At 70.9% G+C, this 57354-nt stretch carries 50 protein-coding genes and 1 riboswitch (2 of these 51 cut by a window edge); of the genes, 13 read left to right on the top strand and 37 right to left on the bottom strand.

Annotation, left to right across the window (positions count from 1 at the left end; translation table 11 throughout):
* Together ACHBTE_RS02320 and ACHBTE_RS02315 are read right to left on the bottom strand one after the other, a co-directional pair.
* On the bottom strand, window positions 1-1144 hold the 5' portion of the coding sequence (locus ACHBTE_RS02320) for an ATP-binding protein (protein ID WP_394721555.1). Its footprint begins 1304 nt before the window's first position; only the first 1144 of its 2448 coding nucleotides appear in the window; it begins with the start codon at window positions 1142-1144; its stop codon lies off the left edge, out of view.
* Window positions 1145-1672: 528 nt separating this feature from the next.
* Entirely contained in the window at window positions 1673-2848 is a 1176-nt protein-coding gene (locus ACHBTE_RS02315) for an MBL fold metallo-hydrolase (protein ID WP_394721554.1), read from the bottom strand.
* A 309-nt stretch (window positions 2849-3157) separates the two neighbouring features.
* Here ACHBTE_RS02315 and ACHBTE_RS02310 point away from each other — a divergent pair, with 309 nt between their 5' ends.
* Window positions 3158-4336 carry a Glu/Leu/Phe/Val dehydrogenase dimerization domain-containing protein gene (locus tag ACHBTE_RS02310; protein ID WP_394721553.1) on the top strand — a complete coding sequence of 393 codons (1179 nt, stop codon included), beginning with the start codon at window positions 3158-3160 and terminating at the stop codon, window positions 4334-4336.
* A gap of 69 nt (window positions 4337-4405) precedes the next feature.
* Window positions 4406-5026, top strand: a complete 621-nt coding sequence (locus tag ACHBTE_RS02305; protein WP_394721551.1) for a TetR/AcrR family transcriptional regulator — start codon at window positions 4406-4408, stop codon at window positions 5024-5026.
* A 150-nt stretch (window positions 5027-5176) separates the two neighbouring features.
* On the opposite strand, the gene ACHBTE_RS02300 is transcribed toward ACHBTE_RS02305, so the two are convergent.
* Both ACHBTE_RS02300 and ACHBTE_RS02295 read right to left on the bottom strand, forming a co-directional pair.
* Window positions 5177-5962 (bottom strand): SGNH/GDSL hydrolase family protein, encoded by a 786-nt coding sequence (locus tag ACHBTE_RS02300; protein ID WP_394721596.1) that lies wholly within the window; start codon window positions 5960-5962, stop codon window positions 5177-5179.
* A gap of 295 nt (window positions 5963-6257) precedes the next feature.
* Window positions 6258-7238 carry a M23 family metallopeptidase gene (locus tag ACHBTE_RS02295; protein WP_394721550.1) on the bottom strand — a complete coding sequence of 327 codons (981 nt, stop codon included), beginning with the start codon at window positions 7236-7238 and terminating at the stop codon, window positions 6258-6260.
* Window positions 7239-7242: 4 nt separating this feature from the next.
* Window positions 7243-7399, bottom strand: a riboswitch (cyclic di-AMP (ydaO/yuaA leader).
* A 655-nt stretch (window positions 7400-8054) separates the two neighbouring features.
* On the opposite strand from ACHBTE_RS02295, the gene ACHBTE_RS02290 reads away from it, so the two are divergent.
* Window positions 8055-8852, top strand: coding sequence for a tyrosine-protein phosphatase (locus tag ACHBTE_RS02290; protein ID WP_394721548.1), 798 nt, complete (start codon window positions 8055-8057; stop codon window positions 8850-8852).
* A gap of 59 nt (window positions 8853-8911) precedes the next feature.
* On the opposite strand, the gene ACHBTE_RS02285 is transcribed toward ACHBTE_RS02290, so the two are convergent.
* The 20 genes from ACHBTE_RS02285 to ACHBTE_RS02190 form a co-directional block, all read right to left on the bottom strand.
* Window positions 8912-9031: a DUF6126 family protein gene (locus ACHBTE_RS02285; protein WP_128379435.1), complete on the bottom strand. Its 120-nt coding sequence runs from the start codon at window positions 9029-9031 to the stop codon at window positions 8912-8914.
* Window positions 9028-9732 carry a helix-turn-helix domain-containing protein gene (locus ACHBTE_RS02280; protein ID WP_394721547.1) on the bottom strand — a complete coding sequence of 235 codons (705 nt, stop codon included), beginning with the start codon at window positions 9730-9732 and terminating at the stop codon, window positions 9028-9030. The genes ACHBTE_RS02285 and ACHBTE_RS02280 overlap by 4 nt, the downstream gene beginning before the upstream one ends.
* 133 nt (window positions 9733-9865) lie before the next feature.
* Window positions 9866-11251: an aspartate aminotransferase family protein gene (locus tag ACHBTE_RS02275; protein WP_394721546.1), complete on the bottom strand. Its 1386-nt coding sequence runs from the start codon at window positions 11249-11251 to the stop codon at window positions 9866-9868.
* Window positions 11248-13230 carry a 1-deoxy-D-xylulose-5-phosphate synthase gene (gene dxs / locus ACHBTE_RS02270; protein WP_394721545.1) on the bottom strand — a complete coding sequence of 661 codons (1983 nt, stop codon included), beginning with the start codon at window positions 13228-13230 and terminating at the stop codon, window positions 11248-11250. The genes ACHBTE_RS02275 and dxs overlap by 4 nt, the downstream gene beginning before the upstream one ends.
* A 31-nt stretch (window positions 13231-13261) precedes the next feature.
* Complete coding sequence (gene ispG, locus ACHBTE_RS02265) at window positions 13262-14437, bottom strand: flavodoxin-dependent (E)-4-hydroxy-3-methylbut-2-enyl-diphosphate synthase (protein WP_394721544.1); 1176 nt, start codon at window positions 14435-14437, stop codon at window positions 13262-13264.
* 4 nt (window positions 14438-14441) lie between these two features.
* Window positions 14442-15464, bottom strand: a complete 1023-nt coding sequence (gene hpnH, locus ACHBTE_RS02260; RefSeq protein WP_394721595.1) for an adenosyl-hopene transferase HpnH — start codon at window positions 15462-15464, stop codon at window positions 14442-14444.
* A 5-nt stretch (window positions 15465-15469) separates the two neighbouring features.
* A complete protein-coding gene (locus ACHBTE_RS02255; RefSeq protein WP_394721543.1) occupies window positions 15470-16114 on the bottom strand; it encodes a 1-hydroxy-2-methyl-2-butenyl 4-diphosphate reductase in 645 nt (214 codons plus the stop codon).
* Complete coding sequence (shc, locus tag ACHBTE_RS02250; RefSeq protein WP_394721542.1) at window positions 16114-18174, bottom strand: squalene--hopene cyclase; 2061 nt, start codon at window positions 18172-18174, stop codon at window positions 16114-16116. Before shc ends, ACHBTE_RS02255 begins: the two co-directional genes overlap by 1 nt.
* Before the next feature lie 142 nt (window positions 18175-18316).
* Window positions 18317-19381: a polyprenyl synthetase family protein gene (locus ACHBTE_RS02245; RefSeq protein WP_394721594.1), complete on the bottom strand. Its 1065-nt coding sequence runs from the start codon at window positions 19379-19381 to the stop codon at window positions 18317-18319.
* A gap of 71 nt (window positions 19382-19452) precedes the next feature.
* The gene (gene hpnE / locus ACHBTE_RS02240; RefSeq protein ID WP_394721541.1) at window positions 19453-20952 is read right to left on the bottom strand and encodes a hydroxysqualene dehydroxylase HpnE; all 1500 of its coding nucleotides are present in this window, start codon (window positions 20950-20952) and stop codon (window positions 19453-19455) included.
* Entirely contained in the window at window positions 20949-21092 is a 144-nt protein-coding gene (locus tag ACHBTE_RS02235; RefSeq protein ID WP_394721540.1) for a DUF6380 family protein, read from the bottom strand. Before ACHBTE_RS02235 ends, hpnE begins: the two co-directional genes overlap by 4 nt.
* Window positions 21092-22054, bottom strand: a complete 963-nt coding sequence (gene hpnD / locus ACHBTE_RS02230; RefSeq protein WP_394721539.1) for a presqualene diphosphate synthase HpnD — start codon at window positions 22052-22054, stop codon at window positions 21092-21094. Before hpnD ends, ACHBTE_RS02235 begins: the two co-directional genes overlap by 1 nt.
* Window positions 22051-22950, bottom strand: a complete 900-nt coding sequence (gene hpnC, locus ACHBTE_RS02225) for a squalene synthase HpnC (RefSeq protein WP_394721538.1) — start codon at window positions 22948-22950, stop codon at window positions 22051-22053. The genes hpnD and hpnC overlap by 4 nt, the downstream gene beginning before the upstream one ends.
* A 387-nt stretch (window positions 22951-23337) precedes the next feature.
* Window positions 23338-24117 (bottom strand): ABC transporter ATP-binding protein, encoded by a 780-nt coding sequence (locus tag ACHBTE_RS02220; RefSeq protein ID WP_394721537.1) that lies wholly within the window; start codon window positions 24115-24117, stop codon window positions 23338-23340.
* On the bottom strand, window positions 24110-25045 hold the full coding sequence (locus ACHBTE_RS02215) for an ABC transporter permease (protein ID WP_394721536.1): 936 nt from the start codon (window positions 25043-25045) through the stop codon (window positions 24110-24112). Before ACHBTE_RS02215 ends, ACHBTE_RS02220 begins: the two co-directional genes overlap by 8 nt.
* Before the next feature lie 96 nt (window positions 25046-25141).
* A complete protein-coding gene (locus ACHBTE_RS02210) occupies window positions 25142-26035 on the bottom strand; it encodes a glycosyltransferase family 2 protein (protein ID WP_394721535.1) in 894 nt (297 codons plus the stop codon).
* A 5-nt stretch (window positions 26036-26040) separates the two neighbouring features.
* Complete coding sequence (locus tag ACHBTE_RS02205; protein ID WP_394721534.1) at window positions 26041-26820, bottom strand: CDP-alcohol phosphatidyltransferase family protein; 780 nt, start codon at window positions 26818-26820, stop codon at window positions 26041-26043.
* Entirely contained in the window at window positions 26798-27859 is a 1062-nt protein-coding gene (locus ACHBTE_RS02200) for an iron-containing alcohol dehydrogenase family protein (protein WP_394721533.1), read from the bottom strand. Before ACHBTE_RS02200 ends, ACHBTE_RS02205 begins: the two co-directional genes overlap by 23 nt.
* Window positions 27847-28599 (bottom strand): sugar phosphate nucleotidyltransferase, encoded by a 753-nt coding sequence (locus ACHBTE_RS02195; protein WP_394721532.1) that lies wholly within the window; start codon window positions 28597-28599, stop codon window positions 27847-27849. Before ACHBTE_RS02195 ends, ACHBTE_RS02200 begins: the two co-directional genes overlap by 13 nt.
* Window positions 28596-30449, bottom strand: coding sequence for a DUF5941 domain-containing protein (locus ACHBTE_RS02190; RefSeq protein ID WP_394721531.1), 1854 nt, complete (start codon window positions 30447-30449; stop codon window positions 28596-28598). The genes ACHBTE_RS02195 and ACHBTE_RS02190 overlap by 4 nt, the downstream gene beginning before the upstream one ends.
* Before the next feature lie 278 nt (window positions 30450-30727).
* On the opposite strand from ACHBTE_RS02190, the gene galE reads away from it, so the two are divergent.
* The 3 genes from galE (at window position 30728) to idi (ending at window position 33610) form a co-directional block, all read left to right on the top strand.
* Window positions 30728-31699, top strand: coding sequence for a UDP-glucose 4-epimerase GalE (galE, locus tag ACHBTE_RS02185; protein WP_394721530.1), 972 nt, complete (start codon window positions 30728-30730; stop codon window positions 31697-31699).
* 158 nt (window positions 31700-31857) lie between these two features.
* Window positions 31858-32793 carry a cation diffusion facilitator family transporter gene (locus ACHBTE_RS02180; protein ID WP_394721528.1) on the top strand — a complete coding sequence of 312 codons (936 nt, stop codon included), beginning with the start codon at window positions 31858-31860 and terminating at the stop codon, window positions 32791-32793.
* Between the two features lie 223 nt (window positions 32794-33016).
* Complete coding sequence (idi, locus tag ACHBTE_RS02175) at window positions 33017-33610, top strand: isopentenyl-diphosphate Delta-isomerase (RefSeq protein ID WP_394721527.1); 594 nt, start codon at window positions 33017-33019, stop codon at window positions 33608-33610.
* Window positions 33611-33634: 24 nt separating this feature from the next.
* Here the strand turns inward: idi and ACHBTE_RS02170 are convergent, their stop codons facing one another.
* A complete protein-coding gene (locus tag ACHBTE_RS02170) occupies window positions 33635-34144 on the bottom strand; it encodes an ATP-binding protein (RefSeq protein WP_394721593.1) in 510 nt (169 codons plus the stop codon).
* Window positions 34145-34319: 175 nt separating this feature from the next.
* Window positions 34320-34952, bottom strand: coding sequence for an HdeD family acid-resistance protein (locus tag ACHBTE_RS02165; RefSeq protein ID WP_394721526.1), 633 nt, complete (start codon window positions 34950-34952; stop codon window positions 34320-34322).
* A gap of 114 nt (window positions 34953-35066) precedes the next feature.
* Here ACHBTE_RS02165 and ACHBTE_RS02160 point away from each other — a divergent pair, with 114 nt between their 5' ends.
* Window positions 35067-35825 (top strand): enoyl-CoA hydratase/isomerase family protein, encoded by a 759-nt coding sequence (locus ACHBTE_RS02160; RefSeq protein ID WP_394721525.1) that lies wholly within the window; start codon window positions 35067-35069, stop codon window positions 35823-35825.
* Here ACHBTE_RS02160 and ACHBTE_RS02155 read toward each other — a convergent pair.
* Both ACHBTE_RS02155 and ACHBTE_RS02150 read right to left on the bottom strand, forming a co-directional pair.
* Window positions 35812-36447, bottom strand: coding sequence for a DJ-1/PfpI family protein (locus tag ACHBTE_RS02155; RefSeq protein ID WP_394721524.1), 636 nt, complete (start codon window positions 36445-36447; stop codon window positions 35812-35814). The two genes, ACHBTE_RS02160 and ACHBTE_RS02155, sit on opposite strands and share 14 nt — an antisense overlap.
* Before the next feature lie 25 nt (window positions 36448-36472).
* The gene (locus tag ACHBTE_RS02150; RefSeq protein ID WP_394721523.1) at window positions 36473-37432 is read right to left on the bottom strand and encodes a GlxA family transcriptional regulator; all 960 of its coding nucleotides are present in this window, start codon (window positions 37430-37432) and stop codon (window positions 36473-36475) included.
* Window positions 37433-37654: 222 nt separating this feature from the next.
* Between ACHBTE_RS02150 and ACHBTE_RS02145 the strand changes: the two genes are divergently transcribed.
* The 4 genes from ACHBTE_RS02145 (at window position 37655) to ACHBTE_RS02130 (ending at window position 41922) form a co-directional block, all read left to right on the top strand.
* Window positions 37655-38524 carry a hypothetical protein gene (locus ACHBTE_RS02145; protein ID WP_394721522.1) on the top strand — a complete coding sequence of 290 codons (870 nt, stop codon included), beginning with the start codon at window positions 37655-37657 and terminating at the stop codon, window positions 38522-38524.
* A gap of 169 nt (window positions 38525-38693) precedes the next feature.
* A complete protein-coding gene (locus ACHBTE_RS02140) occupies window positions 38694-38825 on the top strand; it encodes an LPFR motif small protein (protein ID WP_252100478.1) in 132 nt (43 codons plus the stop codon).
* Between the two features lie 103 nt (window positions 38826-38928).
* The gene (locus ACHBTE_RS02135) at window positions 38929-41301 is read left to right on the top strand and encodes a Tex family protein (RefSeq protein WP_394721521.1); all 2373 of its coding nucleotides are present in this window, start codon (window positions 38929-38931) and stop codon (window positions 41299-41301) included.
* Window positions 41302-41370: 69 nt separating this feature from the next.
* Entirely contained in the window at window positions 41371-41922 is a 552-nt protein-coding gene (locus ACHBTE_RS02130; RefSeq protein ID WP_394721520.1) for a putative glycolipid-binding domain-containing protein, read from the top strand.
* Between the two features lie 64 nt (window positions 41923-41986).
* On the opposite strand, the gene ACHBTE_RS02125 is transcribed toward ACHBTE_RS02130, so the two are convergent.
* From ACHBTE_RS02125 to ACHBTE_RS02105, 5 genes are all read right to left on the bottom strand, one after another.
* A complete protein-coding gene (locus ACHBTE_RS02125) occupies window positions 41987-43627 on the bottom strand; it encodes an ABC-F family ATP-binding cassette domain-containing protein (RefSeq protein ID WP_394721519.1) in 1641 nt (546 codons plus the stop codon).
* A gap of 186 nt (window positions 43628-43813) precedes the next feature.
* A complete protein-coding gene (locus ACHBTE_RS02120; protein ID WP_394721518.1) occupies window positions 43814-44839 on the bottom strand; it encodes an oxidoreductase in 1026 nt (341 codons plus the stop codon).
* 150 nt (window positions 44840-44989) lie between these two features.
* The gene (locus ACHBTE_RS02115) at window positions 44990-46690 is read right to left on the bottom strand and encodes a BCCT family transporter (protein ID WP_394721517.1); all 1701 of its coding nucleotides are present in this window, start codon (window positions 46688-46690) and stop codon (window positions 44990-44992) included.
* A gap of 89 nt (window positions 46691-46779) precedes the next feature.
* A complete protein-coding gene (locus ACHBTE_RS02110) occupies window positions 46780-48042 on the bottom strand; it encodes a M14 family metallocarboxypeptidase (RefSeq protein ID WP_394721592.1) in 1263 nt (420 codons plus the stop codon).
* A gap of 5 nt (window positions 48043-48047) precedes the next feature.
* Window positions 48048-50006 (bottom strand): Xaa-Pro dipeptidyl-peptidase, encoded by a 1959-nt coding sequence (locus ACHBTE_RS02105; protein ID WP_394721516.1) that lies wholly within the window; start codon window positions 50004-50006, stop codon window positions 48048-48050.
* 208 nt (window positions 50007-50214) lie between these two features.
* Between ACHBTE_RS02105 and ACHBTE_RS02100 the strand changes: the two genes are divergently transcribed.
* Window positions 50215-51717, top strand: a complete 1503-nt coding sequence (locus tag ACHBTE_RS02100) for a M1 family metallopeptidase (protein WP_394721515.1) — start codon at window positions 50215-50217, stop codon at window positions 51715-51717.
* A 25-nt stretch (window positions 51718-51742) separates the two neighbouring features.
* Here ACHBTE_RS02100 and ACHBTE_RS02095 read toward each other — a convergent pair whose 3' ends face one another.
* From ACHBTE_RS02095 to ACHBTE_RS02085, 3 genes are read right to left on the bottom strand one after another with little or no spacing between them, the layout of a single operon-like run.
* Window positions 51743-52654, bottom strand: coding sequence for a PfkB family carbohydrate kinase (locus tag ACHBTE_RS02095; protein ID WP_394721514.1), 912 nt, complete (start codon window positions 52652-52654; stop codon window positions 51743-51745).
* A complete protein-coding gene (locus ACHBTE_RS02090) occupies window positions 52651-53139 on the bottom strand; it encodes a macro domain-containing protein (protein ID WP_394721513.1) in 489 nt (162 codons plus the stop codon). The genes ACHBTE_RS02095 and ACHBTE_RS02090 overlap by 4 nt, the downstream gene beginning before the upstream one ends.
* 39 nt (window positions 53140-53178) lie before the next feature.
* A complete protein-coding gene (locus ACHBTE_RS02085) occupies window positions 53179-54645 on the bottom strand; it encodes an amino acid permease (protein ID WP_394721512.1) in 1467 nt (488 codons plus the stop codon).
* Window positions 54646-54901: 256 nt separating this feature from the next.
* Here ACHBTE_RS02085 and ACHBTE_RS02080 point away from each other — a divergent pair, with 256 nt between their 5' ends.
* A complete protein-coding gene (locus tag ACHBTE_RS02080; RefSeq protein ID WP_394721511.1) occupies window positions 54902-55624 on the top strand; it encodes a MerR family transcriptional regulator in 723 nt (240 codons plus the stop codon).
* A gap of 166 nt (window positions 55625-55790) precedes the next feature.
* Here ACHBTE_RS02080 and ACHBTE_RS02075 read toward each other — a convergent pair whose 3' ends face one another.
* Window positions 55791-57354 carry the 3' portion of a 3-hydroxyacyl-CoA dehydrogenase NAD-binding domain-containing protein gene (locus tag ACHBTE_RS02075; protein WP_394721510.1) on the bottom strand. The gene runs 614 nt beyond the window's last position, so the window shows 1564 of its 2178 coding nt (coding positions 615-2178); its start codon lies off the right edge, out of view; it ends in the stop codon at window positions 55791-55793.

Raw genomic sequence — 57354 nt, 5'->3', positions numbered from 1 at the left:
TCTGGAGGCGGACATGGATGCCGTGCCGCTTCGCGAGCTGGGAGACGACGAACAGGCCGATGCGCCCGTCCGCCAGCAGGCTGGCCACGTTGACCTGGTCGGGGTCGGCGAGCAGGGCGTTCATCCGGTTCTGTTCGCCGACGGGCATGCCGAGCCCGCGGTCCTCGACCTCGACGGCGAGGCCCGAGGTCACGAGGTTGGCCCGGAGCAGCACTTGGGTGTGGGGGGCGGAGAACACCGTGGCGTTCTCGACGAGTTCGGCCAGCAGGTGGATGACGTCGGCGACGGCGTGTCCGCGCAGGGTGCCGTCGATGGGCGGTACGAGCTTGACGCGGGAGTACTGCTCGACCTCGGCGATGGCGGAGCGCAGCACCTCGGTCATGGAGACCGGGTTGCTCCACTGCCGGCGGGAGACGGCGCCGCCGAGGACGGCGAGGTTCTCGGCGTGGCGGCGGATGCGGGTGGCGAGGTGGTCGACGTGGAAGAGGCCCTTGAGCAGGTCGGGGTCCTCGATCTCGTTCTCCAGCTCGTCGAGGATGGAGATCTCGCGGTGCACGAGCGACTGGAGCCGCCGGGCGAGGTTGACGAAGACTTCGAGTTTCTGTTCGCTGCCCGCCTGGCTGGAGAGCTGGGCGGCCTGGACGACGGCGGTGACGGCCCCGTCGTGGGCGCGGGACAGATCGGCGGCGAGCAGTTCGAAGTCGTCGGCGCCGTCGGGGGGGCCGCTGCGGGTTTTGCGCTTCGGTGGGCCGTCGCCGCGTCGTAAGGCCTCGACGAGGGCGCGCAGATCGGCCTCGCCGCGTGCGCTGCTGCGGCGCAGTGCGCCGATGCGTTCGCTCACGGACTTCGCGGCGCGGTTGGCGGCCACCGCGGCGATCAGGATGCCCGCGAGGGTCACCGAGAGCGCACCCGCGAGCACGGCCCAGAGGGTGAGGCTGGGCCGGACGCCGGCGGTGCGCACGATGAAGAGGACGGCGGCGCAGGCGCTGAGTGCCACCGCGACGGGCGGCAGCACCGCCAGCCGCATGAGTTGGGGCCGTATATGGGTCTCGGGCAGCGCGAGTGCGGTGCGGACGGCCGGGCGCCCGTGCCGCCCGCCCTCACGGCGGTCTGCGCGTGCGGCCGGGGCGCGGAGTTGAGACATCGGGGTCCTCGTACTGGTCCGTCGGTCGGGGCCTGGGGGTTGCGCGCGGTCTGCGCGGCCCGGGGCATGCGCCATCGCGATGTCGGTCGACGGAGCCGACGAAATCGGCTCCGTGTCGCCCGACGGACACTGACAGTAGTCGCCTCTGCATCAAGTGCGGTGGGCAGTTGACAAAGTCCCGCAGGCAGCGTCCCGCTCTGGTATGAGGGCTCGTACGACAGACCGATAACCCGGATCACGTCTCACCCATAGGGCGCGCCGGAACGGTCGGACCTGGTCAGAAGTGGTCATGCAGAAAAGTCAGCGGCAGCCCGCGCCTCTTACCCCGCAACTCTCCGACTTGCGGTTGCCGTCGCCGTCGAGCCTCCCCGGCCGTGACGTTTCGGCACCCCGTGCACCGAGTGCGCTCACCGCACCGCCCCCGGCTTGTCACCGGGCGTATCCGCGCACCTCCCCTGTCGAGCGCCCCCGAGCAACTCCACACTCCCCGCATCAACGAGTCGGTGTACGCCTCACGCCGAACCCGCGCTACGCCACCGCGGCGCTGTCCGGCCCCGAGGCGACCGGCGGCCAAGCCGGCCACCCTTCCGCGGGCGCCTCGGTCACCTCGCGCCACCACGGCGTCACGGGCGGCACGGCGGCGGGCTCGAAGGGCTCACCGCAGCGCGGGGCCGCCATCGTGACCCCGGCCTTGTGCGTGGCCCGCATCATCCACTCCCCCGGCTCAGCCCAGGGATGCGGCGCGAGGTTGAAGGTCCCCCAGTGGATCGGCAGCATGGCGCCCACCGTCGGATCACCGCCCTGGAGATCGAGGTGGGCGCGCACCCCCTCGTCGGGCGTCATGTGGATGTCGGGCCAGAAGTCCGAGTAGGCACCGACCTGGATCATCGTGGCGTCGAACGGGCCGTGCTCCGCGCCGATGTCCTCGAAGCCCTCGAAGTAGCCGGTGTCGCCGCTGTGGAAGATCCGGTGCTCGTGGGAGGCCACGACCCAGGACGCCCAGAGCGTGTGCTGGGTGTTGCGCAGTCCCCGGCCGCAGAAGTGGCGGGCCGGGGTGGCGGTCAGAGTGATGCCGCCGACCTTGGTCGTCTCGTGCCAGTCCAGCTCGCGCAGCCGGCCGGCGGACACGCCCCAGCGTTCGAGGTGGCCGCCGACGCCGAGCGGAACGGCGAAGAGGGTGTCCGTGCCGGCCAGCGCCTTGATCGTGGGCATGTCGAGGTGGTCGTAGTGGTCGTGCGAGATGACGACGACGTCGACCGGGCCGAGCGCGGCGAGCGGCAGCGGTACGGGATGCAGTCTCTTGGGCCCGGCGAAGGGGAACGGCGAGCAGCGATCACCCCATACGGGATCGAAGAGCACCCGGTGACCGGCGATCTCCGCGAGGACGCTGGAGTGTCCCATCCAGGTCAGTCGCAGCCCCCCGGCGGGCGGCTTCGCGAGGTCGGCGTAGGTGGTGGGGTGCACCGGCACGGTGCCGTCGGGGGTGCGGCGCGGCCGGGTGTCCTTGTCGAAGAAGACCTTGGCGAACTCGACCATCGACCCCGACGGCCGGGTGCGGGCGGCGCCCCCGGGGTTCTGGAAGACCCCGTCCCTGAAGTGCGGGGATCTCTGGATGCGCGCCATGCGCTCACCGCTCGGATCCACGCCGAAGGCTTCGGGCCGCAGGGCGCGGAGCCCGGAGCTCGGGAAACGGAAACCGGCCACGGTACCTCCAGGTGGAGTCGGTGAGGCTTCCATTATGGTCGGCCCCTCCGACAACCCCGGCCGGGCCCGGACGTGGGCCTCCCAGGCCCCGAGCACCCGGGCCGGGACACCGGCCGAGCCTGACCCGGCCCGCCCACTCGCGCCCCGGACCCACGCGCGCCCCAAGCCCACTCGGCACCCGCCCCAAGCCCACTCGGCACCCACCCCACACGGCCGCTCGCATTGACATGTCCCCGCCCCCACTCGGATACTGACCCGTCGTTCAGTATCCGCAGCGCGGCACGCGGCCCCGCCCTCCCCGGAGACCCCATGACCACCCCCTTGCTGTCGCTCACCTGGACCGATCACGTCACCGGGCGTCAGGGCTTCCTGGTCGTCGACCGCCTGGTGCGCGGGGTGTCCAGCGGCGGGCTGCGGATGCGGCCGGGCTGCACGCTGGACGAGGTCACCGGGCTCGCTCGCGGCATGAGCATGAAGGAAGCCCTGCACTACGACCCCGAGGCGCGTTACGTCCCCTTGGGCGGCGCGAAGGGCGGCATCGACTGCGACCCGCGGGACCCCGAGGCGTACGGGCTGCTGGTGCGCTACCTGCGGACCATGCGGCCGTACGTTGAGAGTTGCTGGACCACCGGCGAGGACCTCGGCCTCACTCAGGACACCGTCGACCGGGCAGCCGCCGAGGCGGGGCTCGTCTCCTCGGTCCAGGCCGTGTATCCGCTGCTCGACGACGAGGCCGGCGCCCGTCGGCGGATCGCGGAAGCGTTCGCGGTGGAGGTCGACGGCATCGGCCTGGACGAGCTGGTCGGCGGTTGCGGGGTCGCCGAGTCGGTCCTCACGGCCCTGGACCGGGCGGACTTGCCCTACTGGAGGGCCCGCGTCGCCGTGCAGGGGTTCGGGACCATGGGCGGTGCGACGGCGCGCTTCCTCACGCGCGCGGGACTCACCGTCGTGGCGGTCGCCGACATCAAGGGCACCATCGCCAACCCGGCGGGTCTGGACGTCGAGGCCCTGCTCAGGGCGCGCGACGGGTACGGCACCGTGGACCGCGGCGCGCTGCGCCCCGGCGACCGCGAACTGCCGGGTGACGCCTGGCTGTCGGCCGAGGCGGAGGTGCTGGTGCCGGCGGCCGTGTCGTACGCGATCGACGTCACGAACCAGGGCCGGATCACGGCGCGTTGGATCGCCGAGGCGGCCAACATGCCCGTACGGCCCGAGGCGGAGGAGCTGCTGGCCGCGCGGGGCATCACCGTGCTGCCGGACGTCGTGGTCAACTCGGCCACGAACGCCTGGTGGTGGTGGACGCTGTTCGGCGACCTGGAAGCGGACGCGGATGTGGCGTTCGCCCACACACGGCGCTCGATGCGCGCCCTGACGGACCTGGCCCTGGCGCGCGCCGAGGCCGACGGCACGACGCCCCGGTGTGCCGCCCACGCCATCGCGGTGGACCGGCTTTCGTCGATCTCCGAGCGGTTCGGCTGGCATCGGTGACCGCGGACGGCTCCGCAGGACCCGCGGGCGGCGCGGTGTCCGCCTGAGCCGAGGCCTTAAGGTGACGGCGTGACGAGAGTGCGGTTGAGCGTGGCGGAGCGGCGGGAGGAGTTGCTGCGGGCCGCCGTGGAGCAGATAGAGGCGCGGGGCGTGGCGGCGGTCAGGATCGCCGATGTGGCCTCGGCCCTCGGCGTGAGCAACGCGCTGGTGCTCTATCACTTCGACACCAAGGAGAAGTTGGTCGCCGCCGCGTTCACTCATGCCGCCGAGGGCGATCTGACCCGACTGCGCAAGATCCTCGGCCGCCGTACGACAGCGCTGCGAAGGCTGCGGGCCGCTGTGCGCTGGTACGCGCCGACCGGTCAGGCGAAGGGCTGGCGGCTGTGGATCGAAGGGTGGGCGGTGGCTTTGCGCGAGCCCGCCCTTCAGGAGGTCATCCGGGATCTCGACCGGCAGTGGAAGGCGGCCATCACCGAGGTCATCGCGCAGGGGGTGGCCGCGGACGAGTTCCGATGCCAGGACCCCGCCGGGACGGCCCTGCGCCTCACGGCGCTGCTCGACGGGCTGGCCGTGCAGCTGACGTCGTATCCCGGCGCGGTCTCACGCGCGCGTGCCCGGCAGTGGGCGGACGAGGCGCTCGCCCGGGAACTGGGTCTGGAGCGCCAGGCGTTGATCGCTGCGACGCGCTGAAGCGGCAGGGCACCTGCCGGCACCTGCAGCAGATTCCCGATCTGGAGCCGCCGGTCGGGCCGTTCGGCTCGCGCCCCCTCCTCCCCCCGACAGCCCTGTGGGCCGCACCCGCAGGAAGCGGGGCACGGCCCACACAGCCGGATCGCCGGCTCAAGCCACCGATTCGATCCGCATCTTGATGTCGCCCGGGGACAGTGCCCCCTTGGCCGTCACATGGTCTCCCGACGATTCGCCGCGCAGGCGCCGCCCGATCCACGGCACCAGGTACTCGCGCGCCCACTGGACGTCGTCCCGGCGGATCTCCAGGGTGCCGCGGGGCGGCAGCGGCGGCCACGGCTGGTCCGGGTCGGCCGGGATCGGCAGCCCCAGTACCTGGCCCGCGCGGAGCGCCACGCGCGTGTGCCCCTCGGGAGACAGGTGCAGCCGGTCGCCGTCCCAGGCCCGACGGTCCTGAACGGTTTTCAGGGACCACAGGTCGAGCACCGGGCAGCCGTACCGGTCGGCGATGGCCCGCACATGGCCGTTGTACGTGGCGATCTTGCCGCGCAGATGCCTCAGCACGGGGACGCCGCGGGTGTCGAAACCGGTCGTCACCATGACGGTGCCGATCGCGGAGGTGAGCCGGACGATCGCCCGCTCGAAACGCTCGGCCACCTTGTCGGGGTCGGTGCCGGGCCGGATGATGTCGTTGCCGCCCGCACAGAACGAGACCAGGTCCGGGGCCAGTTCGATGGCCTGGGGCAGCTGGTCCGCCACGATCTGGTCGAGCAGTTTGCCGCGCACGGCGAGGTTCGTGTAGATGAAGTCGCCCTCGGGACGCCGGTCCGCGAGGAGGACCGCGAACCGGTCGGCCCAGCCCACGAACGCCCCGTCGGGGCCGGGGTCGCCGACGCCTTCGGTGAAGCTGTCCCCCACCGCGACGTACGACCCGATCACTGATCTGCTGTCACTCTTCGAATCGTCTGTCACATCGGCACATGATTCACCTTTGAATGTGACCTACGCGACCGTAGGGCGGGGTTGACGAACGGTGAGATAAGCCACTCCCCAAGGGTTCACCAAACTCGGAATAACCACCTGGCCCACCGCGTTGCGTGCGGCCTGCGGCAGGGGCGGGGCGGGCGGCTGCCCCACCCGCAAGGCGGTGACGGCAGACCGAAGGCCGGACCCGGGGATCGGGGTCCGGCCTTCGGTTGCGTGTCAGGCAGGTTGCGCTCGCGTGGAGCGACGGTCAGCCGAGGGAGACGCCCTTGGAGCGGAGGTAGGCGACCGGGTCCACGTCGGAGCCGTAGTCCGGCGTGGTGCGGATCTCGAAGTGCAGGTGCGGGCCGGTCACATTGCCGGTCGCGCCGGAGAGGCCGATCTCCTGGCCCGCGCTCACGCTCTGGCCGCTGGAGACGGACAGCGAGGACAGGTGGGCGTACTGGGCGTAGTGGCCGTCGGCGAGCTGGATGACGACCTGGTTGCCGTACGCGCCGCCCCAGCCGGCGGAGACGACGGTTCCCGCGCCGACCGCCTTCAGGGGCGTGCCGGTCGGGGCGGAGAAGTCGACGCCGGTGTGGTAGCCGCTCGACCACATGCTGCCCGCCACCTTGTAGGCGGTGCCGACGGAAGCGGTGGACAGCGGGGCGGAGAAGCCTGCGGCGCTCTGGGCGGCCGTGGCCGCCTTCTGCGGGGCGGAGGACTTCGTGCCGGAGGAGTCCTTCTTGGAGGACTGGGAGGACCGGGAGGACTCGGAGGAGCCCGACGACTTGGACGACTGGGATGATTCAGACGATTCAGACGCCGAAGCGGAGGACGGGGACGACGACTTGGGAGCGGCCGTCGCGGCCTTCTCGCCACCGACGGAGAGCTTCAGACCCGGGTGGATCAGCGACGGGTCGGCGCCGACGGCCTCACGGTTGTCGGCGTAGAGCTGCTTCCAGCCGCCGTCGACGCTCTGCTCGTCGGCGATCTTTGCGAGGTAGTCGCCCACCTTCACCGAATAGGTGCGCGCACCCGTCTTTTTGTCGGCAGCCTTCTTCGCCGCCTTCTTCTCGACGACCGGAGCCGACTGGACGGCCTTTTCCGAAACGGACTGAGAGGGAGCCGCGTTGGCTCCGGTGGCCCCGATGAGCGGGAGGGCGAGAGCGGCGCCACCGGTTCCGGCGACGGCGACGGAGCGGGGGAGGCGCAGGGACTTGGGGCGGCGGTGCTTACCCTTCGCGGGCATGGCGAATTCCTCTCCGGCGCCTACGAGGTGAGCTGTCGGGTGCGAGCTGGAGATGCCCGGCCGCGCCGAGGCGCGACTTGACCCCAAGCCGTTCCGGAGACCGGAACAGGCGTTGTACCTGTGGGTCCCCCGCTCCTGCCGTGCACGGGTGAGTTTGCGCGGAGTCCGGTCGGCGGCAGGATTAGGCGTCCGTCCGGATTGGGGGCGAACGTAAGCGAGGAAGACGCACGGGAACAAGTGAGGGGTTCCGTCCGAATGCGTTCCCGTTGATCCCTTGTGGGAATTACCGGTCACACTCCGTGAATTATGGGGACCTCTCCCGACTCAAAGTCCCATGAAAAGCGCCCGAATTACGTGGACATGACGAACGACGCACGGTCACGGATATGACGCTGCTCACGTGACGTTGCTCCAGCTTTCCTTAATACAGAGCGAGTTGGAATGAAGGCGCCAATTCGGACAGAACCCCTAGATGTGACGCTGGAGGATATCTAGCCACATCGAGGTCGTCGCGCAAATCGGAAGGAAGCTCACAATGCCGATGCAGAACAGACCAAATCGGAGCAGAGCCTCGATGGATTCGCCCGTTTCGAGGCAGGCCATTCGCAGCGCAAAGACTCCCTTCCACCATCAAACGCTCTCAGAACCGAAAAATATGGACAGATGTATCAAGGTCCCACGTCATCGAGGTGTCCACCCGCGGCGACGGCGCTTGTGGACAACTCATTGCCCCAGGAACCGATGTCGTATCGTCAGGAGCACCCCGTCGGCCACACGCCGAGCCGCGCCGCCGGGGCCGACCGGGAGGGAGCCCCCGTGACGCAGCAGATCCCGTCGACCGAGCCCGAGCTGGCCGGAGTGCGCAACTTCCGCGATGTGGGCGGGCTGCCGACCGTGGACGGACGACGGGTGCGGCACGGCGTGCTGTTCCGCAGCGGCCACCTGGCGCACGCGACCGAGGACGACGCCGCCTTCCTCGGCTCCCTGGGCCTGCACACCATCTTCGACTTCCGCAACGCCGCCGATCAGAAGCTAGAGGGTCCGGACGTCGCGCTGCCGGGGGTGCGCAATGTGAACCTGCCGTTGAGTGACCCCGCGGACGGCGCGGAGTTCTGGAAGATGGTCCGGGACGGCGACATCGAGCAGCTGCGGGAGATCCTGTCGGACGGCAAGGCCGCGGACCGGATGATCGCCTCGTACCGGCTGATCATCAAGGAGCGCACCGGCGAGCACTCACAGGTGCTGCACTCCCTCGCCGAGGACAGCGTCCCCGCCCTCATGCACTGCGCCGCGGGCAAGGACCGCGCCGGCCTGTCCATCGCCGTGACACTGCTCGCCGTCGGCGTCGAGCGCGAGGCGATCGTCGCCGACTATCTGGAGTCCAACGCCAAGCACCGTCGCTACAAGGTGAAGCGCAGCGGCAGCGGCCCGTCGGTCTACTCAGCGGAGGTCATGGAGCTGCTCAGCCCCCTCTTCGACGCGCGCGCCGAGTATCTGACCGCCGCCTTCGAGACGATCGAGCAGACATGGGGCGGTGTCGACAGCTACCTGGAGCAGGGTCTGCGGATCACCCCCCGGACCCGGGAGCGGCTGCGGGAGCGGCTCCTCGACTGACGCTCGTCCGCCCGGCGCCCCGTGCCTGCGTCGCGCCGGCGCCTACTTCGCGCCGGTGCCTACTTCGCGCCCGCCTCGAACAGGAAGTAGATGAAGGCGGCGAAGACGTGCCCCACCGCGATGTAGATGATGAGCCGCACCCACAGGGCACGCGGGAACTTCTCCTCCATGTCGCTCATCGCGTCTCTCCAGAGGTGGGGCCCAGGCACAGGGCGGCCGTGGGGCTCTGCAACAGGGTGTGGACGAAGAGCAGCTCGACACCGTCCTCGTCCTGGGCGGCGATGCGGTGCGGGGTGAGCGAGTCGAAATGCGCGCTGTCACCGGGTGCGAGCCGGTGTGCGGTGTCCCCTAGGTGCAGCCGCAGCCGTCCTCGCAGGACGTAGAGCCACTCCTCGCCGGGGTGCACCCGCACGATGTCGCCTTGCGAGCCGTGCGGCACATGCACGCGCAGAGCCTGCATCCCGCGCCCGGACGCGCCCGCCTGCCAGTACGTCCAGCCACCCGCGGCGGTCGGCTCCATGTAGGCCGCGCGCACCACGGCGTCCCGGTCGGCGACCGTCTCGCCGAGCAGTTCGGAGACCGTCGTACCGTAGATGCGCGCGAGCGCGAGCAGCATCGGCAGCGAGGGCTGACGCTGCCCCGTCTCCAGCCGGGAGAGGTGGGCGGGCGACAGCCCGGCGACGCGGGCGGCGGCCTCCAGAGTGAGCGCCGCGCGGCGGCGCAGGGCCCGGAGCTGCGGCGCGACGACGGGCAGGGTTTCGACCGGCCCTGTCGCCTCGTCCTCAGCCTCGTTCTCGGGCTCGTCCTCAGCCTCGTTCTCAGGCTTGTTCTCGGACTCGGGCTCGTTCTCGTGCTCGGGCTCGTTCTCGGGAGAGCTCATGCTCTCCATTCAGCCGCAGCCTTGCCTCTGGGGCAAATTTATTGCCTCAGGGGCAAAAGTGCGCGTCGGGCGGCTCGGCGGGCTCGCCCCTCCGTCTGTGACCCGGTCGGCCCCGGCCCCGGCCGCCCCTTCCTCACCGGTTGGCGACCGCCTGCTTGATCAACGTCTTGCCGAAGTCCCACATCAGTCCGCCACCGCTGTGCGCGTCGTCCATCACATCGGTGAAGGCATCCACGAACCGGTCCACCTCCCGCTCGCCGATGATCAGCGGCGGGATCAGCTTGATCACCTCCAGATGGTCGCCGGAGACCTGGGTGAGGATCCGGTGCCGCCGCAGCAGCGGTACGACGACCATCTGCGCGAACAGCCCCTTGCGCGCGGCCTGGAGCATGCTCCAGCGGCTGCGCAGCTTCAGCGAGTCGGGGCGCCCGAACTCGATGCCGATCATCAGCCCCCGGCCACGGACGTCGGCGAGCAGCTCGTACTTGTCTCGCAGCGCGGCGAGCCTGGACCTTAGCTGGTCACCGGTCGCCCGCGCGCCCGCGACGATCTGCTCGTTCTCCATGACGGACAGCACGGCGAGCCCGGCCGCCATGGCCTGCGCGTTGGAGCCGAAGCTCGCCGAGTGCACCAGCACGCGGTCCATGGACGAGTAGACCTTCTTGAAGATCCAGTCCTTGCCGAGCGTGGCGCCCACCGGCACATAGCCCCCGGAGAGCGCCTTGGCCACGCACACCAGGTCCGGCTCGACACCCTCCTCGTGCTGGTAGGCGTAGAAGTCACCGGTCCGGCCCAGCCCGGTCTGCACCTCGTCGGCGATGAGCAGCGCCTTGTGCCGGTGCAGCAGCTCCTGGGCGGCCCGCAGATAGCCGGGCGGAGCCTCGTGCACGCCCTTGCCCTGGATCGGTTCGACGATCAGGGCGGCCACGTCCCCCTTCTTCAGCTGCCGGGCCAGGGCGTCGAGGTCGCCGAGCGGTACGGCCGTGTCGGGCAACAGCGGGGCGAAGCCGTCCCGGAAGCCGGACTCGCCGTTGACGGAGAGGGAGCCGGTGGTCAGCCCGTGGAAGGCGTGGTCGCAGTACAGCACCCTCGGCTTCCCGGTGACGAACCGCGCGAACTTCAGCGCGGCCTCCACCGCCTCCGTCCCGCTGTTGCCGAAGAACACCCGCTCCAGGTGCGGGCTGTGCGCGAGCAGCCGCTCCGCCAGCAACCCGGGCAGCGGCTGACAGTCGAACCGGGTGAGGTCGGCGAGCTGGGCGTCCAGCACGTCGTGCAGGGCCTTGCGGACGACGGGGTGGTGACGGCCGAGGCCCATCACCCCGAACCCGGCGAGCATGTCCAGGTAGTCGTCGCCGTCGGCGTCCCAGAAGTAGGCGCCCTCGGCCCGCTCGTAGACCTTGTCGAAGCCGATGGTGTGCAGCATGCGCGGGAGCTGGTGGTTCAGGTGCCTGGTGTGCAGCTCGTAGCGCTCGGCTCCGCGCTCCGCGAGGAGTCTGCCGAGGTCGAACTCCGTGGTCATTCAGCGCTCTCCTTGACTGGCGCGGCGGCAGGACCGTCCACACGCGCGGCGGTACGGCCGTCATGGCTGCCGTCGGCCCGCTCGCGAGGGGCCGGGCCGTCCTCGGCTTCCTTGAGGGCCAGGCTCGCGCTGATCCGGCCGGCGACCTCTACGGGGGTGAGCCCGATGTCGGCCAGCACCTCGCCCCGCTTGCCGTGCGCGAGGAACTGCTCGGGGATGCCGAACCGCCGTACGGGTACGTCGACATCGGCGTCGCCCAGCGCCAGCGCCACGGCGGCACCGACCCCGGCCGCCCGGCTGTTGTCCTCGACCACGGCCACCAGCCGGTGCTGTGCGGCGAGGGGCGCGAGGGCTGGGTCGACGGGCTTGACCCACCGTGGGTCCACGACGGTACTGCCGATGCCGCGTGCCTGAAGCAGTTCGGCCGCCTGGAGGCACACCGGGGCCATCACACCGACGGCGACCAGGAGGACGTCCGCTTCCTGCGCGGCCCGGTGCAGCACGTCCAGCCCGCCGACCCGGTCGACCGCCGGGATCGACGGGCCGACGGACTCCTTCGGGAACCGCACCAGCGTGGGCGCGTCGTCGACGGCGACCGCCTCCCGCAGCTGCGCCCGCAGCTGGTCGGCGTCACGCGGTGCGGCGATCCGCAGCCCCGGTACGACCTGGAGGACCGACAAGTCCCACATGCCGTTGTGCGAGGCCCCGTCGGCGCCCGTGACGCCGGCCCGGTCCAGCACGAACGTCACTCCGCAGCGGTGCAGCGCGACATCCATGAGGAGCTGGTCGAAGGCACGGTTGAGGAAGGTGGCGTACACGGCGACGACCGGATGCAGGCCGCCCGTGGCGAGGCCCGCCGCGGAGACGGCGGCGTGCTGCTCCGCGATCCCGACGTCCCACACCCGGTCCGGGAACCGCTGCGCGAAGCGGCCGAGGCCGACCGGATGCAGCATGGCCGCCGTGATCGCGACGACGTCCTCCCGCTCCTGACCGATCCGCACGATCTCCTCGCCGAACACCGAGGTCCAGGACGGCCCGCCCGACGGCGCGAGCGGCTCGCAGGTCAGCGGGTCCATCACGCCGACGGTGTGGAAGTGGTCCTCTTCGTGGGCGAGGGCGGGTTCGTAGCCGCGCCCCTTCTCCGTGAGGCAGTGGACCAGCACCGGCCCGTGGAAGCGTTTGGCCCGTCGCAGCGCCGACTCGACGGCACCGATGTCGTGCCCGTCGATGGGGCCGACGTACTTCAGGCCCAGGTCCTCGAACATGCCCTGCGGTGCGAAGGCGTCCTTGAAGCCCTTCTTCGCGCCGTGCAACGACTCGTAGACAGTGGAGCCCACGAGCGGGGTCCGCAGCAGTACGTCCTTGCCCCAGGCGAGGACCCTCTCGTAGCCGTCGGTCGTGCGCAGGGTGGCGAGGTGGTTGGCGAGCCCCCCGATGGTCGGGGCGTACGACCGCTCGTTGTCGTTGACGACGATGATCAGCGGCCGGTCCTTGGCGGCGGCGATGTTGTTCAGCGCCTCCCAGGCCATGCCGCCGGTCAGCGCCCCGTCGCCGATCACCGCGACGACGTGCCCCTGCTCCCCTTGCACCTGCCGTGCCTTGGCGAGTCCGTCGGCCCAGCCCAGCGCGGTGGAGGCGTGGCTGTTCTCGACGATGTCGTGCTCGGACTCCGCACGCGAGGGGTAGCCGGACAGCCCGCCCTTGCCGCGCAGCTTGGAGAAGTCCTGCCGTCCGGTCAGCAGCTTGTGCACATAGCTCTGGTGACCGGTGTCCCAGACGATACGGTCGACCGGCGACTCGAAGACCCGGTGGAGCGCGACGGACAGTTCCACCACCCCCAGGTTGGGCCCGAGATGACCGCCGGTCCTGGCGACCGCGTGCACCAGGAACTCCCTGATCTCTTCGGACAGTTCACCGAGTTCCGCCTCGGACAGCGCCTTCAGGTCACGTGGTCCCCGGATGCTCTCCAGAATCGTCACGCTCGGGCCCCCTCTCGGTCCGTGCCTTGCTTCAGCTCACAGTCACTTCTGGCTTTCCCGTGACGACGGAGGCGCCCGTGGCGTCCTCGTCCTGCTCCATCTGCTCGGCGATCTTCATCGCCTCCTCGATCAGGGTCTCGACGATCCTGGACTCGGGGACGGTCTTGATGACCTCGCCCTTCACGAAGACCTGACCCTTGCCGTTGCCGGAGGCGACCCCCAGATCCGCCTCCCGCGCCTCGCCGGGGCCGTTGACCACACAGCCCATGACGGCTACCCGCAGCGGCACCTCCATGCCCTCCAGGCCGGCTGTGACCTCGTCGGCCAGCTTGTAGACGTCGACCTGGGCGCGGCCGCAGGAGGGGCAGGAGACGATCTCCAGCCGCCGCTGCCGCAGGCCCAGCGACTGGAGGATCTGGATGCCGACCTTGACCTCCTCGGTCGGCGGGGCGCTCAGGGACACCCGGATCGTGTCGCCGATCCCCCGTGACAGCAGGGCGCCGAAGGCGACGGCCGACTTGATCGTGCCCTGGAAGGCGGGACCGGCCTCGGTCACGCCGAGGTGCAGCGGGTAGTCGCACTGCGCCGCGAGCTGTGTGTACGCCTCGACCATGATCACCGGGTCGTTGTGCTTGACCGAGATCTTGATGTCCCGGAAGCCGTGCTCCTCGAAGAGCGACGCCTCCCACAGCGCGCTCTCCACCAGGGCTTCCGGTGTCGCGCGGCCGTACTTCTGGAGCAGCCGCTTGTCGAGCGACCCGGCGTTGACGCCGATGCGGATCGGCGTGCCGTGGTCCCTGGCGGCACCCGCGATCTCCTTGACCTTGTCGTCGAACTGCTTGATGTTGCCGGGATTGACGCGTACGGCCGCACAGCCGGCCGCGATGGCCGCGAACACGTACTTCGGCTGGAAGTGGATGTCCGCGATCACCGGGATCTGCGACTTGCGGGCGATCGTCGCGAGCGCGTCCGCGTCGTCCTGCGTCGGGCAGGCCACCCGGACGATCTGGCAGCCCGAAGCGGTCAGCTCGGCGATCTGCTGGAGGGTGGCGCCGATGTCCGACGTACGCGTGGTCGTCATCGACTGCACCGAGACCGGGGCACCGCCCCCGACCGCCACCGGGCCGACCTGGATCTGCCGTGACACCCGCCGCTCGGCGATCGGCCGGACCGGTACCTCGGGGACGCCCAAGGGGATGGCGGTCATGACGTCACTCCCCGGTCCCGGAGACCGTCTCGCGGATGGCGCGCAGGGACTCCTTGAGCGAACCCATGGTGGCGAGGACGGCCGTGGGCTCGTAGCCACAGTGCGCCATGCAGTTAGCGCAGCGCGGGTCCTTGCCGCGGCCGTACTTGTCCCAGTCGGTCTCCTCGATGAGCTCGCGGTACGTGGGTACGTACCCGTCGCTCATCAGGTAGCAGGGCCGCTGCCAGCCGAAGAGGGAGTAGTTCGGAATGGCCCAGGCGGTGCACGGGAAGTCGACCTTGCCCTCGAGGAAGTCGAGGAACAGCGGCGAGTGGTTGAGCCGCCACTTCCGGCGGTTGCCGCCCGCGAAGGCCTTCTTGAACAGCTCGCGGGTCTGCTCGACGCCGAGGAAGTGCTCCTGGTCGGGGGCCTTCTCGTAGGCGTAGGCGGGCGAGATCATCATCTCGTCGACCTTGAGGTCGTCGTTGAGGAAGTTGAGCACCTCGACGATGGTCTGCGGGGTGTCGGTGTTGAAGAAGGTCGAGTTGGTGGTGACCCGGAAGCCGCGCCGCTTGGCCTCCTTGATGGCCTCGACGGCCTCGTCGAAGACGCCTTCCTTGGCGACCGACTCGTCGTGGCGCTCGCGCAGGCCGTCGATGTGCACGGCGAAGGCGAAGTAGGGCGAGGGCCTGAAGTCGTCCATCTTCTTGCGCAGCAGCATGGCGTTGGTGCACAGGAAGACGTACTTCCGCTTGGCCACCAGTTGCCGCACGATCTCGTCGATCTGCGGGTGCATCAGGGGCTCACCGCCGGCGATGGACACCATCGGCGCGCCGGACTCGAGCACCGCTCCCACGGCCTGCGCCACGGGCATGCGCTGCTTCAGCACCCCGGCCGGGTGCTGGATCTTGCCGCAGCCCTCACACTTGAGGTTGCAGGCGAACAGGGGCTCCAGCTCGACGATGAGCGGGAACTTCTCGCGCCTGCGGAGCTTCTGTTCGGCCAAGTAAGTAGCGACCTTGATGGACTGACGCAGCGGCATGGCCATCTGGCTCACCTCCTGGGGAGCAGCAAAGAACGGTGCCATTCGTAGAATGCAGGCAGAACGGAACGAAGGACGCGGAAAGCCGATATTCCACCGCGCAACGTGCCGATCCGGACGAGTTCATGTTCTGGAGCGTCCACGACCACCCGGACGGCCGCAACCGGGCCCTCGCCCGCGCGGACGGCGCTCAGAAGCGTGGCCGCCGACTCCATGTCGACCGCGATCGCGCCGGTCGTGAGCAGATCGGACCGTTCCTGACCTCGGACGACATGATCCGAGCCGGTGAGCGGTCCGGTGTGGACGGTGCGGCCCGGGACGGTCCGCGCGAGCTCTTTGACGAGTAGGTCGGTCCCGACGCACGGAATCGTTCCCGCCGGATCCCTGGTCTCCTCGGCGACCACCAGATCGCCGGGGTGCATGCCGGGCGCGAGCCCCGCGCAGAAGCCGGTGGCGAGCACGGCGGCCCCGGCCAGCGCCGGGTCGGCGGCCAGTACACGGGTGACCGCCCGCTCGGCCGATCGGGGCCCCATACCGGTACGCAGGACGGTGACCGGCCCGTCGGCGCCGCCCCGGTCTCCGCTGCGCAGGGCGAACTGCTCGATGCCGAGCGCGCAGGCGATCAGCAGCGGGGCCGGTACGGGCTGTGGGCTCATCAGCCCCCCTCGGCCTCGGTGAGAGCAGCCTCGGTGAGAGCAGCCTCGCTGAGGGCCCCCACGGTGAGAGCCGCCTCGGCCCGGTCGGCGAAGGGCTCCCCGTGCACGAACCGGCCGAGCGCGGTCAGCGGGAAGACCTGCCGGTAGAGGTGGTAGTTGATCGAGAAGTCCCAGGGGAACCCGGTGCCGGTGAAGTACGGCTCGTCCCAGGAGCCGTCCTCCCGCTGGGTCGCCGCCAGCCACTCGATACCGCGTTCGACGGCCTTGGAGTCCTTCTCCCCCGCGGCCAGCAGCGCCATCAGCGCCCACGCGGTCTGCGAGGCGGTCGAGGCGCCCCTGCCGCTCCACTCCTTGGCGTCCTTGTAGGAGCGCAGGTCCTCGCCCCAGCCGCCGTCGTCGTTCTGGACGGACTCCAGCCAGGCCACCGCGCGGCGGATCGCCGGGTGCGAGCCCGGGAAACCGGCCGCCACCAGGGCGGGTACGACGGATCCGGTGCCGTAGACGTAGTTGACGCCCCAGCGGCCGAACCACGAGCCGTCCGGTTCCTGCTCGGCGAGCAGCCAGCGGATGCCGCGCCGGGTGCGCGGATCGTGCGCGAGGCCCTCGACCGCGAGCATCTCGACGACATGCGCGGTGACGTCCGCCGACGGCGGGTCGATGACCTCGCCGAAGTCGCAGAACGGCAGCCGGTTGGGGAACGGGCTGGTGTTGTCGACGTCGAAGGCGCCCCAGGCCCCGTTGCGCGACTGCATGCCGAGGTTCCAGCGCACCCCGCGCGCGATGGCCTTCTCGACCCGCTCCGGGTCGTGGTGCCTGACCCGGCGTAGTGCGAGGACCACCTCGGCGGTGTCGTCGATGTCGGGGTAGTTGTCGTTGTGGAACTCGAACGCCCAGCCGCCCGGCGGCAGTTGGGGCCGCTTGACCGCCCAGTCGCCGGGCCGGACGATCTCCTCCCCCAGCATCCAGTCGGCGGCCTTGACGAGCTGCGGGTGGTCGGCCGGGACACCGGCGTCGGCGAGCGCGATGGTCGCCAGGCAGGTGTCCCAGACAGGCGACTGGCAGGCCTCGATCATCCGGGCCCCGTCCTCGCGCCAGACGGCGAAACGGTCCAGCGAGGCCAGCCCTTCCCGCATGACGGGATGTTCGAGGTCGTAGCCGAGCAGATGCAGGGCGATGACCGAGTACACGGCCGGGGGCTGGATGCCGCCCCAGCAGCCGTCGTTCTCCTGCCGCTCGATGATCCAGCGGGCGGCGCTGTTCATGGCGGCTCTGCGCAGCTTGCGGGGGACGACCCTGCGCAGTCGGTGCAGGGCCTTGTCGAGCCGCTGGAAGGCGCCGTCCCAACTCGCCGCCGGAGCCAGGGGCTTGGGCGGGTTGGGGTTCGCCGGATCGGTGTGCAGCTCGTCGAGCGGGAAGGGCGCGGGACGTACCGGGCGCTTGGCGGAGACGATCGTCAGCGGGACGATGGTCTGCCGGGCCCAGCAGCCGAAGTCGTAGATGTTGAGCGGGACCCAGGTGGGGAAGTAGATGAGCTCCGGCGGGAGTTCGGGCAGGTCCTCCCACTTCCACCAGCCGAACAGGGCCAGCCAGATCCGGGTGAAGACCCGGGCGGCGGCGATGCCGCCCTGCTCACGGATCCAGGCGGAGGCCTTCGCCATGTGCGGCGCGCCTGGGGCGTCACCGGCCAGGCGCAGGGCGACGTACGCCTCGATGGTGGCGGAGAGTTCGCCGGGTCCGCCGTGGAAAGTCCCCCAGGTGCCGTCCTCGCGCTGCTCGCCCCGGATGAAGAGCGCGGCGGCCTGTGTGGTCTTCTCGTCCCGGATGCCCAGGAACTGACGGAGCAGCAGGTCCTCGGCGTCCATGGTGACATTCGTCTCGAGGTCGCCCTTCCACCAGCCCTGGGCGTCCTGCTGCGCCAGCAGGAAGTCGGTCGCGCGCCGGACCGCGCGTACGGCGGCTTCATGGACCCCGGCCGCCACGGGGCTTGCAATGTCGGTGTCGCTGGCCGCGGCGGCCCGGGGCGGCAGCGCCCCGGTGCTTCCGTCGGTCGTCGCTGTCATGGCTTCCCCTTCGTGCAGTGCTCCAGAGTTGCGTCTGCTGTGGGTCCGCCGTCGGCCGGTGCGCTTCTTCCAGCGACACCGGCCGGCGACTACGCGAGGGCTATTCGACCGATACTGATCATCTCTTTTCGCCCGGTGGTGATCATCTCTTTCGTACGACGACGAAGTCGGCGAGCGCCGTGAACTGTGCCCGCACTCGCTCGGGCATGTCGACGGCGTCCAGGGCCTCGACGGCGATGGTGTGCTGACGGCGTGCCTCTTCGGCGGTCCACTCCCGGCCGCCCGCCTCCTCGATGAGGGCGGCACGGGCGGCGAACTCCTCCTCGGAGAAGGTCGCGAAGTCGCTGCTCTTGGCGTCGGCGGCGAGGATCTCACCGAGCCGCTCGGACGCGCTGCCGCCCGCCGCGAGCGCGGCCACGACCGGCAGGGACTTCTTGCGCTGGCGCAGATCGCTCCAGGTCTGCTTGCCGGTGGAGACCGGGTCGCCCCAGATGCCGAGGAGGTCGTCGACGGCCTGGAAGGCGAGGCCCAGGTGGTAGCCGTACTTCTCCAGGATGTCCGCGGTCCGGTCGTCCGCGCCGCCGAGGACCGCGCCGATGGAGCTGGCGCAGGCGAGCAGGGCGCCCGTCTTGTTGCCCTCCATCTCCAGGCACTCCTCGACGCTGACGCGGTCGCGGTGCTCGTAGGAGATGTCCTGTGCCTGGCCGTCGATCAGGGCGCGGGTGGCGGTGGTCAGCCGGCGGGTGGCGCGGCCCGCCTCGACGGTGCCGAGCTCCAGCAGGATCTCGTTGCCGAGGGCGAACAGGGCGTCGCCGACGAGGATGGCCTGTGCCGGGCCGTGCACCTTCCAGACGGTGTCGCGGTGGCGGCGCTGTTCGTCGCCGTCCATCAGGTCGTCGTGCAGCAGGGAGAAGTTGTGGACCAGCTCGACGGCGACCGCGCCGGGGATGCCGACCTCGGGCGCGGCGCCGGTGACCTCGGCGGAGAGCACCGCGAGGGCGGGGCGTACGGCCTTGCCGCCGTCCCCGGCCGTGGGGTTGCCCTCGGCGTCGGTCCAGCCGAAGTGGTAGGCGGACACCGCGTCTATGGGAGGGGCCAGGCGTTCGACGGCCGCCCGCAGTACCGGGGTGGCCAGGGTCCTGCCGCGCTCCAGGAGTGCGGTCACGTCCACCGCGGTCTCTCGAGCTGCCTCCTCGGCCGGGGGCACAGTGGGCACAGTCTCTCCTCTTGTTGCGGTACCGGGCGTGCGGGTGGCTGCCGCCGTGCGCTCGTTCAGCATCACGCCGCCTCCTCGACGTCGAAGAGGTGGCTGGGGCGGGGCCGGCCCAGGGCGCTCAGTGCGGCGCCGGCCGCACTCACACCGCTGCGGACCGCACTCTCCATGGTCGCGGGCCACCCTGTGGCGGTCCACGCTCCGGCCAGGTAGAGGCCGGGTGCCTTGGTACGGGCGCCGGGCCGCAGCCGCCCGACGCCGGGGGTGGGGGCGAACGTCGCCGTGCGCTCCCTGGTGACGAAGAAGTCCGTGACCCGGGCGTCGCGCGCACCGGGCAACAGCCGCTCCAGTTCGGGCAGATACCGCTCGCGCAGGACCGCTACGGGGGCGTCGATCTCGTCCTGCGCGGCCGACTGGGACAGCGCCAGGTACTGGCCGTCCGTGAGCCCGGAGGCCTCGGTGCGGTCGAACACCCACTGCACCGGGGTGCCCAGGGCGGTGAAGAACGGGCGCCCGAGCACCTTGCGGTCGTACACGACATGGACGTTGAGGATCGGCGCGGTGCCGATCTCCAGCAGCCGCTCGGGGGCGTCGAGGGCGCCGTCGGGCAGCAGGTCGTGGGCCTCGCGCTGGGCGACGGCGAGCACGACCGCGTCCGCGCGGAGCGTCTCGCCGGGAACCTCAACGCTCCAACGTCCGTTGTCGTCGGTGGAGATGGAGGTGACGCGTGTACGGACCTCGGTGCGCACGCCCGCGGAGTCGAGCGCCTTGCGGGCCAGCCGGTCATGCAGTTCGCCCAGCGGGACGCGCGCCCAGCCGATGTCGGCGGCACCCGGGTCGGACAGCAGACCGGTCTTGAACACCATCGCGGCGAGCCCCAGCGAGGCGTCGCCCGCGACCGCGTTGAGGGTGGCGACCCCGACCAGGTCCCACAGGGCCTCGACGGCACGCGCCGACTGACCGTGCGCGGTCAGCCAGCTGCCGAAGTCCTGGGCGTCCAGGGCCGGATCGTCGAGGTCGAGCCCCTTGAGCGCGAGCGCGGCGCGTCCGACCTTGGCGCGTTCGGCGAGCGAGAGATGCGGATAGGTCGCCAGGCTCCGGCCCAGGTGCAGGGGTACGGGCAGGGCGTCGCGTCGCAGCCTGCCGAGCCGCCGCCCCGCGGGCTTGCCGAGGTCGAGCACGGGCACGTCGAGACGATCCTGCAACGGCGCCAGCGCCGAGCCCTCGATCCGGTCGAGGAACCACCGGTAGGCGGTGCAGCAGCGCAGATAGACATGCTGTCCGTTGTCGACGGTCAGGTTGCCGCGCCGGAAGGAGAAGGCCAGTCCGCCCAGCCTCGGCCTGCCCTCCAGCAGGGTGACGCGCACTCCGGCGTCGGCGAGCGCGAGCGCGGTGGTGATCCCGGCGAGCCCGCCGCCGATCACCACCGCGCGCTTCCCGAAGCCGCCGGCGTTCTCCGAGCGATCCGGGCTCTGCGCGCGATCGGGGCTCTGCGCGCGATCCGGGTGCTGCGCGCGACCGGGGAGGTCCGCGAGCGGCCCTTCGGGCCGTGTGCCGTCGGTCATCGTGCACCCTCCCCTGCGCGACCTTCGGGCCGGTGATTGAACGGTGCACGAGCGGTCGTCTCAGTCAGGGACGCGGCCGGGCGGCGGAGGGTTGCGCGCCGCTTTTCGCCGATGGCATCACCTTGGGCCGGAATGTCCATCAGGCGCGCCTCCTGACGGCACGGCCGACGGATCGGCGGGTGACATGCCGGGCGTCCAGACCGCTCAGGCCGCGCACCGCGACGTACGCCTTCTCGCGGCCGGGCAGCGAGACACGGCCGCGCAGCACCGCCTCCGGATCGCGCTCGATGCGGTCGAGGAGGCGGCGGTAGATGCCGGCCATGGCGGCGACACAGGCACCGCTGCGCCGGTCGAGCATCGGCAGCAGCCGGTATCCCTCGGCGAAGAGAGCGCGGGCCCGTCGCACTTCGAAGTGCACGAGGCCGGCGAAGTCGGAGCCCTCCGGCGGGGTCGGCCCGCTGAAGCCGGCCGAGCAGCCGAACTTGGCGAGGTCGTCGGAGGGCAGATAGGTGCGTCCGCCTTCCCCGTCCTCACGGACGTCGCGCAGGATGTTGGTGAGCTGGAGCGCCAGGCCGAGCGTGTCGGCGTACTCGGGCGCGCGCTCGACGCCGCGCGCCCCTGGTTCCGTACCGAAGACGCCGAGCGAGAGCCGCCCGATGGCGCCCGCGACACAGCGGCAGTAGACCTTGAGGTCGTCCCAGGTCTCGTAGGTCTCGCCGCGTACGTCCATCAGCACGCCGTCGATCAGCTCGTCCAGGCCGCCGAGCGGGATCGGGAAGGTGTCGGCGGCGTGGGCGAGGGCGACGGCCACGGGGTCGATGTCGTCCTCGTCGACCTCGCGGTCGCGAATGCGGGTCAGCAGCTCCCTGGTGTCCTCGAGCCGGGCGATCTTGACCTCGCCGGTCAGCGCGCCGTCGCCGATGTCGTCGACGCGGCGCGAGAACGCGTACAGCGCCGACATCGCGCGGCGCTTGGGCGTGGGCAGCAGACGGATCCCGTAGGCGAAATTACGGGCCTGCTGTCCGGTGACCGTCTCGCAGTAGCTGTAGGCGGCGAGTACCGGTGCGGACGCGTGTGGTGCAGACTCCACGGTCCGGATCACCCCTCTCCTCGCAGAGTCACGCCCACCTCGCGCAGCAACCGGAGCCTGCTGGCCTTGGGCGGGCCGGGAAGTACGTCGTATTCGGCGGTGGCGATCGCGTGGATCGCCGCCCTTCCCCCCGCCACGAAACCCGCCAGCAGCAGCTTGAGCCTGCCGTGGACGCTACCCACCAGGGGGGCGCCTTCATTCAGGAGGTTCCGGGCACGTTCGGCTTCGTACGCGACCAGTGCGCGCACCGATGCGCCTGCCGTTCTCGCGGCCAGGTCGGTTTCCTGCACATGGAAGCTCTTCATGTCCGCCGCGGGCAGATAGATCCGGTCACGGCCAAGGTCCTCGGCGATGTCCTGAAGGTGCTCGACGATCTGGAGCGCGGTGCACACCGAGTCGGAGAGACGGATTCGCGTGGGCGTCGCGGTGCCGGTGACGGCGAGGACGAGACGGCCGACGGGGTTGGCGGACAGTTCGCAGTAGGCAAGGAGATCGTCGTAGGTCTCGTACCGTCCGACGAGCTGGTCCTGGCGGTTGGCGGCGATCAGGCCGAGGAAGGGCTCGGGGGTCAGCGAGCGGCGGCGGACGGTCGGCTGGAGGCGGCGCAGCAGGGGGTGGCGCGGGGCGCCGTCGAAGACCCGGCGCAGATCGGCCTCGAAGGCGTCGAGCATGACCAGAGGATCCTCGGCGTCCGCGGGCGACACGCCGAGCAGACGGGCGTCCGCGCCGCCGGGGGCGAGGTCGCCGTCGCCGATGTCATCGACCAGACGAGCGAATCCGTAGACAGCCATGAGGTCGGTGCGCCAGGCCCTGGGCAGGAAGAACGGCGCCACGGGGAAGTTCTCCGTGGCGGCCTTGTCGAGCGTGCCGCGCTCTGGGTCATCCGCGCGTGCACTCGTTCCCGTCACCGTGGGCTGCCCGGGGCGGGGACGGCACATGCTGCGTGGAGCTGGGGAGTTTCCGTAGCCATTGCCGTCACATCTCCCGTTCTACACCGCCGACCCAATGCATACTATTTCGGACACGCCGCCCAGCCGTCCGCACCGCAGCCCTGGATGAGGGTGTCGTTCCTTATCGCCCCACTTGCCGCGTTTCGGTACCGGTACAGCTTACGTTGTACAACGGGGTGGGGCCTGTGAGGGTGTCCTGCGCATCACAACAACGCACCGATTGGCGTCAAGCTTCCTACGGCCAGCCGGAGTTGACGTCTCCTTTGCAGACGCGGGGCCCCGCCGAGGCAGTTCCGGCGAGGCCCGGTCAAGCGTCCTGGGCCACTCGGCCCATGTCCGGGTGGACTACTTGCCCGTGAACTTCTCGTACTCCTTGAGGACCTCGTCCGTCGGCCCGTCCATGCGCAGCTCGCCACGTTCCAGCCACAGGACGCGGTTGCAGGTGTCGCGGATCGACTTGTTGTTGTGGCTGACGAGGAAGACGGTGCCGGCTTCTTTGCGCAGCTCCCGGATGCGTTCCTCGGAGCGCTTTTGGAACTTGCGGTCGCCGGTGGCCAGCGCCTCGTCGATCATGAGCACGTCGTGGTCCTTGGCCGCGGCGATCGAGAAGCGCAGCCGGGCCGCCATGCCGGAGGAGTAGGTGCGCATCGGCAGGGTGATGAAGTCGCCCTTCTCGTTGATGCCGGAGAAGTCCACGATCTCCTGGTAACGCGCCTTGATCTCCTCGCGGGACATGCCCATGGCGAGCCCGCCCAGTATGACGTTGCGCTCGCCCGTGAGGTCGTTCATCAGCGCCGCGTTCACACCGAGCAGCGAGGGCTGGCCGTCGGTGTAGACCTTGCCCTTCTCGGCCGGGAGCAGGCCGGCGATGGCGCGCAGCAGGGTGGACTTGCCGGAGCCGTTGGAGCCGATCAGGCCGATGGCCTCGCCGCGGTAGGCGGTGAAGGAGACGCCCCTGACGGCGTGCACCTTGCGCACGCCCCGCTCCTCGCCGCGCTTGAGGATGCGGCTCAGGGCGGCGGTGGCGCTGCCCTTGCCGGTCTTGGCGCCGTTGACGCGGTAGACGATGTGCAGCTCGTCCGCGATGACGGTGGGGATGTGGGCATCCGTCCTGTGCTCAGCCACGGCCGTACCTCTCCTCCGCCTTCCAGAAGTACACGAAGCCGACCACACCGGCCAGCAGCGCCCAGCCCAGGGCGAAGGCCCACACGTGCGGGGGCAGGTACGAGGAGCCGTAGTCGTCGATCATCGCGAAGCGGATCAGGTCCATGTAGATCGCTGCGGGGTTCCACTGCAGGACGTCGGCGAGCCAGCCCGGCACGTCCTTGTCGGCGAGCATCGCCGGGATGCTGAACATGACGCCGGAGGCGTACATCCAGGTGCGCAGGACGAACGGCATCAGCTGAGCGAGGTCGGGCGTCTTGCTTCCCATCCGGGCGAACATCAGCGCGAGCCCGGTGTTGAAGACGAACTGGAGCACCAGCACGGGCACCACGAGCAGCCAGGACAGGTCGGGATAGGCGCCGAAGGCCACCATGATCACGACCAGCACGATCATCGAGAACAGCAGCTGCTGGAGCTGCTGGAGCGCGAAGGAGATCGGCAGCGAGGCCCGGGGGAAGTGCAGCGCGCGGACCAGGCCGAGGTTGCCGGAGATGGCGCGCACGCCCGCGAGCACCGAGCTCTGGGTGAAGGTGAAGACGAACACCCCGGTCACCAGGAACGGCACGTAGATGTCGTGCGGGATGCCTTCACGGGCCCCCAGCAGGAGGCCGAAGATGAAGAAGTACACGGCCGCGTTCAGCAGCGGGGTCGCCACCTGCCAGAGCTGACCGAGCTTCGCCTGGCTGTACTGCGCGGTCAGCTTCGCCCGCGAGAAGGCGAGGATGAAGTGCCGGCGGTCCCAGAGCTGACGGACGTACTCGAACAGCGAGGGGCGGGCGCCGCTCACGGACAGCCCGTACTTGGCGGCGAGCTGTGCCGCCGTGAGGCCCTCGTCGGGCGGCAGCGGCGCGCTCACCGCGACCGTGCCGTCGTGCGTTGTCTCACTCACCAGTTGAAACTTTCGTCTTCGAGATGCGCAGCCTGTGCGGGCATGGCATGAACCTGGGGCCCGGATGTGGCCCGGGGCTTCTCAGGGCCGAGCTTGTCAGATGACGGGGGGCCGGCCCAGTCGGGTCAGCCGCCACACCGTACGCCACTTCATGGGCCGGCGTGGACCGCACGGAGTTGTCCAGCCTTCCCGGAAACCACCGAACCATGCCTTCAGGGCTGGGCGGGACGGGCGGCGGACGAGGGTCAGCAGCAGCCACACGCCCAGATAGACGGGGACCAGGGGGGCGGGCAGGTTGCGGCGGGCGAGCCAGACGCGGTTGCGGGCCACCATGCGGTGGTAGACCGCGTGCCGTGAGGGCGCGGTCGTCGGGTGGTACAGCACCATGTCGGACCGGTAGTCGATCATCCAGCCCGCGTCGAGGGCCCGCCATGCCAGGTCGGTTTCCTCGTGGGCGTAGAAGAATTCGTCCGGGAGCCCGCCTACTTCGGCGAAGACCTGGGTCCGTACGGCGTTGGCGCCGCCCAGGAAGGTGGTGACCCGGGAGGAGCGCATCGGGTCGGAGGCCCGCAGCCGTGGCACATGGCGGCGCTGGGTGACCCCGGTGTCCGGGTCGGCGATGCGGAAGCTGATGATGCCGAGCTTCGGGTCGGCCTCGAAGGCCCGGCGGCACAGCTCGGCGGTGTCGTGTTGGGCGAGGAGGCCGTCGTCGTCGAGGAAGAGCAGGATGTCGACGTCCCGGCCGCTGGGGCCGAAGGCCTCGATGCCGACGTTCCGCCCGCCGGGGATGCCGAGGTTCTCGGGCAGCTCGATGGTGCGGACGCCCTCGGGGACGTCCGGGACGGGCGAGCCGTTGCCGACGACGACCGCCTCGACGCGGTCGCCGTCCTGCTTGGCGACCGAGTCGAGCAGGGCGCGCAGCTCGTCGGGGCGGTTGCCCATCGTGATGATGACCGCGCCGACCTTGAGGGGGGTTGTCGTCGAGCCCATGCCGCTCACTTCAGCCTGCTCGAAGCGAGGATGGACACGAGGTGCAGCAGGGTCTGGAGCAGCGCGATGCCGGCCAGCACCGCGACACCGAGCCGGGTGAAGAACAGGTCGCCGCGCATCTGGTCGGCGATCGCGAGGACCAGGATCAGCAGCGATGCCTCGATGCCGAGGATCAGACGGTGGAACTTCAGCATCGCGGCGGCCTTGCGGGCCAGGGCCATGCCGGAGGAGCGCATCTCGGACGCCGACTCCTGGACCGGCGGCTTTCCGGCCTGGTGCCGGGCGACGCCGACGAGGTCGGTCTCGGCCTTGATCAGGATGGCGCCGAGCGCGGCCAGCGTGCCGAGGAAGGCCCACAGCCAGTCGATACGGCCGCTGCCCCACAGGTCGGCGGCGCGCAGACCGAAGCCGACCAGGACGGCGGCGTCGGTGAGGTAGGCGCCGACCCGGTCCAGGTAGACGCCGTTCAGCGAGTACTGCTTCTTCCAGCGGGCGATCTCGCCGTCGACGCAGTCCAGCAGCAGATAGAGCTGGACGCAGACCACGCCGAGCACGGCGCCCGCGATCCCCGGCACCAGCAGGGCCGGGGCCGCGAGCACGCCGAAGACGGTCATCAGGTACGTGAGCTGGTTGGGCGTGACCCTGGTGTTCACCAGGTAGCGGTCGACCCGCAGGGACACCTCGCGCATGTAGAGGCGTCCCATCCAGTGCTCACCGCTTCGCCGGTCCTTCACCCCCGCGGGGTGAACGACGGGGCGGAGTTCAGCTACCGATGGCCTTGACATAGTCGGCGTAGACGTCCTTGATCTGGTCGGTTGTCAGGTCGAGGTGTTCGAGGATCGTGTAGCGGCCGGGCCGGGTCTGCGGAGCGAACTCCACGGCGCGGACGAACTCCTCGTCCGTGAAGCCGATCTCCGCGGGCAGGACCGGCAGCCCGTGCCGACGCAGCACCTCGGCCATGAAGGCCGACTCCTCGTGCGCTCCCCGCAGGTACATGGCGAAGGCCGCGCCCAGACCGCACTGCTCGCCGTGCGCCGCGGCGCGCTCGGTGAACAGCAGGTCGAAGGCGTGGTTGATCTCGTGGCACGCCCCGGAGGACGGGCGTGAGTCGCCCGACACCGACATCGCGATGCCGCTGAGCACCAGCGCCTCGGCCAGCACCTGGAGGAAGCCGGTGTCTCCTATGCCGCCGGGGTGGCGCAGCACCGCCTCGCCGGCCTGGCGGGCGATCGCGGCGGCGAGGCCGTCGATCTTCTCGCCCTTCACGCGATGGGCGAGCTCCCAGTCGGCGATCGCGGAGATGTTCGAGATCGCGTCGCCGATGCCGGCGCGCACGAAACGGGCCGGGGCCTCGTGGATGACGTCGAGGTCGATGACGACGGCGATCGGGTTGGGCACGCCGTACGAGCCGCGGCCCGCGTCGTTGTCGAGGGTGGCGACCGGCGAGCACAGGCCGTCGTGAGCGAGGTTCGTCGGTACGGCGACCAGCGGCAGGCCGACGCGCGCCGCGGCGAACTTGGCGCAGTCGATGATCTTGCCGCCGCCGAGTCCGACGACCGCGTCGTAGTGGCCGGCCTTTATGTCACTGGCCAGCCGGACCGCGTCGTCGAGGGTGCCGCCGCCGACCTCGTACCAGGAGGCGCCGGGCAGCGCGGGGGCGAGCCGCTCCCGGAGCCGGGCGCCGGAGCCGTTGCTGACCGCGACGGCCAGCTTGCCGGAGTGCGAGATGCGTTCGTCGGCGAGCACGCAGGCCAGATCGTCGAGGGCACCCGGGCGGATGTCCACGACGACCGGCGAGGGAATCAGCCGGGTCAGTACTGGCACGCGATCTCCCGTCCGCGGGCGAGATCGTCGTGGTTGTCGATCTCCACCCACTTGACGTCGCCGATCGGCGCCACGTCGATGCGGAAGCCGCGGTTCACGAGCTCCTGGTAGCCGTGCTCGTAGAACTGCTGCGGGTCGGTCTCCCACACGGCCTTCAGGGCGTCGGCCAGCTCGGGGGCGGCGTCGCCCTCGATGAGGGTGACGCCGATGTACTCGCCGGTGGCCTCGGCGGGGTCCATCAGCTTGGTGATCTTCGTCATGCCCTTCTCGGGGTCGACGACGACCTTCATCTCCTCGTCGGCCAGGCTCTTCACCGTGTCCAGGGCAAGGATGATCTTCTTGCCGTCGCCGCGGGCGGCGAGCAGCGTCTTCTCGACGGAGACCGGGTGGACGGTGTCGCCGTTGGCGAGGATCACACCGTCCTTGAGGGCGTCACGGCCGCACCACAGGGAGTAGGCGTTGTTCCACTCCTCGGCCTTGTCGTTGTCGATGAGGGTGAGCTTGAGGCCGTACTTCGCCTCGAGCGCCGCCTTGCGCTCGTACACGGCCTCCTTGCGGTAGCCGACGATGATCGCGACCTCGGTGAGGCCGATCTCGGCGAAGTTGGCGAGGGTGAGATCGAGAACCGTTGGTTCGCCCTCTATGCCCGCGGGGCCCACCGGCACCAGAGCCTTGGGAAGGCTGTCGGTGTAGGGGCGCAGACGCCGTCCGGCGCCGGCCGCCAGCACGAGGCCGATCATGCGGGTTCTCCTTCATCGTGTACGGCGGGCGCCCCACCCTTGTGGGCGGACACCCAGAAGCGGATGCTCTCGACGAGCACCACCAGGGCCACGGCCACGGCGAGGACCGTGAGCGCGACCGTGAACTGCGAGGCGGAGAGCACCGCGGCGAGGACGGTGACGAGCAGCGTCCGCCCTTCGTGCCCCCCGATGGCGCGCACCAGCCAGGCCGGGGGCGCTCCGGCGTTGCCGCGGATGCGGTACACCGTGTCGTAGTGATGGTAGGCGACCGCGGCCACCAGCCCGAAAGCCGCAGGAAGGGCCCCGTTCACCCCGGCGACGGCGGCGAGCGCCAGCACGGTGCCGTACTCGGCGGCGCGGAAGAACGGCGGGACCAGCCAGTCGAGGGCGCCCTTGAGGGGCCGGGCGACGGCGAGACCCGAGGTCACGGCGTAGCCGAGCGCGGCGACGGCCGGCCACGGCCCGCCGAACCCGGTCAGCGCGGCGGTGGCGACGACGACGGCGCCGCCGAGGAGGGCGACGGCCGGGACGGCGAAGCCGGGCAGCCGGCGTGCGTGGTCCTTGACGGCCCGCGCGATGCCCTGGGCGAGCGGTCCGCAGTCCGCCAGGTCGGCCAGCGCCTCGGCGGCCCGGTCGGTGCGGCGGGCCTTGCGGGTCAGTGAGCGCAGCACCCGGCCGGCCGTGGTGTACGTCGCGGCGAAGGCGCAGCCGATGAGCAGTGCGTAGAAGGTGACGCGCGGGGTGGTGGCCGCGGTGAGGACCGCGATCATCGCCCAGCGCTCGCCGATCGGCAGGACGATCATCCGGCGCAGCCACACCGTCCAGCCGACGCTGTCGAGCTTGTCGGAGAGGGCGGCGGTGGGGCTGGTGTTGGCGGTTGCGTCGTGGTTGGCCTCGTTGAAGGAGAAGTCCACGACGTGCCGGCAGGTCTGCAGGACCATCGCGCCGAGGGCGAGGGCCCAGACGTCGTCGCCGCCGCGGGCCGCGCCGAGGGCGAGGCCCGCGTAGTAGGCGTACTCCTTGGCCCGGTCGAAGGTGGCGTCCAGCCAGGCGCCGAGCGTGGAGTACTGGAGGGAGTAGCGGGCGAGCTGGCCGTCGGTGCAGTCGAGGACGAACGACGCGATCAGCAGCACGCCCGCCGCGACGAAGCCGCCTCGGGTGCCGGTGGCCGCGCAGCCCGCCGCGATCAGCGCCGTGATCAGGGACGCGGTGGTGACCTGGTTGGGGGTCAGGCCACGGCGGGCGCACCAGCGGGCGATGTACTTCGAGTAGGGGCTGATGCAGAAGGTGGTGAAGAAGCCGTCGCGGGCCTTCACGGCCGACTTCAGGCGTACGGCCTCGTCGTCGACGGCCGCGACGGCCTGCCGCGCCTCGTTGCGGGCCTGGGGGTCGGCCGGGACGGCGGCGACCAGGCTGCCGAGCTCGGGACGGTGCACATCGCTGCCGTCGGCGTCGAGGGCGTCGATGACGCGGTCGGCGAGGCTGTCGACGTCCCCGACGCTCGTCGTCGCCCGCGCGGGGGCCCCGCCACCGGCGGTACCGCCGCCCGCGGAGTGCTCGCGGGCCATGGCGCGGGTCAGGGCCTGCCGTCCGGCCGCCTGGGCCGTCACGGCGCCCGGGATCGCGGCGAGCGGGAAGCGCGGGTCGGTCAGACCGAGGCGCAGGGCGTGCGGGTGGCCGACGAAGCGGGCGTCGACGAGCGCGACGCGCTGGTCGCCGGGCACCTGGGCGAGGAGGGTCTCAGCGTCGGCCGGATCGGTGGCGACCCGCACGTCGTAGCCGAGGGACCGCAGATCGCCTTCGATCGACGATCCGGGGACCGGCTGACCGGTGAGGATGGCGGTCGACAACCGAACTCACTCCCTGGGTGCCGGCGTATCCGCGCCGGTCGTGTGCGGGTGGGGGCGCCCCTTGCCGGTGACGGCCGAGCGGCGTGTCGGCAGAGGCTATCGGATGGTTGGAAGCCGACGTTCATCGCCCGTTCGGCGCAGCGATCAACGTGGTTTGCCCGGCGCCTGCCGCGATCATCATCGGGGATCGGGGGTCCGGCTCACAAACCCGTGCTCACAGAACGGGGCATCGAGGACATTGCATGCCCGGCCCGTGCCTGCGCATAGGGTGGGCGACCATGACATGGCTGATCACAGGCGGAGCCGGCTACATCGGGGCACATGTGGCGCGGGCCATGACCGACGCCGGGGAGCGCGTGCTCGTACTGGACGACCTCTCGGCCGGACGTTCCGCGCGGCTGCCGGCGGACGTGCCGCTCGTCGAGGGCTCGTCGCTGGACGGTGAGCTGCTGAAGCGGGTGTTCGCCGAGCACGCGGTGACGGGCGTGGTGCATCTCGCCGCGCGCAAGCAGGTCGGTGAGTCGGTGGCGCAGCCGACGCGCTACTACCGGGAGAACGTGGGCGGTCTCGCCACGCTCCTGGAGGCGGTCGCCGAAGCGGGTATCGAGCGGTTCGTGTTCTCGTCGTCCGCGGCCGTCTACGGCAACCCGGACGTCGACCTCATCACGGAGGACACGGCGTGCGCGCCGGTCAACCCGTACGGCGAGACCAAGCTCGCCGGGGAGTGGCTGGTGCGGGCCGCGGGCCGGGCGCACGGCATCGCGACGGTGTGCCTGCGCTATTTCAACGTCGCGGGCGCGGCCTCGCCCGAGCTGGCCGACACGGGCGTGTTCAACATCGTCCCCATGGTCTTCGACCGGCTCACCCGGGACGAGGCGCCGCGGATCTTCGGCGACGACTATCCGACGCCGGACGGCACCTGCGTCCGCGACTACATCCATGTGGCCGACCTCGCCGAGGCGCACCTCGCGGCGGCCCGACGGCTCTCGGCCGCGGACGCGAGCGGGGACCTGACGGTCAACATCGGTCGCGGTGAGGGCGTCTCGGTGCGCGAGCTGATCACCGTCATCGGCGAGGTCACCGGCGACCGGCGGCCCGCCCTGGTCGAGGCCCGGCGGCCCGGCGACGCCCCCCGAGCGGTCGCCTCGGCCGCGCGGGCCGCCGAGGAGCTCGGCTGGACGGCCCGGCGCGGGGTACGCGAGATGGTCGAGTCGGCATGGCGGGGATGGCTGCTGCACCACGGCAGCTGATCACTCCACGGCTCTGACCTGCGGAACATTTCCGCAGGTCAGAGCACATGACAACGGTGTTCAGTGCCGCGTTGCCCGATACCCCCCGCCCGTAGTTCACTGTGATCCCGGAACGGAAAATCCGATCGTCCGACGGACCGCAGAAGGGCGGCTTTCCCATGGGGGCAGGGCACGACCACGGGCACGCGCACGTGCCGACGAGCGGTACGGCGGCTGCCGCGTACCGCGGGAGACTGCGCGTGGCGCTGTCGATCACGCTCGGCGTGATGGTGGTCCAGATCGTCGGCGGGGTCGCCGCGGACTCGCTGGCCCTGGTCGCGGACGCGGCGCACATGGCGACGGACGCGCTGGGCCTGGGCATGGCCCTGCTGGCGATCCACTTCGCTAACCGCCCGCCGAGCACGAAGCGCACCTTCGGCTACGCCCGCGCGGAGATCCTCGCCGCCCTCGCGAACTGTCTGCTCCTGCTGGGCGTCGGCGGCTATGTCCTGTACGAGGCCGTGGAGCGGTTCTTCACGCCGGCGGACACCGAGGGCGGCCTGATGATCGTGTTCGGCGCGATCGGCCTGGTCGCCAACATGGTCTCGCTGACGCTGCTGATGCGGGGCCAGAAGGAGAGCCTGAACGTGCGCGGCGCCTTCCTGGAGGTGGCCGCGGACACGCTGGGCTCGCTCACGGTGCTGATCTCGGCCGCGGTGATCCTGCTCACCGGCTGGCAGGCCGCCGACCCGATCGCCTCGCTGGTCATCGGCCTCATGATCGTGCCGCGCACCCTCAAGCTGCTGCGCGAGACGCTCGACGTGCTGCTGGAGTCGGCACCCAAGGACGTCGACATGGCTCAGGTGCGGGCCCACATACTCGCCCTGGACGGTGTCGAGGACGTCCACGATCTGCACGCCTGGACGATCACGTCCGGCATGCCGGTGCTGTCCGCGCACGTGGTGGTGAGCACCGACGCGCTGAACGCGATCGGCCACGAGAAGATGCTGCACGAGCTCCAGGGCTGCCTGGGCGACCACTTCGACGTGGAGCACTGCACCTTCCAGCTGGAGCCGAGCGGGCACGCGGAGCACGAGGCGCGGCTCTGCCATTGAGACGGCGGACACGGCCGCGGCACCGAACGGACTGAAACATTCGTACGGTCGGACAAGACGCCAGTACGGACGGAATGCAGCGATCCGGTGGTCGGCGGCGTCCTCCTGCGCACAGCGGCCCGGCGGACGGTTCCCCGCTCGCCGCGCCGGGCACGATCAACTGCCGGGAGTGCCGGTTTCGTACGGCACACTTGGGGCGCTGAGACCGATGCGAAGGATGGGTATGCCGATCACACCTGCGACCGCGACGCACAGTCCGTCGAACGGCGCCGCAGACGCGATTTTGCTGGAACTGGTCGACGAGAACGGTGTGACGGTCGGCACCGCGGAGAAGCTCGCCGCCCATCAGCCGCCGGGGCAGCTGCACCGCGCCTTCTCCGTGTTCCTCTTCGACGAGCACGGCCGGCTGCTGCTCCAGCAGCGGGCGCTCGGCAAGTACCACTCCCCCGGCGTGTGGTCCAACACCTGCTGCGGTCACCCCTACCCCGGCGAGGCGCCCTTCGCGGCTGCGGCCCGGCGTACGCACGAGGAACTCGGTGTCTCCCCGTCACTGCTCGCCGAGGCCGGCACGGTCCGCTACAACCACCCGGACCCGGACTCGGGCCTGGTGGAGCAGGAGTACAACCACCTCTTCGTCGGCATGGTGCAGTCGCCGCTGCGGCCGGACCCGGAGGAGGTCGGTGAGACCGCCTTCGTGACCGCCGCCGAGCTGATGGAGCGGCACGCGAAGGACAGCTTCTCGGCGTGGTTCATGACCGTCCTCGACGCGGCCCGCCCCGCGATCAGGGAGCTGACGGGCCCGTCGGCCGGCTGGTGACGGGCCGGCCCCGCGGGACGAGCCTCAGGGCACCCGGGCCGGTGTGAGCGGGACGGCGGCCCAGATCACCTTGCCGCCGTTCGCCGTGTGCTCGACGTCGCACACGCCGCCCGCCTCCCGTGTGATCTCCCGCACCAGGAGCAGGCCACGGCCGCCGGTCCGGCCGTGGTCCGCCTCCAGGGCGGTGGGGCGGTAGGGGTGGTTGTCCTCCACGGAGACCCGCAGCCACTCCGCGCCGACCGCGACCTCGACAGCGAGCATCGGCGACAGCAGCGCCGCGTGCCGGACGGCGTTCGTGACCAGCTCCGAGACGATCACCAGCAGTCCTTGGACGAGGTCGTCCGGGACCGGGACGCCCTGGCGGTACAGCAGGTCCCGCACGGCGTGCCGTGCCTGCGGGACGGAGGCGTCGACGGCGGGGGCGGTGAACCGCCAGACGCCCTCGTACGGCAGGGGATTCGGCGGCTGCTGACCGGGGGGCTCGGCCGCGCCGCTCGCTGGGCGTGGGCCGGACCCGCGCCCGTGGTTCTCCATCGTCCGGTCGCCACCCTCGCGCTCGATTGTCACCACATGTCGAGTGTTGATAACGCGCAGGTCCGGACCGTGGAACTGAACACAAGTCAGCAAGTATCGAGCGTTTCTGATCGTTGGCGTATGACACCGTCAGATGTGGGACCGCTCCTGTCCCGCTGCGTGGCGACTTGGCGAACTATTCGGGTTGTACGGGTTTGGTGGTGTCCGCGTCCGCCTGCCCCGCCCCGCCCTCGGCGGCGACGCGCTCGGAGACCATGCCGACGATCTTGTGCCCGCCGAAGCCCGTGGCGATCAGGCCGAGCCCGTCGAAGAGCAGGGCGAGCGAGATGAGGGTTCCGATGACGTATCTGCTGCTGGGCCAGGAGCTCAGCACCAGGATGCCGAGGAACAGGTCGAAGGCGCCCTGGAGCAGGGTCCAGCCGAACTGCGGACCGCGCACCACCAGGCTGCCGACCAGCCGGAACAGCCCGCCGGTGAGGAAGAGCAGGGCCGCGAACATGGCCAGCGCCTCGGCCGCCGCCTCCGGTCTGCGGATCACCACCACGCCGGCCGCGATGTTCAGCGCCGCGACGACCACACCGAGCCAGAAGAAGTTGCTGCCGCGCGCCTGGACCGCGTGCGCCAGACCGACGATGCCGCCGATCAGCAGCAGCCAGCCGAACAGGAGCATGGTGGTCAGCGTGGCGAAGGCCGTGTAGAGGAGACCGACCAGGCCGCCGACGACCAGCAGTACGCCGAGGACGGCGAGCAGGCCGAAGCCTCGCTGAAGTTTCGCCGCCTCGCCCTTGGGTTTGGTGGACGCGTTCATCGCCGCCTCCTCAATGGCCTCTCTCCCTTTGATCCCCTTTGCACCCTGGCGCATAACGCGGTCGGGCGGCCCTTCCTGATCGGCTGTTCGGCGCATGCGGATAGCATCCGCCGCATGGAGCCCCAGCTGCTGCACAGCGTCACCGACTCGGTCGCCACCGTCGTCATCCACCATCCGGCCAAGCGCAACGCGATGACGGCCGCGATGTGGCGGGCGCTGCCGCCGCTGCTGGACACGCTGGCCGCCGACCCGGCCGTACGGGCGCTGGTGGTCACCGGTGAGGGCGGGACGTTCTGCGCGGGCGCCGACATCTCCACGCTCCAGGGGTCGCCGCAGGAGGCGCAGGGGCTCGCCGTGGCCGCGGAGGAGGCACTGGCCGCCTTCCCCAAGCCGGCCCTGGCGGCGATCCGGGGGCACTGTGTGGGCGGCGGGTCGCAGCTCGCGGCGGCGTGCGATCTGCGGTTCGCCGAGGAGGGGTCGCTGTTCGGGGTGACACCGGCGAAGCTCGGGATCGTGTATCCGGCGTCGTCCACGCGGCGGTTGGTGTCGCTGGTGGGGCCGGCCACCACCAAGTACCTGCTGTTCTCGGGCGAGTTGATCGACGCCGGGCGGGCGCTGCGCACGGGCCTGGTGGACGAGGTGCTGCCGGAGGGCGAACTGGACAAGCGGGTGGTGGAGTTCGCCCGGATCCTGGCATCGCGCTCTCAGCTGACGCAGGCCGCGGCGAAGGAGTTCGCCGACGGGCGCACCGACCGCGACGAGCACTGGGCGCGACAGGCACGCGCGAGCGGCGACACCGCGGAGGGTGTCGCCGCCTTCCTGGAGCGCAGGCAGCCCGGGTTCACCTGGACCACCGGGGCTACGTCAGGCTGAACCGGCTGTTCGTGCGGAACTCCTCGACGAGGTGGGCGGGCGCCTTCCGCGGGGAACCGGAGTCGTAGGGCGGCTGCGGGTCGTACTCCGTCAACAGCTGGACGGCCTGGGCGTGTTCGTCGCCGGCGATCCTCCCGACCAGGGTCAGGCCCATGTCGATGCCGGCGGAGACGCCGGCCGCGGTGATGTACTTGCCGTCCGGCACGACCCGCTCGCCGGTGGGCTCGGCGCCGTACTGCGGCAGGAAGTCGAGGGTGAGCCAGTGGGAGGTGGCGCGGCGGCCGTCCAGCAGGCCGGCGGCGGCGAGGATCAGCGAGCCCGAGCAGACGGAGGTCGTCCAGGTGCTGGTGAGGTCGGCGGTCCTGAGCCACTCGAGGAGGGCCTCGTTCTCGACCTCGGCGAAGGTTCCGGGACCACCCGGCACCACGACGACGTCGGGGTGCGGCACCTCGGCCAGCGCCTTGTCCGCCGTGAGGGCCAGGAATCCGGTGTCGGCGCGCACGGGGCCCGCCTCAGCGGCGACGAAGTCGACCTGAGCGTCCGGGATGCGGCTGAGGGCTTCATAGGGCCCCACGACGTCGAGGGCCGTGAAGCGGTCGTAGAGGACCATCGCGATCTGCATGGGTGGTGCTCCCTTTCGGTGGGGCTCACTGGGTGGTCGCGGGGCGGAACCGGCGGCGGTACTCGGCCGGCGCCGTCCCGAGGTTCCTGACGAAGGCGCGCCGCATGGCCTCGGGGGTGCCGTAGCCGCTGGCGCGGGAGATCTCCTCGATGCCGTCGGGGGTGTCCTCCAGCAGGCGGCGGGCGTGTTCGAGGCGGACGCGGTCGACGTACCGGCCGGGGGTCATGCCGGTCTCGGTCTGGAAGGCGCGGGCGAAGTGGCGCGGGGAGAGGCTCGCGCGGGCGGCGAGCGCCTCCACGGCGAGATCGGCGTCGGGATGCTCGGTGATCCAGCGCTGCACCTCCCGCAGGGGCTCGCGCCGGGCGGTCTGGGCCGCGAGCTGCGCGCTGAACTGGGCCTGGTTGCCGGGGCGGCGCAGGAAGACGACCAGGTGGCGGGCGATGCCGAGGGCCACGTCCCGGCCGAGGTCGTCCTCGACCAGGGCGAGGGCTAGGTCGATGCCCGAGGTCACGCCGGCGGAGGTGGCGACTCGTCCGTCGCGCACATAGATGGGGTCCGGATCGACCTGGACGGCCGGGTGGTTGCGGGCGAGTTTGTCGCAGTACGCCCAGTGGGTCGTGGCCCGGCGGCCGTCCAGGAGGCCCGCTGCGGCGAGCAGGATCGCTCCGGTGCAGACGGACACCAGACGCTCGGCACGGGGACCGTGCTCGCGCAGCCAGTCGGCCAGCGCCGGCCGCGGGTTCCGGGTGCCTTCGCCGCCCGGGACGACCAGGGTGTGCGCGTCGGGAGCCTCGGCGAGCGCGTGGTCCGGTACGACGGTCAGGCCGCCGGAGGTACGGACGGGGCCGCCGTCGAGCGAAGCGGTGATCACGCGATAGGTGCCCGGCAGGTGCTTCTCGGCGCCCATGAAGACCTCCATGGGCCCGGTGACATCGAGGCTCTGCACATCGTCGAAGAGAACGAAGAGAACGGTCCGCTGTGCCATGGCATCGATTCTTCGGGGGCCGGTTGATGGCCGCAATGACGAGTCCCCCACCTTTTCTGCCATGGCCAACGCAAGGCGTGCCCTCCTGCGCGCCCTATCCGTCGCCCCTCGCCAGGCAGGCCGTGTCAGGCAGCCCGTGCTCGGTAGCCTGTGGGGCAGCCCTTTCCGGCCATGCCTCTCACGCACTCCCGTGACGTACCAAGCGGTTGGTAACCTCCGGCCATGACTACTGCCGCCCTTGAGTCCCGCGCCGGTCGCCGCTGCCACAACGTCCTCAACACGCTGCACGCGACGTCGTACTTCTCCCCCGAGCTCGGCCAGGAAGCGGCTGCCCTCGGCATCACGCACCCCAGGGCCGTCAACTTCGCGGTGCGCTCGGCCGCACTGGGGCCGGTGGGCGCCGGCGCGGTGACGGCGGCGTTCTACAACTACAAGCACGAGCTGGTCGCCCGGCACGTCCCCGCGGTCTGGGCGATCGCCGCGCCCGAGGACGTACTGGCGGCACGCGCGCGTGCGGCCGACGCGAGCCTGCGCCGGCTGCTCGGCGCTGAGGCGGTCACGTCCCCGGAGATGGCGGAGGCGGCTCATCTCGCGCTCCGGGCCACCGAGGCGTGCTCGCGCAGCGCCCGGCCGCTGTACTCGGCCCACGCGGATCTGCCGGTCCCCGAGGAGCCGCACCTGGCGTACTTCCACGCCGCCACGCTGCTGCGCGAGCACCGGGGCGACGGCCATCTCGCCGTGCTGATGTCGGCGGGGCTCGACGGGCTGGAGGCCGTGGTCACCCACACCGCGACCGGAAAGGGCATGACGCCGACCTGGGTCCGCGCCACCCGCGGCTGGTCCGAGGAGGACTGGGACGCGGCGTGCGGACGACTGCGCGAGCGCGGCCTCCTGAACGAAGCGGGCGAGCTGACCGCCGAGGGCGTCGCCCTGCGCGCGGAGATCGAGAACGAGACGGACCGGCTGGACCGGGCCCCTTACGACCACCTCGGCACGGAGATGGTCGCGCGGCTCACAGAGCTCGGCGGGAGGTTCGCGCGGGCGGCGGCAGTGGCGGGGGCGTTCCCGGCGGACCTGATCGGCAAGGGCTGAGTCGGGCCCACGGGCCCCGACGCCCACTGGCCGGCGCCGGCCAGTGGGCGTCGATCGTTGCCCGGTTGGCCGAAATGAACCCGTGACCGCTCGTCCGCATGGCTCGCGCCCACTGCGGTACCCGGTCCTCAGCCGGCCGTCGTGGCCGGGGAGAGGAAAGGTGAATCACGTGTTCCGTGCAATCGCAGACGTGTTGCGACAGATCGGCGGCGCCATAGCGACCGTGGTGACGTTGCCGTTCCGGGCGCTCGCGCGGCTGTTCGGCGGGGCTTCGAGCAGTACGCGCAGCCGCCGGGCCTGATTCCGTCCCGCCGCGACGGGCCGCGTCGTCGCCCTGATCCCCGGTTGTCGGTGCCACCTGCCACAATTGCCGCGCAACCTTAGTGAGAAGGCGGGACGGGATCGTGACGACACCCCTCGTAGGGTCCATCGAAGGCAGGATCGCCGCGGAGCTCGGCGTACGGGAGCGGCAGGTGAAGGCTGCCGTGGAGCTGCTCGACGGCGGTTCGACGGTGCCTTTCATCGCCCGCTACCGCAAAGAAGCGACCGAGATGCTCGACGATGCGCAACTGCGCACCCTCGAGGAGCGGCTGCGGTATCTGCGGGAGCTGGAGGAGCGGCGCACGGCCGTCCTCGACTCGGTGCGTGAGCAGGGCAAGCTGACCGAGGAGCTCGAGGCCAGGATCCGGGGCGCCGAGACGAAGGCGCGGCTCGAGGACATCTACCTGCCGTACAAGCCCAAGCGCAGGACCAAGGCACAGATCGCGCGGGAAGCAGGGCTGGAGCCCCTCGCCGAGGGGCTCCTCGGCGATCCGGGTGTCGACCCGCTCGCAGCCGCCGCCGCGTTCGTCGACGCCGACAAGGGCGTGGCCGATCCGCAGGCCGCCCTGGAGGGCGCCCGGGCGATCCTCACGGAGCGGTTCTCGGAGGACGCCGACCTGATCGGCGAGCTGCGTGAGCGCATGTGGGTGCGCGGGCGGCTGGCCGCCAAGGTGCGCGACGGCAAGGAGGAGGCGGGCGCGAAGTTCGCCGACTACTTCGACTTCGCGGAGCCGTTCACCGAGCTCCCCTCGCACCGCGTCCTGGCGATGCTGCGCGGCGAGAAGGAGGAGGTCCTCGACCTCGTCCTGGAGCCCGAGGAGGCCACGGACGGGCCGTCGTCGTACGAGGGGATCGTCGCCTCGAAGTTCGGGATCGCCGATCGTGGCCGCCCCGCCGACAAGTGGCTGACGGACACGGTCCGCTGGGCCTGGCGCACCCGCATCCTCGTGCACCTCGGCATCGACCTGCGGCTGCGGCTGCGCACGGCGGCCGAGGACGAGGCGGTGGGTGTCTTCGCCGCCAACCTCCGCGATCTGCTGCTGGCCGCCCCGGCCGGCACCCGTGCGACGCTGGGCCTCGACCCGGGCTTCCGTACGGGCGTGAAGGTCGCGGTGGTCGACGCGACCGGCAAGGTCGTCGCGACGGACGTCATCCACCCGCACGTCCCGGCGAACAGGTGGGACGAGGCGATCGCCAAGCTGGCCCGCCTGGCGAAGGAGCACGCGGTCGAGCTGGTCGCGATCGGCAATGGCACGGCGTCCCGCGAGACCGACAAGCTCGCCGGTGAACTGATCACCAAGCACCCGGAGTTGAAGCTCACGAAGGTGATGGTGTCCGAGGCCGGCGCGTCAGTGTACTCCGCCTCCGCGTTCGCCTCGCAGGAGCTGCCCGACATGGACGTGTCGCTGCGCGGCGCCGTGTCGATCGCCCGCCGGCTTCAGGACCCGCTGGCCGAGCTGGTGAAGATCGACCCGAAGTCGATCGGTGTCGGCCAGTACCAGCACGACCTGTCCGAGGTGAAGCTGTCGCGCTCGCTGGACGCGGTCGTGGAGGACTGTGTGAACGGCGTGGGCGTGGACGTGAACACGGCGTCGGCCCCGCTGCTGGCCCGGGTCTCCGGCATCACCTCCGGACTGGCGGAGAACATCGTGGCGCACCGCGACACCAACGGCCCGTTCAAGTCGCGTACGCAGCTGAAGAACGTGGCGCGCCTGGGCCCGAAGGCGTACGAGCAGTGCGCGGGCTTCCTGCGCATCCGCGGCGGCGACGACCCGCTGGACGCCTCCAGCGTGCACCCGGAGTCGTACCCGGTCGTCCGGCGCATGGTGAAGACCTCCGGTCAGGAGGTGGCCGCGCTCATCGGCAACACGGGCGTGCTGCGCTCGCTGAAGCCGGACGACTACGTGGACGAGAAGTTCGGCCTGCCGACCGTGACGGACATCCTCAAGGAGCTGGAGAAGCCCGGGCGCGACCCGCGGCCCGCCTTCAAGACGGCCACCTTCAAGGAGGGCGTCGAGAAGATCTCCGACCTGGCGTCCGGGATGGTCCTGGAAGGTGTCGTGACGAATGTGGCGGCGTTCGGCGCGTTCGTGGACGTGGGTGTCCACCAGGACGGTCTGGTGCATGTCTCCGCCATGTCGAAGACGTTCGTCAAGGACCCGCGGGACGTGGTGAAGCCCGGTGACATCGTCAAGGTGAAGGTCCTCGACGTCGACATTCCGCGCAAGCGGATCTCCCTGACGCTGCGTCTCGACGACGAGGCGGCTCAGCAGACACAGCAGGGCGGGGGCGGCGAGCGCCGGCAGCGCGGCGGACGGCCTCCGCAGCAGCGGCAGGGACGCGGCGGCGGTGGCGGGGGCGGGGGTTCGCGCCAGGCGCCGCCTCCCGCCAACAGCGCGATGGCCGACGCGCTGCGCCGCGCGGGTCTGGTCGACCCCAAGAAGGGCAGGCGCTGAGTTCGACACGCGGGCCCGGACTCGCCGCCGCGGCGGGGGTCCGGGCCGGTTCGTCCGTAGGGTGACGGCATGCCGGCAGCGCGTGTCGTCACCTGGACGGTGTCCGAGAGCAGGGGCGTCGAGACCTCATGGGTCGAACTCGGCGGTGATGTCCTGAAGGGCCACGGCCGGGCCGTGGGTACGGTTCCGCAGCCGTACTGGATCTCGTACGAACTGGACACGGCGGACGGTTTCGTGACGCGTCGGCTCAAGGTCACGGCCGAGTCCGCGGACGGTGTGCGCACGCTTGATCTACGGCATGACGGATCGGGCCGGTGGACGGCGAACGGCGAGGCCGTGCCGGGCGTCGCCGGCGCCCTGGACTGCGACCTCGGTCTGTGTCCGCTCACCAACACGATGCCGGTGCTGCGGCACGGACTGCATCGGGCGCCCGGGGAGCGGGACTTCCTGATGGCCTGGGTGTCGGTGCCGGATCTGAGCGTGCTGCCGTCGCCGCAGACGTACACACATCTCGCGCCGGGCCGGATCGGCTTCGTGTCCGGTGACTTCCGCAGCGACATCGAGTTCGACGACGACGGCCTGGTCCTCGACTACCCCGGGCTGGCGGCGCGGCTGCGGTGAGCGGCCGGGGGTGTCCTGATGCGTGCCAGGCGTCGCGGGGCAGGCGGGACTTCGCGGACACGGCCTAGCGTTCGGTCACCTTGCCGTCGGCGACGTCCAGTCGGCGGGTGACGTGGACCGCGTCGAGCATCCGGCGGTCGTGGGTGACCAGGAGCAGGGTGCCCTCGTAGGCGTCCAGGGCCGATTCCAGTTGCTCGATGGCCGGCAGGTCGAGGTGGTTGGTGGGCTCGTCCAGGACCAGGAGGTTGACGCCCCTGCCCTGGAGGAGGGCGAGGGCGGCGCGCGTGCGTTCACCCGGGGAGAGGGTGGCCGCCGAGCGCAGCACGTGGTCGGACTTCAGACCGAACTTGGCCAGCAGGGTGCGCACTTCGACCGGCTCGGTGTCCGGGACGGCGGCGCAGAAGGCGTCCAGCAGGGCCTCCTCGCCGTGGAAGAGCCTGCGGGCCTGGTCGACCTCGCCGATCAGGACGCCGGAGCCGAGGGACGCCTGGCCGCCGGTCAGCGGAACGCGGCCGAGCAGGGCGGCCAGCAGCGTGGACTTGCCCGCGCCGTTGGCGCCGGTGACGGCCACCCGGTCCGCCCAGTCGAGTTGGAGGGACACCGGGCCGAGGGTGAAGTCGCCGCGGCGTACCTCGGCGTCCCGCAACGTGGCGACGACCGCGCCGGAGCGGGGCGCCGAGGCGATCTCCATGCGCAGCTCCCACTCCTTGCGCGGCTCCTCGACGACCTCCAGGCGCTCGATCATCCGCTGGGTCTGGCGGGCCTTCGCGGCCTGCTTCTCGCTGGCCTCGCTGCGGAACTTGCGGCCGATCTTGTCGTTGTCGTTGCTCGCCTTGCGCCGGGCGTTCTTGACGCCCTTGTCCATCCAGGAGCGCTGCATCTGCGCCCGGTCCTGGAGGGCTGCCCTCTTGTCGGCGTACTCCTCGTAGTCGTCGCGGGCGTGCCGGCGGGCCACCTCGCGCTCCTCCAGGTAGGCCTCGTAGCCGCCGCCGTAGAGGTTGATCTGCCGCTGGGCGAGGTCGAGTTCGAGGACCTTGGTGACCGTGCGGGTGAGGAACTCGCGGTCGTGGCTGACGACGACCGTGCCGGCGCGCAGGCCGGCGACGAAGCGTTCGAGGCGCTCCAGGCCGTCCAGGTCGAGGTCGTTGGTCGGCTCGTCGAGCAGGAAGACGTCGTAGCGCGAGAGCAGCAGCGAGGCCAGTCCGGCGCGGGCGGCCTGGCCGCCGGACAGGGACGTCATGGGCTGGTCGAGGTCCACGGCGAGGCCCAGCGAGTCGGCGGTCTCCTCCGCCCGCTCGTCCAGGTCGGCGCCGCCCAGGTCCAGCCAGCGCTCCAGGCTCGTCGCATACGCGTCGTCCGCACCGGGAGCCCCGTCGACCAGGGCCTGCGTCGCCTCGTCCAGCACCCGCTGGGCCTCGGCGACCCCGGTGCGGCGGGCCAGGAACTGCCGTACGGTTTCGCCGGGCCGGCGCTCCGGCTCCTGCGGGAGGTGGCCCACGGTCGCGGTCGGCGGGGACAGCCGCAGCTCGCCCTCCTCCGGCGCGGTCAGGCCGGCGAGCAGGCGCAGCAGGGTGGACTTGCCCGCGCCATTGGCCCCGACCAGGCCGATGACGTCTCCGGGAGCCACGACCAGGTCGAGCCCGCTGAACAGGGAGCGGTCGCCATGGCCGGCGGCGAGGTTCTTGACGACGAGGGTGGCGGTCACAGAGGGCGATCCTAGTCGCCGCGCCGACCCGGACGCGTCGGCGTTTCCGCGCGTGCTTCAGCGCCGGGGGTCGACACGCCCCGACGCGCGCGGGGAACCGCGCGACCAGCCACGGCGATCCGCGGACGACCGACGGCACCCAGCACCGGGCACCCAGACCCGGCGCCCCGCTTCGACGCCGCACTCCTAACGGAGCGCCACCGCCTCCACCAGCACGCTTCCCGACGTCCGCGCCACGACGAACGACTCCCTCCTGACCGCTTTGGCATCCAGGGCGATGCGGTGGCGGCCCGGTTCCAGGACGCCGTCGAACACCTCATGCGTGTGGGTGCGGTACAGGCGGTCGAGGCGGTACGCGGTGAGGCGGACCCGGCAGGGGGAGGTTACCTCCACGCCCGCCTCCCCCTCGGCCGCCACCAGGCGGGTCAGTCGGCGCTGTTCGACCGGGCTGCGGTCCAGGGCGTATTCGATCTGCGCGACCAGCAGCGGGACGATCGGGGCGAGCCCGTCGACGTACGCCACGTCGACCCGGGCCGCCGCGAAGGCGCGGCGCACCTCGGCGCGCTGTTCGTCGCCGATCGCGCGGCCGAAGGCGACGGCGCCGTAGGCGCGCAGTTCGTCGGCGGGGACGCCGCCCACGTCATGGGCGATGTCGGCGCCGATGCCGATGGTGCGCAGCGCGGCGGCGAGCTTGGCGAGGAGGGCGACCCGGGCCCCGATGAGGAGCACGCGGCGGCGCGCCGTGCCCGAGGCACCGTCGAGCAGCGAGCCGAGCGCCGCCCGGTACTCGGCGCCCTCGAAGCGGAAGGGTCCGATGCCGTGGTAGCCGTTGAGCTCCAGGTCGGCGTGTTCATCGGTCTGCCAGGCGAAGTCCCGCCAGATGTAGTCGTCGCCCTCCTTGCCGATGACGGCGGTGACGGCGCCGCATGCGAGGTCCTCGCAGTCCGGGCAGCCGTAGATGACGTACCGGCCGCCGGGGAGCGGAGCCGGTGCCTCCAGCAGCAGGCTGCGCACCTGTGCGGTGAAGATGGCGGGCGGGACGTCGGAGGCGAGCGGGGAGACGGCGTCGAGGTCGGAGAGCTGGAACAGCAGCGGGCGTCCGTCGACGATGAAGTCCACGAAGTCCCGGTGCACCTGGTAGTCACCGTTGGCGAGGACGCCACCGGCACGCATCGCCGGTGCCAGGCCGAAGGTCGCGTACTCGGCAGACATGCTGTGAGTATCCCCAGGACGGGACCGATATGAGCGCGGCATGACATATTCCGCTACGTCCGGTGTGGGGGGCGCACGGGCGCCGAAGGCGGCGCGCAGGAGGCGTGGAGGAGGCGGCCGGGTCGCCGCCTCCCCCCTGCGTGTAGGCGGCTAGCCGTGGTCGTGACCCAGGGGGTCGCCCTCCCTCTCGGTGCCGGGGCCCGGGCCGACCCTGATCTCGAAGTCTCCGTCGTACCTCTTGTGGCCCTCGATCACGGCGAGTTCCACGGCTTCCGAGCCCATCTCGTTGCGCACGATGACCGGGTCCCTGCGCAGGTCGCGCATGAGGGCGATGCACATCCCGATCATCACGAGGACGAAGGGGGCGGCGGCGAGGATGGTGAGGTTCTGCAGGCCCGTTAGCGCGTCGCCCTGGCCGCTGCCGACGAGCAGCATGATGGCGGCGACGGCTCCGGTGACGACACCCCAGAACACGACGACGAAGCGGCCGGGTTCGAGGGCGCCCTTCTGCGAGAGCGTGCCCATCACGATGGAGGCGGCGTCGGCTCCCGAGACGAAGAAGATGCCGACCAGGATCATCACGAGCAGGCTGGTGACGGTGGCGATGGGGAACTCCTGGAGGACGCCGAAGAGTTGTCCCTCGGGGGTGTCCTCGCCGCCGAGCGCGCCGCCTTCCCGCAGCTTCATCGCCGTACCACCGAAGATCGCGAACCAGATGAGGCTGACGGTGCTGGGCACGAGGATGACGCCGCCGACGAACTGCCGGATGGTGCGCCCGCGGCTGATGCGGGCGATGAACATGCCGACGAAGGGCGTCCAGGAGATCCACCAGGCCCAGTAGAAGACGGTCCAGCTGCCGAGCCAGTCCGCGACGCCCTCGCCGCCGCTGGCCTCGGTGCGGCCGGCGAGCTGGGGCAGGTCGCCCAGGTAGGCGAAGATCGAGGTGGGCAGCAGATCGAGGACGATGATCGTGGGGCCCGCGATGAACACGAAGACCGCGAGGATCAGGGCCAGCACCATGTTGGTGTTGGACAGCCACTGGATGCCCCGCTCGATGCCGGAGACGGCCGAGGCGACGAAGGCCAGGGTCAGCACGGCGATGATGGCGACGAGCAGACCCTCGCTGACCTCGTCCATCCAGTCCAGCTCCTGGAAGCCGGAGCCGATCTGGAGGGCGCCGAGGCCGAGGGAGGCCGCGGAGCCGAAGACGGTGGCGATGATGGCGAGCACGTCGATGACCCGGCCGCCGGAGCCGTTTGCGTGCTTCTCGCCGATGAGCGGGGTGAAGACCGCGCTGATGGTCTGGCGCCGGCGCCGGCGGTAGGTGCTGTAGGCGATGGCGAGGCCGACGACCGCGTAGATCGCCCAGGGGTGCAGGGTCCAGTGGAAGAGGGTGGTGGCCATCGCCGTCTCCATGCGCTCGGCGGAGTCGGCGGGGGTGGTGCCCGGCGGTGGGGCGTTGTAGTGCGAGAGCGGCTCGCTGACCCCGTAGAACATCAACCCGATGCCCATGCCCGCGCTGAACATCATCGCGACCCAGGACACGGTCTTGAACTCGGGTTCCTCACCCTCGGCGCCCAGGTGGATACGGCCGTAGCGGCTGACCGCCAGCCACAGCGCGAAGACCACGAAGGCCGAGGCGGCGAGCATGAAGGCCCAGCCGCCGTTGTGGATCAGGCCGTTGAGCATCTTGGTGGACACGCTCTCCAGCGAGTCCGTGGCCGTCCAGCCCCAGATCACGAAGGCCACGGTGATGGCGGCGGTGACGCCGAACACCACTCGGTCCGTCTGGCGGCCGGAAATGTCCGCCGGACCTTCCCGGCCACCTCTCTTCTTCAGATCGTCAGTCATCAGCGGCACCTTCCCGGGAATGCCGTGGATACGCCGGGTTCCACGTCGTCTCCCAGGACCTACCACAGATCCCGTCGATCGCAGCCGTTTCAGCAGTCGGTGTCGGGCTCACCTGCCGTGATGTGATATGGGCCGCGTTCGTCGAACAGTAGCGGGACGAGCGCGCGCAGTGACTGACGGAGCGGGACCAGGGCGCCCGTGGCGGTCGCCGTCGCCTTCACTCCGTGCAGCTTCAGCACGTCCTTCACCTCGGTGTACTGCTCTGCGGTGAGCCGGTAGCCGCAGGGCGGGTCCTGGATCACCTCGGCGGGCTCGGGCGGGTCGTTGTCGGCGCCGCCCAGGTGGACCGGTCCGGTGTCGGCGTAGCCCCTCAGCCGGGCCAGGCCGGTCGCCGTCTCGATCCGCCCGCGCCGGTCGTCGGCGAACCGGAACAGCCCCTTCAGCGCGGCGAGTTGGGACGTCACCCGACGCCGGTTGTTCAGGGCCTCGTCGGCCTGTTCCGCGTCCGTGACCGGGTCGACACGGCTCTCGATGAGCAGGCCGACCGAGTGCTTGATCCCGGACATGTTGCGCAGGATGCGTTCCTGGCCGTCACCGGCGACCTGCTTGATCGGCTCGCCGGTGACCGGGTCGGTCCAGATCCCGTACGTGCCGGTCGAGTGGCCGGCGCGGGTGGCGGCGGGGCGTACGTACGACGTCGACAGGGTCTGTGCCTCGTCGTGGACGTGTGCGTCCGTGTTGAGGTTGCGCGGCCACAGGTCGAACAGGTCCTTGTCGTAGTACGGGGGTGTGGCGCCGTACTCGTGCAGGTCGTACACGACGTCGGGGCGCCGGTCGCGGATGACGGCGGCCATGGCGCGGCCCTCGGCGGTCCGCAGCGCGATGTGGTCGCGGTTGATGTCCACGCCGTCGCCGTTGCCGCGGGTGCCGGCGGCCCGGCCGTCGGGGTTGGCGGTGGGCACGACCAGCACCGTGGTGCGCTCCAGGAAGCGCCGGGTCTGCCGGTCCCTCGCGTAGGCCAGGTCGCGGACGGTGGACAGACAGGCCTCGCGGCCGGAGGGTTCGTCGCCGTGCTGGCTGCAGATCAGCAGCACCTTGTTCGGGGTGGGCCGGGTGCCGATGCTGACGAGCTGGAGCGGGCGGCCCTGTTTCGTCGTGCCGATGCGGGCGACGGAGACCCGGTCGCTCGCCCGGTCGAGGGCCGCCAGGAGGGCCTGTTCCTCGGGCTGGCTCGTCCAGCGGGCGCCGTTCGACGCCTCGAAGCCGGTGCGAGGCGGGGTTTCGGTGGCTTGGGCGGGGACCGCCACGAGGGATGCGGCGAGGGCCGCGGCGGTCACGGCGAAGGTTCGGATGGTGGTCACTGGCCTCCCTCCGGGATGCGGTGGACGGTGCGCGGCGCGTTCGTCACGCCGTCGAGGGGCGTGGCCCCCGGCGTGGTGGCCGGCGCGCCGGCGAGGGCGTGTGCGAAGGCGTGGGCGCCGCCGACCAGCGGGACGCGAGCCCTGGTACGGGAGAGATCGAGGGTGAGCGTCGGCTCGGTAGACGGCGGGTCGATCAGGTCCTTGTCGGTGCCCGCGACGATCAGGGCGAGGCGATGGCCGGCCGGGACCACGTGGTCGGTGGCCGCCAGGTCGAGGGTGATCGTGTACGCCTTGCCCGGGGTGAGGGGTTCGCCCTCCAGGTCCGAGGCATGGTTGCCGAGGTCGGCCCAGCCCCGGCTGACGACCGTGAAGTCGACGTCGGCGGTCTTGGCCTTCGTCTCCTTGAAGCAGGCGCTGTCCCCGGTGGTGCTCGCGCCCCAGCAGGTGCGGTCGGTGAGCGTGCTGATGCCCTCGCCGCTCGTCGCGTAGTCGCGGATGGTGTCGGGGCCGAGGTCGACCAGGACGGCGGACAGATGGGCCGTCGAGGTGGTCGGGGTCGCGGTGACGGTGACCTCCGAGGAGCCGGACAGCCGCAGGTCGCGGGTGAGCGGCCGGGTCGTGAAGCCCACCTTGTCGGGGGTGGGCGTGTCGATGCGGGCGGCCCAGTCGGTCTCGCCGCGCTGCGGGTCGTCGGTGAAGGTCTCGGTGCCCTTGCCCTTGCGCAGGCCGAGGGCGCCGACACCGGGCTGGATGCCCCGGGCGGGGCGCAGGGTGGTGGTGGCGGTGCCGCGCGGCGGCCAGACCTTGGAGGTGACCCACTGGTCGGGGTGGCGCTCGATGTCGGCCATCGGTTCACGGTCGATGCCGTTGTCGTGGCCGAGGAGTTCGTGGTCGAACCAGCGGTGCAGGGTCCTCACCCACTCGGCGCGGCGGAAGTCGAAGGGGTCGACGTGGCCGGTCTGGGAGAGCCAGATCTTGCGCTCGACGCCGTTCTTCGCCAGGGCGTCCCACCACTGGCCGACATGCTTCATACGGACGTTGAGGTCCTGCATGCCGTGGACCAGGAAGACGCTCGCTCGGACCTTGCGGGCGTCCTTCACGTGGTCCCGCTCGGTCCACAGCGGTGTCCAGTCCCCGCTGCGCGGTGCCCCGTCGACCAGCGCCTGCTGGACGGCGCCGCACTTGGCGCGGGCATCGGGGCTGTTCACGTAGTCCGACAGCCAGTCCGGGCCGGAGTCGTAGAGCGGGGCGCCCTGCTGGAAGTAGTAGTCGTACCAGGAGGAGATGGCGCTGATCGGGACGATGGTCTTCAGGCCCTCGACTCCGGTGGCGGCGACGCCGTTGGCGACGGTGCCGTCCCAGCTCTTGCCGATCATGCCGGTACGGCCGTTGGTCCAGGTGGCCTTGGCCTTGGTGGTGCCGGTGCGGGTCGTGTACGCCTTCGCGCGGCCGTTGAGCCAGTCGACGACGGCCTTCGCGGAGCGGACGTCCGAGCGGCCACCGACGTCCACGCAACCGTCGGAGCGGTTGGTGCCGGCGAGGTCGACGCCGACGACGGCGTAGCCGCGCGGCACGAAGTAGTTGTCGTAGAACAGCGGCATCCGGACGATGTCGCCGCTCGCGTCGTACGTCTTCTTCTGGCTCTCGTTGCCGCGCCCGCAGCAGGAGTAGTACGGGCTGGCGTCCATGATGACGGGCACCTTGCGGCCCTGCCGGTCCGCCTCGCGGGGCCGGACGATGTCCACGGCGACGCGGTCGCGCCGGCCGTCGCGGTCGAGGTCGAGGCCGGTGTCCACCCAGACGGCCTCGCGGATGGCGTTCTCGTACGAGTGGACGGGTCTGCTCTCCCGCGGGGCGGCCTGTGCCGTCACGGGTGAGAGGAACGCGGCCAGCAGAGCGACCGTGGCCGCCGCCGCGAGCGGTCTCCAGATCGTGAAGCGCATGCGTATCGGCATGCGCGGACGGTACATCGGTGAACTCCGGTGCAGAAGAGGGCGGCTGATGGTGTGTGAGGCCCAGTGTGGCCGATAAACGCCCCTGGGGCGGGTGGTCTCATGTCGGCCGAATGGCGATCGTGTGACAGCGGTGGTCATGGACACACCCGGGCCATGGATGGTGAATAGGCTCCGGACAGACTTCGGGCCCCTACGACTTGGAGCTTTCGTGCACCGCAGAATCATGGCGCCGGGCGCGCTCGCAGCCGCCTCGTTGATGCTGGCGATCCCGGCGTCGGCCGCGAGCCACTCCCCCGGCGCTCCGGGCATCGGCGACCCCTACTACCCGGCCTACGGCAACGGCGGATACGACGTCTCCCACTACGACCTGCGGCTGAAGTACCAGCCGGCCACGGACGAGTTGGAGGGTACGGCCACCCTGCTGGCGAAGACGACGCAGGACCTGTCCCGCTTCAACCTGGACTTCCTGCTGGACGTCAGCGAGGTCCGGGTGAACGGCGCGAAGGCGGCGTTCACGACGTCGGGCGAGCACGAGCTGGAGATCACTCCGAAGAAACCCCTGGCCAAGGGTACGGCCGTCACCGTGGTCGTGCGCTACCGCGGGGTGCCGTCCTCGAAGGAGGCGTACGGCTTCACCAGCTGGCACCGCACCCCGGACGGCGGGGTCGGGGCGAACGAGCCGGAGGCCGCCTGGTGGTGGTTCCCCAGCAACGACCACCCGCTCGACAAGGCGACCTACGACGTGTCGGTGCTGGTCCCGGACGGGACGCAGGCCATCTCCAACGGCACGCTCCAGTCGACCAGTTCACGGCTGGGCTGGACCCGCTACAACTGGCGTTCCGACAAGCCGCAGGCGACGTATCTGGCCACGCTCGCGGTCGGCCGGTTCGACCTCACCACCGGGACCAGCGAGAGCGGAATTCCGGTCATCAACGCCTACAGCAAGGACCTGGGCCCGCACGCCGGGGCGGCGCGGGCGAGCATCGAGCGGACCGGGGAGATCGCCGACTGGCTGAGCGAGTACTTCGGGCCGTATCCGTACAACGCGCTCGGCGGGTATGTGCCGAACACCGACACCGGCTACGCGCTGGAGACGCAGACCCGGCCGTTCTACAGCCCGCGGAACTTCGCGAACGGCTCGAACACCTCCGTCGTCGTCCATGAGCTGGCCCATCAGTGGTACGGCGACCTGGTGTCGGTCGAGGACTGGAAGGACATCTGGATCAACGAGGGCTTCGCGCGCTACGCGCAGTGGCTGTGGTCCGAGCACCAGGGCGAGGGGACGGCGCAGGAGATCGCCGACTACGTGTACGCCTCGCGTGCGGCCGACGATCCCTTCTGGAAGGTCGAGCCCGGAGACCCGGGGCCGGAGAACCAGTTCCACATCGCGGTGTACGACCGGGGTGCGCTGGCCCTCCAGGCGCTGCGCAACGAGATCGGCGACGAGGCGTTCTTCGCGATTCTGAAGGGCTGGACGCAGAAGTACGCGTACGGCAACGCGTCGGTGGCCGACTTCCAGCGGTACGCCGAGGAGGTGTCGGGGCAGCCGCTGGCGGCACTGTTCGACACCTGGCTGTTCGAGCCGTCCAAGCCGGCCGCCGCCGCGGCCCGCGGTGCGTCCATCGCCAGGTCGGGCAAGGCCGCCCCCGTGCAGCCGAAGTCGTGGAAGAAGATCGCGGCGACCAACGGCGTGCACGACCACGGGCACTGATGTCCCAGGACACGGCCTGGACGGCCTAGGGGGTCTCGAACGAGGCCACTTGCCGGAGCAGTTCGTCCCGGCTCATCGCGTCCGTCCGCGTCGACGGCACCGTGCAGGCATGGGCGCCGGCCACCGCGCCGTACAGGGCACATCGGTGCGGGGGTTCGGCGTTCAGCCAGCCGTGCAGGAAGGCGGCGGCGAAGGCGTCGCCGGCGCCGTTGGAGTCGACCACCGGCGCCGGTGGCGGCACCGCGGGCAGGTGGGTGACCTCGTGGCCGGTCAGGAGATACGCGCCCTCGGCTCCGGCGGTGGCGACGACCACCTGGGCCCTGCCGCGCTCGGCGATGCGGCGGACGGTCCGCTCCGGGTCGCCGAGCGCGGCGGCGGAGAGGAAGACCACGTCGGCCGCGTGGGCGAACGGCTCGTGGTACGGGTTCTCCCCGTCCCAGTTGTGCAGGTCGGTGGAGAGGGTGACGCCCGCCTCGCGCAGGACGGGGAGGGCCTGGGCGCAGGGGTGGGTGATCGACACATGCGCGTGGCGGGCGGCCGCGGCGAGGGTGCGCAGGGTGCCCTCGGGGAACCGGTCGTCGGCGTGGGCCCTGCTGGTGTCGTACAGGGACAGCCGCCGGCCGTCCGGTCCGACCAGGTTCACCGCCCGCTTGGTGCCGGCGGGTTGCGGGATCGCGGTCAGCGCGATGCCGTGCTCGCGGTGCAGTGCGCGCACGAGGTCGCCCTCGGGGTCGTCGCCGAGGAAGTCCAGGTGATGCGTGCGCATTCCGAGGCGGCTCAGGCCCAGGGCGACGAAGTCCCCGGTCTGCCCGGCACGGGTGCGGATCCCGCTGTCGACCATGTAGCTGTCGGCGTACGGAAGCGGCAGCTCGGGCACGTGGACGATGGTGTCCACCCCGGCGCCGCCCAGCACGAGCACATCGATGTCATGGCTCAACTCCGGCCCTCCCCGTGGTCGTAGACGGTGACCGCGATCCCTCGTCGCACCAGCCGCTCGGTGACGAGCGGCTCGATGCGGGACCACTTGCCGCCGGCCAACCCGCACCCTATCCGTGGCATGTGCACGGACGCGTGGAGTTCGGCCGCCTTCTCGCCGAGCCGCTCCAATGCCGTGTCGATCGCCTCGTACCGCACGGGCACCCCCTTGCTGCCGGTGCGGATCCCCCGCTGCCCGACCAGGTTGGCGACCCACACATAAGGCTCGACCCGCACGAACTGGACGGCGCCCAGCCCGAAGTCGTTCGACGCGCGCTCGCGGTGCCAGGCGCGGTAGGCCGCCTCCGGCTCCGGCCAGCGGCGCGACACGGCCAGGACGAAGCCCTTTCCCCATCCCCCGATGTCGTTGCAGACATGGGCGATCACCTTGACGCCCTTCACCGACGGAACGGTGGCGTCACCCCGGATGTAAGTGATCTCCGACATGACGCCACCGTAGAGGGCCGCACTGACAACGGCCGCCGGTTACTTCGTGAGCTCGGTCAGCTCCCGGTCCTCCTGGCGGGCCACGCGGCGGCGGATCGCGTACCAGCCGGCGACCAGCATCAGCGCGATGAGCGGGATGAGCAGAAGGGTCTTGCGGCCGACCTCGGGGTCGTTCCACATCATGCCGAGGCAGGCCAGCAGGAAGACGATCGTGGCGATCTCCGTGACCGGGCTGCCGGGGAGCCGGAAGGACGGGCGGGCGACCAGGCCGGCCTTGGCGCGGCGGACGAAGACGAGGTGGCAGATCATGATGATCACCCAGGTGCTGATGATGCCGAGGGACGCGACGTTCAGCACGATCTCGAATGCCTGGGCGGGCATGAGGAAGTTCAGGCCGACGCCGAGGACGCAGACCGCGCAGGTGAGCAGGATGCCGCCGTAGGGCACCTGGCTGCGGTTCATACGGGCCGTGAACTTCGGCGCCGAGCCGGCCATCGCCATCGAGCGCAGGATGCGGCCCGTGGAGTACAGACCGGAGTTGAGGGAGGACATCGCGGCCGTGAGGACCACGAGGTTCATCACGTCACCCGCTGCCGGGACACCGATCTTCGACAGGACCGTGACGAAGGGGCTCTCGTCGGCCGAGTAGACCGAGCCGGGGAGCAGGAGGGCGAGGAGGACGACCGAGCCGACGTAGAAGAGGCCGACGCGCCACATGATCGAGTTCACCGCGCGCGGGACGACCTTCTCCGGCTCGGCGGTCTCGCCCGCCGCGACGCCGACCAGCTCCAGCGCGGCGTAAGCGAAGATCACGCCCTGCATGACCAGGACGACGGGCATCATGCCGTGCGGGAAGACACCGCCGTTGTCGGTGACGACGCTCAGGCCGGGGGTCTGGCCGCCGACCTCGTGCTGGGTGGCGAGCAGCCAGATGCCGACGAACATGAAGGCGACGAGTGTGGCGACCTTGATGATCGCGAACCAGAACTCCATCTCGCCGAAGATCTTCACCGAGATCAGGTTCACCGCCAGCACGACCGCCAGCGCGATCAGCGCCAGGACCCACTGCGGGATGTCGGTGAACATGCTCCAGTAGTGCGTGTAGAGCGCGATCGCGGTGATGTCGGCGATACCGGTCGTCGACCAGTTCAGGAAGTACATCCAGCCGGCGACGTACGCGCCCTTCTCACCGAGGAACTCGCGCGCGTACGACACGAAGGAACCGGAGGAGGGGCGGTAGAGCACGAGCTCGCCGAGCGCGCGGACGACGAAGAAGGCGAAGATGCCGCACACCAGGTAGGCGATCGCCAGCGCCGGGCCCGCGTTGTGGAGGCGACCGCCGGCGCCGAGGAAGAGGCCGGTGCCGATGGCTCCGCCGATGGCGATCATGTTGACGTGGCGGGCCTTGAGGTCCTTGCTGTAACCGGCGTCGCCCGCATCCGCGGGCATCTGGGCCGCGTCGGTACTGGGTGCGGCCACTGCCGTGTTCACGGCGTCCTTGCTCACGGGGGTACCACTCTCTGGTGCGCCCGAGCGGGTCGCGCTCGGGTGTGCCGGACGTACGTATGGTCTGCGCCCTCGGTAAGGGCACAGACCAGGGGGCCACCTTCCCCCGGGCGGGGCGGATCACGCGGTGGCGGATGTCACAGAGCGTCACTTCTCACACGGTCCGGGCGGGGCCCTCGGAGGTGTCCTGGGCGCGAGTGCCGCATAGGTGTCGAAGAGGTGTCACAGCAATGGTGAGACAGCGATACTGCTGCACATGACGACCGACACCGACACCGGGGAGCCGACCCTCACGATCGACGAGCTGGCCGCGCGGGCGGGCGTGACGGTCCGCACGGTGCGGTTCTACGGCACGAAGGGGCTGCTGCCGCCTCCGGTGATCGGTCCGCGCCGGGTGGGCCATTACGGGCGGGAGCATCTGGCCCGGCTGGCGCTCATCGAGGAGTTGCAGCAGCAGGGCATGACCCTGGCGGCGATCGAGCGGTATCTGCAGCAGCTGCCGCCGGACCTGGACGCCCATGACCTCGCCATCCACCGGGCCGTGGTGGCGTCCTGGGCGCCGGACGCCGTCGAGACGGTGACGCGGACCGAGCTGGAGCGGCGGGCCGGGCGGCCACTCGGCGACGACGACGTGGAGCGGCTGGCGGCGATGGGGGTCGTCGCGGCCCGCGACGACGGCTACCGCGTCGACCTCGGCCTGCTGCGGCTCGGGGTCGGGCTGCTGGACGTACCGCTGTCGCACGAGGCGATCCTCGCGGCGCGCACGGTCCTCATCGAGCACTCGCGGGCCGCCGCGCACGAACTCGCCCAGCTCTTTTGGGGCGAGGTGTCGCAGCGGGCTGCGCGCGACGTGAAGTCGCTGTCCGCCCACATGCAGCCGCTGGTGATGCAGGCCCTGCTGACGACCTTTCAGCGGTCGCTGAAGGAGGAGCTGCGGGAGTGGCTGCACGGCATGCCGGAGGACGACGGGTCCGTCTGACGGGGCGAGAGCCTGCGCACTCGCCGATGCCCGGACGGGGCGGGACAGGCCGGTGCCGAGCGGTCCCACCGCCCGGCACCGGCCTTACAGGTCACGCGTCACACGTCACGCCGCCTCACGCGTCGCGGCGTCTTCACGTCACGCCGTCTCACTCACGCGTCACGCGTCACGCGTCCTCGAAGCGCTCGCCGTTCTCCGCCTTCTGCACCAGCAGGGCCGGCGGCGTGAACCGCTCCCCGTACGTCTGCGCCAGCTCACGCGCGCGTGCCGTGAAGCCGGCCACGCCGCCCTCGTAGCCGTTGATGTACTGGAGCACGCCGCCCGTCCAGCCGGGGAAGCCGATGCCGAGGATGGAGCCGATGTTGGCGTCGGCGACCGAGGTCAGGACGCCCTCCTCCAGGAGCCGGACGGTGTCCAGGGCCTCGGCGAACAGCATGCGTTCCTGCATGTCCCGGAAGGGAATCCGCGCGCCCTCGCGGGTGAAGTGCTCGCGCAGGCCCGGCCACAGGGCCGACCGCTTGCCGTTCTCGTCGTAGTCGTAGAAGCCGGCGCCACCGCTGCGGCCGGGACGGTCGAACTCGTCGACCATGCGGTCGATGACCGCCTCGGCGGGGTGGGCCGTCCAGGTGCCGCCCGCCTCCAGCACGGCCCGCTTGGACTCGTTGCGGATCTTGCGGGGCAGCGTGAGCGTCAGCTCGTCCATCAGGGAGAGGACCTTGGCGGGGTAGCCCGCCTGGGCCGCCGCCTGCTCGACCGACGCGGGCTCGATGCCCTCGCCGACCATCGCGACGCCCTCGTTGATGAAGTGCCCGATGACACGGGAGGTGAAGAACCCGCGCGAGTCGTTGACGACGATCGGCGTCTTGTTGATCTGTCGGACCAGGTCGAAGGCGCGGGCCAGCGCCTCGTCACCCGTGCGCTCGCCCTTGATGATCTCGACGAGCGGCATCTTGTCGACGGGCGAGAAGAAGTGCAGTCCGATGAAGTCGGCCTGGCGCTCGACGCCTTCGGCGAGGACGGTGATCGGGAGGGTCGAGGTGTTGGAGCACAGCAGCGCGTCCGGCTCGACGACGTTCTGGATCTCCTGGAAGACCTTGTGCTTCAGCTCCGGGTTCTCGAAGACGGCCTCGATGACCGCGTCGCAGCCGGCCACGTCCTGGGGGTCGGTCGCGGGCGTGATGCGCGCCAGCAGCGCGTCCGCCTTCTCCTGCGTCGTACGGCCCCGGGAGACCGCCTTGGCGCACAGCTTCTCGGAGTAGCCCTTGCCCTTGAGGGCCGCTTCCAGCGACACGTCCTTCAGGACGACGTCGATCCCCGCGCGGGCGCACGAGTAGGCGATGCCGGCGCCCATCATGCCGGCGCCCAGGACGGCGACCTTGCGGACCTTCCGCGGCTCGATGCCCTTGGGGCGGTTCGCGCCGGAGTTGACGGACTGGAGGTCGAAGAAGAACGCCTGGATCATGTTCTTCGACGTCTGGCCGGCCGCCAGCTCCACGAAGTAACGGGCCTCGATGACCTGCGCGGTCTCGAAGTCGACCTGGGCGCCCTCGACGGCCGCCGCGAGGATGCTGCGCGGTGCCGGGTAGGGGGCGCCGCCTGTCTGCTTGCGCAGGTTGGCGGGGAAGGCGGGCAGGTTCGCCGCGAACTTGGGGTTGGCGGGCGTGCCGCCGGGGATCTTGTAGCCCGGGCGGTCCCAGGGCTGCTGGGACTCGGGGTGGGCCTCGATGTAC

Origin of the sequence: Streptomyces sp. M41 (assembly GCF_043673425.1) — a bacterium.
In the GTDB taxonomy this organism is placed as follows: Bacteria; Actinomycetota; Actinomycetes; order Streptomycetales; family Streptomycetaceae; genus Streptomyces.
The sequence above is the reverse complement of the archived record's forward strand: the minus strand, read 5'-3'. Positions and strand labels throughout refer to the sequence as shown.

Bases quoted from the DNA above. Each gene is read 5' to 3' on its own strand.
- ACHBTE_RS02280 (WP_394721547.1), bottom strand. From the start codon at position 9,732: ATGAGCTCTCCCGAGAACGAGCCCGAGCACGAGAACGAGCCCGAGTCC.
- ACHBTE_RS02295 (WP_394721550.1), bottom strand. From the start codon at position 7,238: ATGCCCGCGAAGGGTAAGCACCGCCGCCCCAAGTCCCTGCGCCTCCCC.
- ACHBTE_RS02160 (WP_394721525.1), top strand. From the start codon at position 35,067: ATGGAGCCCCAGCTGCTGCACAGCGTCACCGACTCGGTCGCCACCGTC.
- ACHBTE_RS02090 (WP_394721513.1), bottom strand. From the start codon at position 53,139: ATGTCGGAGATCACTTACATCCGGGGTGACGCCACCGTTCCGTCGGTG.
- galE (WP_394721530.1), top strand. From the start codon at position 30,728: ATGACATGGCTGATCACAGGCGGAGCCGGCTACATCGGGGCACATGTG.
- ACHBTE_RS02210 (WP_394721535.1), bottom strand. From the start codon at position 26,035: ATGGGCTCGACGACAACCCCCCTCAAGGTCGGCGCGGTCATCATCACG.
- ACHBTE_RS02120 (WP_394721518.1), bottom strand. From the start codon at position 44,839: ATGTCTGCCGAGTACGCGACCTTCGGCCTGGCACCGGCGATGCGTGCC.
- ACHBTE_RS02155 (WP_394721524.1), bottom strand. From the start codon at position 36,447: ATGCAGATCGCGATGGTCCTCTACGACCGCTTCACGGCCCTCGACGTC.
- ACHBTE_RS02180 (WP_394721528.1), top strand. From the start codon at position 31,858: ATGGGGGCAGGGCACGACCACGGGCACGCGCACGTGCCGACGAGCGGT.
- ACHBTE_RS02235 (WP_394721540.1), bottom strand. From the start codon at position 21,092: ATGGACATTCCGGCCCAAGGTGATGCCATCGGCGAAAAGCGGCGCGCA.
- ACHBTE_RS02145 (WP_394721522.1), top strand. From the start codon at position 37,655: ATGACTACTGCCGCCCTTGAGTCCCGCGCCGGTCGCCGCTGCCACAAC.
- shc (WP_394721542.1), bottom strand. From the start codon at position 18,174: ATGACAGCGACGACCGACGGAAGCACCGGGGCGCTGCCGCCCCGGGCC.
- ACHBTE_RS02150 (WP_394721523.1), bottom strand. From the start codon at position 37,432: ATGGCACAGCGGACCGTTCTCTTCGTTCTCTTCGACGATGTGCAGAGC.
- ACHBTE_RS02130 (WP_394721520.1), top strand. From the start codon at position 41,371: ATGCCGGCAGCGCGTGTCGTCACCTGGACGGTGTCCGAGAGCAGGGGC.
- ACHBTE_RS02080 (WP_394721511.1), top strand. From the start codon at position 54,902: ATGACGACCGACACCGACACCGGGGAGCCGACCCTCACGATCGACGAG.
- ACHBTE_RS02165 (WP_394721526.1), bottom strand. From the start codon at position 34,952: ATGAACGCGTCCACCAAACCCAAGGGCGAGGCGGCGAAACTTCAGCGA.
- ACHBTE_RS02115 (WP_394721517.1), bottom strand. From the start codon at position 46,690: ATGACTGACGATCTGAAGAAGAGAGGTGGCCGGGAAGGTCCGGCGGAC.
- ACHBTE_RS02275 (WP_394721546.1), bottom strand. From the start codon at position 11,251: ATGACCACGGAGTTCGACCTCGGCAGACTCCTCGCGGAGCGCGGAGCC.
- hpnH (WP_394721595.1), bottom strand. From the start codon at position 15,464: ATGGCCATGCCGCTGCGTCAGTCCATCAAGGTCGCTACTTACTTGGCC.
- ispG (WP_394721544.1), bottom strand. From the start codon at position 14,437: ATGACCGCCATCCCCTTGGGCGTCCCCGAGGTACCGGTCCGGCCGATC.
- hpnE (WP_394721541.1), bottom strand. From the start codon at position 20,952: ATGACCGACGGCACACGGCCCGAAGGGCCGCTCGCGGACCTCCCCGGT.
- ACHBTE_RS02170 (WP_394721593.1), bottom strand. From the start codon at position 34,144: ATGGAGAACCACGGGCGCGGGTCCGGCCCACGCCCAGCGAGCGGCGCG.
- ACHBTE_RS02195 (WP_394721532.1), bottom strand. From the start codon at position 28,599: ATGATCGGCCTCGTGCTGGCGGCCGGCGCCGGACGGCGTCTGCGCCCC.
- ACHBTE_RS02205 (WP_394721534.1), bottom strand. From the start codon at position 26,820: ATGTCAAGGCCATCGGTAGCTGAACTCCGCCCCGTCGTTCACCCCGCG.
- idi (WP_394721527.1), top strand. From the start codon at position 33,017: ATGCCGATCACACCTGCGACCGCGACGCACAGTCCGTCGAACGGCGCC.
- ACHBTE_RS02255 (WP_394721543.1), bottom strand. From the start codon at position 16,114: ATGAGCCCACAGCCCGTACCGGCCCCGCTGCTGATCGCCTGCGCGCTC.
- ACHBTE_RS02285 (WP_128379435.1), bottom strand. From the start codon at position 9,031: ATGAGCGACATGGAGGAGAAGTTCCCGCGTGCCCTGTGGGTGCGGCTC.
- ACHBTE_RS02105 (WP_394721516.1), bottom strand. From the start codon at position 50,006: ATGCCGATACGCATGCGCTTCACGATCTGGAGACCGCTCGCGGCGGCG.
- ACHBTE_RS02310 (WP_394721553.1), top strand. From the start codon at position 3,158: ATGACCACCCCCTTGCTGTCGCTCACCTGGACCGATCACGTCACCGGG.